We start from the raw sequence: 56,053 nt of genomic DNA, 5'->3' as shown, positions 1-56,053 counted from the left end.
GCGAGCCTATCATGCCGCAGACTATGCTGACTAAAATGCCCGCTAGCAAAGCGTTTTGCATAAAGCTTAGGCTAAAAATTTCAGCCATCGTAGCCGCCTTTAAAGATGTTAAATTTCATTGTCGCAGGCCTTCGCTCGCTCACGCCAGAAATTTCGCTTCGCGACTTTTCATGCTCGCAAACGCACTCGCCAAGAGCCACCTCGACATCGCAGAAGTGGTTGTGCTCATGCACTAGATGTTCGATGAAATCGCGCTTCATCATCTGAGGCGAGATATCGTGCAAATATAAATTTTTACTGACGTAGGCGACCTTCGTCGCATAGTTTAACGCGATATTTAGATCGTGACTGACGAGCACGACGCCTATACCGCGCGAGTTTATCTGCTTTAAGATAGTGTAAATTTCAGCCTGACCCTTTGTATCTATGCTCGCCGTGGGCTCATCTAGCATCAAAATTTTAGCGTTCGCACAAAGCGCACGAGCGATATAAACGCGCTGTCTTTGCCCGCCGCTAAGCTCTCCTATGCGCTGCTCGCTAAAGCCCGCCATACCGACGCTCTCTAGCGCCCCCTCGGCCTGAGCTCGCTCGCTTTTAGAGTAAAAGCCAAACATCTTTTTATCCAATAACCCCATCAAAACAACCTCTATGACGCGCATCGGGAAGCTTTGGTTAGAGAGGAAATTTTGAGGGACGTATCCGATAAATTTGCTGATATTTTGGGGCTTTTGACCAAAGAGCCTTATCTCTCCGCTTTGAGGCGAGATAAGCCCCAGCATCAGTTTTAAAAGCGTGCTTTTGCCGCCGCCGTTTGGCCCGATGATAGCTAGAAAGTCCTTGCTGTCGTAGGTCAGGTTTATATTTTCCAGCACGAGCTGCTTGTCATAGCCAAAATTTAGGTCTTTTATCTCGATAGTATGCTTCAAAATACACTCACTTGCGTCGTAGTCGTAAAAAGTATGAAGACCCCAAGCCCGAGCATCACTGCAAGAGCTAGGAATTCAGCGTAAATTTTAAAATGATTCAGTTTGCTAAAGGCGTTTTGATTTAGCTTGGCGCCAAAGACCGCGGCGATGAATATGATCACACTCATGCCAAGCGCCATAAATACACCGCTCATAAAGCCTGCAAAGTAGCTTCCAAGCTCGTGAGCCAGCACGAAAACCAGGATCGTGCCAGGACACGGGATAAGTGCCGCAGCGGCGGCTACCAGCCACTCGTGATAGCCCTTTGGCCCGGCTTTTTTCTGCGCGCAGACATTACAGCCACACTGCGCCGCGTGTGCTGCGGGCTGAAATTTCATCTTAGCGCGGGTGGTGTCAGGTGCGCCGTTTTTAGAAACGTCAAAAATATAAGAATTTCGCCTGGCCGTAGGCTTTGAGGTGTAAAATTTCAGCTTTTTATAAAACATATAAAGCGAAATGGCGATGATGACTATCGCCGAAGCGACGGTCGTTATCCTACCCGCGTCTTTAGTGTAGCCGGCACTCACCCCGGAAAGTAGCGCAAACATCAGGCAAACGAATAAAAACGCGCCGATAACGTGCAAAAAGCCGATCTTTAGCGAAAAGAGAGCGGCCTTTACGTAGCTGCCTCCGGTCGCCGCAAAATAAGAACCCGTAAGCATCTTACCGTGCCCTGCGCCCGCAGCGTGTAAAAAGCCGTAGATGAACGAGCAAAGCAGCATGAACGAAAACGAGACGAATTTAAACGTTTCGGAATTTTGCCGTAAAAGTTGCTTCAGCTCGTCTAAAAAGCCAAGGCTGGCCTTTGTGACGGAGTCAAATTTTTGCTCGTCGATCGCGTCTATATCGGCATGTTCGTTTTGCTGCTTTACGACCGCACTCAAGCTTGGCTTTTCGTTGTGCTCCTTGGCGCTTTGCTCGGTCGAGAGGGTGTAAAAGATGACGTTTGAGTTTGGATTTGGTATGACCCAAACTTTAGGCGAAATTTTAAAAGCGTCGCTGTCTAGGAATTTGAAGTTGAAATATCCCTCTTTATCGAAAATTTCGACCGAGATGACATAGTCGTTTTTTATAGGCAAGTCGGTGTTGAACGCAAGGTTGAATTTCAGCCGCCCCTCGTCGAAATAAAGCTTGTAATCTCTTAAATTCAGCTTTAGCTCAGTGGCGTTTTCGTCCTTGTAAAAGTGCTCGATATCAACTAGAAAATGCCTCGGGACAAGGTAATCCAGTAGGTTTAAACGTATCTGGCGAAGCTCGTTGTCATCGATCTTTTTATCAGAATTCAGGTCGAAATTTTGCTGCATGAGCTGCGAGAAATTCTCAGAAAAAGTCCATGTGAATTTTATCGCCGAAATTTTGTCTTGTTTGACCTCAAATGCGGTATTTACGTGCGCGGTCGGACTATAAAGCGAGCAGAGTGCGCATCCAAAGGCCTGCAGATAAATTAGACTCAGCAAAAGGATGCGCACGAGCATTGATTAAAGGCTTCGGGCTAAAATTTCAGCCGTTTTTCTCATCTCATCCAGCCAGTTTAAAGGCAACTGATCGAGCTCCTCGACGGTAGCTCCTGCTTGCTCGGCTATCAGCTTAGCCGCTTTTTTAGGAAACTGCGGAGCTACGAAAATGACCTTCACGCCGTGCTCTTTAGCCTCGTCGATGAGCTCGGCGATATCGGTCGGTTTTGGCTCTTTACCCTCGACTTCGATAGCGATTTGCTCCAGGTTGTAGCGTTTAGCGAAATATCCCCACGACGGATGATATACGATAAATACGCGGCTCTTTACGTTTTGCAATTTATCAGCGATGAATTTATCAAGCTCGTCAAGCTTAGTCTCAAATTTAGCTAAATTTGCCTTGTAAAGCTCGGCATTTGCAGGAAACTCGGCGATCAAAGCGTTTGCGATATTTTCAGCCTGAGTCTTTACAAGCACAGGATCAAGCCAAATGTGCGGATCAAGGCCGTCATGATGATGATGGTGATGTCCATCATGATCATGATGCTCGTGTTCGTGGTGCTTGTCGCCGTCATGTTCGTGCTCATGCTCCTCACTCATCGCGATCTTTTGGATACCCTCTTGAGTCTTTACGATCTTTAAATTCTTATAAGTCTTTGCAAATCTATCCAGCCAAGCGTCCTCAAACTCGATACCAACGGCAAAATAAAGCTTGCTTTTTTCAAGCTCTTTCATCTGCTTTGGCTTTGGCTCGTATGTGTGCGGGTCTGCGCCCTTGCCAACCATGACATTGACATCAAGCGTGTCGCCGGCGATCTGCTCGATGAAGTATTTTGTCGGCAAAATGCTTGCGGTTACGATAGGTTTGGCAAATAATACAACTGCACTTATGACTAGCAAAGTGAAAATTTTTCTCATTATCTCTCCTTTAAAAATAATCCGCAAGTTTAGCAAAATGCAACTAAGTTGCAACTTAAGAGATTTAAGTTTGAATTTTATCTGAAATTTCTAAATTTTAGACTATTTTTCTAGTGAGGCGCATATTCGTAGCATATCTCGTTACGAATATGCAATGTGAAGTAAAAATCGGAGGGTGTGTCTTGCTCTGCTTTCCTGCGCTCGCAGCTTTAAGCCTCGCTGCTCATTCTATTTAGCTATGCTTAAATTTTACTTTGTCAAAAAGAGCTTTTATTTTTTAAAGGCTCTGTTAAAACATCTCATTGATTTTTAGCTTTCAAAGCAGGAGAATGCGAACAGCATTCGAGCAAAAACCTTGTGAAGCGACGCTATCGCCGCCGATTTTTCACTTCGCTACCGCTCGTGACGAGACTACGCTACGAGGACAGGGAAGCTGTAGCTGACCGCGTAAATCGTGCTATATGTTCGGCGCTTTGCGGAGTGAGCAAGGTTTTTGCTTCACTTCGTTCGCAACTGCAAAGCAGAAGCGAAGCAAGCGCCAATGATTTATTATAATAGAGCCTTTTTAAATTAAATTTAAAAATTTTAGCGTTAATATAAGCAAAACTAAAGGCAAAATATGGACATCGAGAAATTTTTACAAGAACACGACATAAAGCCTACGCCGCTGAGGATGCAGCTGGTCGAAATTTTAAACGCCAGCAAAACGCCTCTTAGCTACGACGAAATTTTACAAAATTTAGATGCGAACAAAACGACGATCTACCGCAGTATGGAGCTCTTTGAGAAGCAAAACCTCATCGTAAAAACCGAAAACAACCACAAAAGCTACTACGAGCTCGCAGACGGAGCGAAAGCGTATTTCATCTGCGACGTCTGTCACAAAGTCACGAATATCGAAGTGCCGATGCCAAAGCAAGCAAAGATCGTAAAAAGTGCCGTCATAAAGGGCATCTGCGAAGAGTGCGATCACTCATAAAGCGCGATGATATCCTCCGGGATCGCCTTTGGTCGCTGCGAAATCGGATCGAAATAAACGAAAGTCGTCTTTGCTTTTGCGATGATCTTGCCATCTTTTTTAAACTCAAAAAATCTTAACGAAGTAGCCTTTTTATCAGCCTGCGTCCAGGTGTGGATCTCGATTTGATCGCCAAGCTTTACGGGCGCGATATATGTGGCTTCGTTAGCCCTGATGAGCCAGACGCCGTTTCGCTCGCGCTGAGCGTCCAGCGTATCGCCTACCGCGTCAGAGTGCGCAAATGCCGCCTCTTGCATGAGTACGAAATAATAAGTGTTGTTCATATGCCCGTGCATGTCGATAGCCTGCGGCGGGACTTTTAGCTTGTAGATGAATTCTTTCATTTTGCCGCCCTTTTTGCTAAAATTATACCCAAAAACGGGGATTTAGATGCAAAATATCTGGGATAAAAAAGCGAGCAATTATCAAAGATTTGACGGCAGTATCAATAAATTTCAGCGACAAGTTTTTGATGCGCTGCAAAATTTCGGTGTAAATTTTAGCGGCAAGTCGCTCGTTGATATCGGCTGCGGCACCGGCGTTTGGACGCTACTTCTGGCAAAAGAAGCCTCGCACATTACCGCAGTGGACAGCTCCGCCGGTATGATCGATATTTTAAGGCAAGACGCCGCAAAATTTAGCGTAAAAAACGTGACCGCCGTTCAAAAAAGCTGGCAAGAATTTAGCTACGATGAAATTTATGACATCGCGCTTACGACGATGAGTCCGGCGATAGCGAGCGAAGAAGATTTTAAGAAATTTTACGCGCTGGGCGAGGTCAAAATTTACCTGGGCTGGGCGAGGTCCAGGACATCGGACATTCTCGAGCCGTTTTTTAAGAAATTTGGCAGGCAGGCGTCAGAATACCCCGCCACGCGTCGCCTCGAAGAGTGGCTAAAAGTGCAAAATTTAGCCTATAAAAGCGAGCTTTTAAGCGAGAGCAGGACGGCTAGGCGCAGCTTTGACGAGGCGCTTGAGAACATCTGCTGGCACCTTGAGATAAACGGGCTGAAATTTGACAAAAACGAGATCATTACGATGCTAAAGCCGCTTTGCAAAGATGGCTATTTGGTCGAGACTATCGATTCTTTAATGAAACTTTTTGTATTCTAACGCTTCAAAATTTTAAAAAGGAAGCGGATGGAAATTTTACTACTGGCGTTTGCACTGGCGATGGATAGCGTCGCACTTAGCATCGCGAGCGGCACGAAATGTCGCACTTTAGGCTTTTTGCAAGTCCTAAAAACGGCGCTAATTTTTGGCGTTTTTCAAGCGCTTATGCCATTTTTAGGCTATATTTTGGGGCTTAGCTTTGTAAATTTCATCCAAGAGATCGACCATTTCATCGCGTTTGGCATATTGGGCTTTTTGGGCGCGAAGATGATCTTGGAAGCCCGCCACACCAAAGATGAGCCCTGTTTGATCAACCTTAGCAGCAAGGATCTAGCCCTTGGCGCAGTCGCCACCAGTATCGATGCGCTCGCTGTTGGCATAACTTTTAGCTTTGCAAATGTCGATATAACCTACTCTTGTTTGATCATCGGAACAGTTTGCTTCGTGCTTTGCGTAGCGGCCTGTTACGTCGGTAAAATTTTAGGCGCCTGGCTAGAGGCTAAAGCACTCGTGCTAGGAGGCTTGATACTAATCGGGCTTGGCACAAAGATCCTAATCACACACCTAGTAGATCATATCTAGGCTGGATTTGCTCTCTTTACAGGAGCTATTTACATAAATATTATGTAATATATTTATATTTTTACATAAAATTCATTATTAAAATATTAATAAATATATAAATATTATTGTTTATTGTGATGACTTTACGAATTTTATGCGATACAAGCAATTACAAACGATACCATGAGTATTTCCTAAAATGCGGGTATCGTCGCTAATAAAATTTGATCTCACTAAATTTTATAGCTCTGTTAAAATATTTCATTGTTTTTTAGCTTTCAAAGCAGGAGAATGTGAGCAACATTCGAGTAAAAACCTTGTGAAGCGACGCTATCGCTGCCGATTTTTACTTCGTACTGCGCACTCGTAACGTTCTGCTTGCAGTTGCGAGTGCAACGAAGCGTCTTGAAAAGCTGCGAGCAACGCGAAGCAGAAAAAATCGTGCTATATGTTCGGCTACTCGCTCCCGCACAAAATCAGCATCGCGTTTTTTGCGAAGCAAAAAGATTCCCTTGAAACGCTGTTCGCGTCTGTGCTAGGTCGCTCCTGGAGCGAATAGGGTTTTTGCTTTACTTCGTTCGCAACTGCAAAGCAGAAGCAAAGCAAGTGTCAATGATTTGTTATAAATAGAGGCTTTTAAAAACCGATAATCTCAAAGCTCGATCTCGATACCAACCGGACAGTGATCAGAACCGCCGATGTCAGCGAGGATGAATGCGTCTTTTAGGCGGCTTTTTAGGCTTTGTGAGATGAAAAAATAATCGATCCGCCAGCCAACGTTTTTCGCACGCGCGTTGAAGCGATAACTCCACCATGAATACGCGTCCGCCGCGTCCCCATGCACCTGCCGAAAAGTGTCAATAAAGCCATGCGCCACGACCTCATCCAGCCACGCCCGCTCGATGGGCAAAAAGCCAGAAGTTTTGGCGTTTGCCTTTGGGTTTTTGAGGTCAATCTCGCGGTGGGCGGTATTGACGTCGCCGCAAAATATCACGTCCAGCCCCTGAGCGACCAGAGCGTCGATGTATGCGAGAAATTTGGCGTAAAAGTCCATCTTATAGGCAAGCCGCGCGTCATCTTTTTGCCCGTTTGGGAAATAAATATTAAACAGCACGAAGTTGCCGAAGCGGTGCTCCAGTACCCGCCCCTCGTCGTCGTTAAAAAAGAGCGATTTTTGCGTGGCGGTGTTAAATTTAGACAGGCTCATCACGCCAGAATACCCCGCTCGCACTGCGGAATTTACACTGATCTCGTTAAAGTCAAGCTTGTAAATTTCAGGCGGCACGTCGGCTTCTTTTACCTTTATCTCTTGCAAGCCCAGAAAATCAGGCTTTTGCTCACTCACCCACGCAAAGCCGTCCTTTGCGGCAACGGCACGCAGTCCATTTACGTTCCAGCTGATCAGTTTCATTAAAAGCCTTAAAATTTTAAATTTATTAGACGAAAAATATCAAATTTTTGCTTTATATAACTAAAAAAATATTAAAATACCGTCTTTGATTCTATTTCAATACTACTGAAAGGTTTTTCATGCAAAGAATCCTACGTATCAAGACACTCACGTTGATTTTGGTTTTTAGTATTTTTATGCTTTTACTAAACTACCAATTTTTCTTATTTTGCCTTAAAGACATAAGCTTTGATGGCAATAAAACGATATTTTTCACGCTTCCTATCATCTATTTTATATTGACGAATTTTATATACTCGATCCTACTGATGCCCTATGTTTGGAAATTTATCGCGGTACTTACGGTGCTGATAAGCAGTTTAAGCGCTTATTTTATGGGTGCTTACGGTGTTATTTTAGATAGCGAGATGATAAGAAATGTGTTTGAGACCAATCCAGCCGAAGCCGCAAGCTATCTAAATTTTAATCTAGTGCTATGGCTCGTTTTTACGTGCATTTTGCCGATAATCTACATCATAAAAGTAAAAGTGCGATACGCAAATTTCAAGCAAGAGCTCATCAAAAGAGTCTCATTCACACTTGGCTGCTTAGTCGTTTTGGGAGTATTTAGTGTATTTTTGACAAAGACGTACATGCCCTTTTTTAGAGAGCACAATCACGCTAGATTTTACAACTTGCCATTTTACCCGATATATTCGACAAATAAATTCATAAAGAAAAGATATTTTTACAAAAAAGAGGAATTCAAGATCATAGCAGCCGACGCCACGAGAGTGAAAGGTGACAGGCAAAAGATCCTTATTTTCATAGTCGGTGAAGCGGCGCGCTCGGCAAACTACTCGCTAAACGGCTACAAGCTACACGATACGAACAAATTTACTCAAGCTAAAGACGTGGTTAGCTTGCCGGATTTCTACTCTTGCGGCACGGCTACGGCCCAGTCCGTCCCTTGCATGTTTTCAAATTTAGGACGTGAAAATTTCTCGGTCGATAAGGCGAACAACCAAGAAAACGCGATCGACATCCTGGCAAAAACAGGCGTTGATGTGTATTGGGCCGAAAACGACAACGGCTGCAAGGGAGTGTGCGACCGTATGAAAAATGTAATCCAAAGAGATGTCGGCATGGATACCGTACTACTTGAAGATGCTAAAAACTGGCTAGAGATCGCCAAAAAAGATGACAACGATACGGCGATATTTATCCACATCATCGGCTCGCACGGACCGACATATTTTGAGAGATATCCAAAAGAATTCGCCCAGTTTAGCCCGTCTTGCGAAACGAGCGAGCTAAAAAACTGCAGTAGCGAAGAGATCGTAAACGTCTATGACAATACGATACTTTACACTGATTTTATAATGTCAAACCTAATCGACATGCTAAAAGAGCAGGAAACAAACGCCGATGTAGCACTATTTTATCTCTCTGATCACGGCGAGAGCCTCGGAGAAAACGGCATTTATCTGCACGGTCTGCCATACGCCATAGCGCCTGACGAGCAAAAGCATATCCCTGCCATCGCTTGGTTTGGCGAAAGCCTAAAGGATAAAAAGCAAAATTTACAAAACGTAAAAGGCGAGCGCTTCTCTCAGGATAACGTCTTTCACTCGCTGCTTGGCTTTTTTGATATAAACACAAGCGTCTACAAGCAAAATTTAGACCTATTTAACATAAAATAAAGCCCGAAAAACTCGGGCTTTTTCTAAATTTAGCCGATCGTCTCGGCAGCTATCATGCCAAATGTAAGGCAGTCAGTTATCGCCACGGAGCCAAGACGGCTAGCGCCATGCACACCGCCTGTTATCTCACCTGCAGCGTAAAGATTTGGTATCGGCTGAGCGGTCAGCGAATTTATGACCTGCGCTTTAGTGTTGATGTTTAGCCCGCCCATCGTATGGTGGACTTTTGGCGTTCCGCGCTCTGCATAAAACGGCGGTACAGATATGTCGATGCCCTTTGTAGTAGTCGCAGCGACTGGCTTGCCAAAGTCCTCGTCCTTGCCTTTTTTGACGAATTCATTATACCTTGCGATAGTTTTTTTAAGCTCGGCTACTGGGATCTTATACTCCGCGGCTAAGGCGTCTATGGTGTCAAATTTCTTGCAAATTCCAGCCTCAAGCGCCTTTTCGTAGTGTCCAGGCAACATATGCTTCAAGGCGCGCGAATCGCAGAAATTTATAGGGAAATTCTTATCATCATCGCCCTTTTCGTGAATGACCTTAAACATCGCCTCGGTCCTTGTGCGACGATCTGCGAGCTCGTTCATGTAGCGTTTGCCGGTGCGAGGATTGACTGAAATTCCAAACGGGAAAGAGCCGTTTACGTTAAACATCGAGCCGACGCCAAAGCCGGTCTCATCGGCGCATCCCCAAGGTCCGTATTGTATCCAGCTTGGCTGTACGGGATATGCACCCGCTCTAAATGCCGTCAATAGCGCGCCTGCTGTGGCTCCCGGGTGGTTCGTGGAGTCTGTTTCCGGCGTGATCCTAGGATCTTGCAAGCGTCTAAAAATTTTATCTCGGCAAAATCCGCCCGCAGCCAGCATAACGGCCTTTTTGGCTTTGATGTATTTGGTGTCACCGCCTTTGTTTTCGACATCATCGCTCATCAAATTTCCGTCAAATTTATAGTTTTCTCGCACGATGACGCCTACGACCGCACCTTTGTCGTCAAAGACGAAGTTGTCAAATTTCGTTCTTTTTTTGACAGTCGTACCGTCAAGCTTTTCAAACGTGTCGATCATAGGAAGCACGATACCAGAGCCGCTGCCGTTTTCAGTCTGAAGGCTCCTTGGCACGGAGTGGCCGCCCGCATGTGTGAGCTGATCGATGTATTTAGCACCGCAATCAAGCGTTAGTTTATACGCATCTTGCGCCCTTTTACCAAGCATTTCAAGAAGCTCTCTGTGGTTTATGCCCCGACCGGCCTTGAGGCAGTCACTCATAAAAAGCTCCGTGCTGTCTTTTATGCCGGCTTTCTTTTGGATGTCGCTATTTGGAACGGCAAAAATACCCCCGTTTATGACGGAATTTCCTCCCAGGCGCCCCATTTTCTCGATCAAAACGACCTTGTTGCCCTTTTTAGCCGATGTCACACCGGCTGCAAGAGCGGCAAAGCCCGAGCCTATGATGACGACGTCGAATTCCTCGTCCCATTTGACGTCTTTTTCATTCATTGCAGCGACTAAATTCATACCGCTAAGTGCCAAAGCGCTAGCGCCTACTGCACTAAATTTAACAAAATCCCTTCTGGATAAACCTTGTTTTTTCATGTTCGCTCCTTTGAAGTAAGATAGTTGCTATTTCTTAAATTAATTATCAACTTTTTACTAAAAATATCAAATTAATTTTTATATATAAGCTGGTATTAAAATTATAATCCCAAGTACTACAAAAAACTATTTGTAAGCATCAAAATGATATATTTCAGGCCAAAGGAAGATCATGAGAAATCAGCCAAAATATAACTTTTTTAAAAATACGAAATACGCATTGGACGGGCTTTGCGAAATTTACGGTAAAGAAAGCTCCTTTCGTATAGAAATTTATATCATCGCCCCGCTCATTATCGTTTCGTTTTTCTTGCCAACTAGCCTGAATTTACACATCGCTCTTATAGCTTCGCTCATATTCGTGCTCTTTGCAGAGTGTGTGAATTCAGCGATAGAAAGGTGTGTGGATCTATGCACGAGAGACATCCACCCGCTAGCAAAGGCGGCTAAAGACGCCGGAAGTGCGGCGGTATTTTTATCGATCGTAATAGCTGCGATCGTTTGGGTACTGACGCTTTGGACTTTACTATGACGCCAAACGAAAGAGGAATTTACTCGGCGATACTAGGCGAAAAGAAGGTCGAGATCATAAATTTACTGCTTTTAAACTGCGATGAAAACGGGTTTGTCTTTTGCAAAATTTCTGAAATTTGCGAAAATTTAAACGTCAGCAAACCAACCGTCATCGAGACCTTTAAACTTCTGCAAAAGGCTAAAATTTTTAGCAAAGTCAAAAACGGGCTTTATAAACTTAATCTTACGAATTAATTTGAGGGATTTAGAAGAAAAAGGGCGAAACGCCCTTTGAAATTATTTAACGCCGACGATGATCTGTGTCGCTTTGATGATCGCAGTGACGCTGTCGCCTACTTTTAGATGCATATGCTCTGATGAATGTTTTGTTATGATGGCTGAAATTTTATCGCCTTTTGCATCAATGATGATCTCTGAATTTACAGCTCCGTCTTTAACTTCGCTCACAACGCCTTTGATTTGGTTTGTAGCGCTTAGTTTTAGCTCACCATTTTTAGCGACGATAACGCTTGAAGCCTTAAACAAAAATACTGCTTTTTTGCCGGCTTTTAGCCCAAGAGCCTTTTCGCTATCTATCGTAACTGTCGCTTTTAGTGTCTCACCACCAGGCATTTTAGCTACTATCAGCGAATTTACCGCACCTGATTTTACCTCCGTTATCTCAACGTTTAGTTGATTTCTTGCACTTATAGACATTTCGTCTCCTTTGATTTTTGGTTTTGTGAGTGAAATTGTAATTGAATAAAATTAAGCCAAACTTAAAAAGAATATATGTAAATTTAAAACATAACAAATATAAAATTTTAATACCGAAATTGCCTATTTTTGGGATTTGTGAGTTAGAAATTTACAAAAATAACTTTGCGAAATGTCGATTTATATTTTATAAATATATATCAAAGTCCGGCGTCAGTGATCGCTTCGGCCTGATGATGGGCAATGAGCGGCTCGATGATCTCGTCGAAAAGTCCGCCTGCCATTATCGCATCGAGGCGGTAAAGAGTCAAATTTATACGGTGGTCGCTTATGCGATTTTGCGGGAAGTTATAGGTGCGGATGCGCCCAGAGCGATCTCCCGTGCCGACTTGACTTTTGCGCTCGCTAGTCTCTTTAGCGATGCGTTCGGCCTCTTGCATCTCGTAAAGGCGCGCCTTTAGCACCTTCATCGCAGCCTCTTTATTTTTGTGCTGGCTCTTGCCGTCTTGATTCGTAACGACGAGTCCTGTAGGGATGTGAGTGATACGAACAGCACTATCGGTCGTATTTACGCTTTGCCCGCCATGCCCGGAGCTTCGCATGACGTCGATACGAAGGTCGTTTGGATTTATCTCGATCTCACTGTCCTCGACCTCGGGCATGATCGCGACCGTGACGGCTGAGGTATGCACGCGCCCCTGACTCTCGGTCTCTGGTACGCGCTGGACGCGGTGGGTGCCGCCCTCAAATTTTAAGCGCGAATAAGCTCCCTTGCCCTTTATAAGCAAGATAATCTCTTTAAATCCTCCCGCGCTTCCTTCGCTTTGGCTGACGATCTCAAATTTATACCCGCGCAAATCTGCATATCTAATGTAAGCGTTAAACAAATCTCCTACGAAAAGCGCTGCCTCATCGCCACCGGTGCCTGCACGGATCTCTAAAAAGATATTTTTATCGTCGTTAGAATCTTTTGGCAAGAGTAAAATTTTGATCTCGTTTTCAAGCTCTTCTTTGCGGACTTGGGCTGATTTTAGCTCCTCGCGCGCAAGCTCGCTAAGCTCGGCGTCATCAAGCAGGGCTTTGTTTTCTTCGATATCGTCTAGTGTTTGTAGATATTGGCTTGCCGCATTTTTGATAGGTTCGATAGATGACTGCTCTTTTGAGAGTTTGGTCATCTTTTCGATGTCGTTTATTATATTTGGATCGCCAAGAAGTGCGGAAATTTCATTATAGCGATCCAAAAATGGACGGAGTTTGTCGGCAAACATTAAGGGAGATTAGGCGACTTTTAATGTATTTACAAGTTGTGCAAGGCGGCTAACGCGGCGAGCTGCGGTTTGTTTTTTCAAAAAGCCTTTACTTACGAAGCTATGAATGCTTTTATTTGCGAGCTTAAGCGCTTCATTAGCGGCATTTACGTCTTTTGCTTCAACAGCTTCACGCACAGCTTTTGTTATATTTTTAAGTCTTGTGCGGTAAAATCTGTTTCTTTCAGTTCTTTTTATAGTCTGTCTTGCTCTTTTTTCAGCAGATTTATGGTTTGCCATAATATACCTTTTTGATAATTTTAGTCCGTGATTATATAAAATTTAGTTTTAAATGGCGCTTAATTTAAGTAAAATTTAAAGAGTGAGAAAAATTTTAGGGCTTAAATTTGAGAAATTTTGATAAAATAACGCTGAAATCAACGAGGCTAAATTTTAATAAAAGGATAATCTATGAAACTATTTGGTACTGACGGCGTTCGCGGCAAAGCCGGAGAAAAGCTCTCTGCACAAACGGCTATGCGCCTTGCGATGGCGGCCGGAATTTACTTTAGAAAATACTCCGCTACAAACGTGATCCTAGTCGGCAAAGATACCAGAAAAAGCGGCTATATGATAGAAACCGCGATAGTTGCAGGGCTAACTGCAGTCGGATACAATGTGCTTCAAATCGGTCCGATGCCTACGCCTGCGATCGCATTTTTGACCGAAAATATGCGCTGTGACGCGGGCATCATGATAAGTGCCAGTCATAACCCATACTACGACAACGGCATAAAATTTTTCGATAATTGCGGCGACAAGATAGAAGAAAACATAGAAGCCGAGATCGAAAAAATTTACTACGACGACGAGATGATCGCAAACGCTCAAAAAACGATGACCGAAATCGGCGCAAATAAGCGTATAGACGATGTTATCGGCCGCTACATCGTACAAATCAAAAATTCCTTCCCAAAAGAGCTGACGCTTAAAAATTTAAGAGTAGTGCTAGATGTCGCAAACGGCGCGGCTTACAAGGTCGCACCGACTGTATTTAGCGAGCTTGGGGCCGATGTCATCGTGATAAACGACGAGCCAAACGGAAGCAATATCAACCAAAGCTGCGGAGCGCTGCATCCCGAGGAGCTTGCAAACGAGGTAAAACGTCTGCGTGCGGACATCGGCTTTGCATTTGACGGGGATGCCGACAGGCTCGTAGTGGTCGATGAAAACGGCGAAGTCGTGCATGGAGATGCCGTGCTTGGCGTGCTGGCCACTTATCTAAACGAGAAAAAGGCGTTAAAAGGCGGCGCAGTCGTCGCGACCGTCATGAGTAACGCAGCCTTGGAAGACTATCTGAAATCTCACAAAATCAAACTGCTTCGTGCAAATGTCGGCGACAAATATGTCCTTGAGATGATGAAAGAAAACGGCATAAATTTTGGCGGAGAGCAAAGCGGACACGTGATATTTAACGACTATGCCAAAACCGGCGACGGGCTCGTGACCTCGATGCAAGTCGTCGCGATGATGCTAAAAAAGGGCAAAAAAGCGAGCGAAATTTTTAAAGCCATCAAGCCGTATCCGCAAATTTTGCTAAATTTAAAGATCACGGAGAAAAAACCGCTTGAAAAGATCGCGGGGCTAAAAGAGCTCGAAAAAAGTCTCGAAAAAGACGGTATCAGGTCGCTGTTTAGATACTCTGGTACCGAAAACGTGATACGTCTCTTGCTTGAGGGCAAAAATCAAAATTTAGTCGAAAAGCGCATGAATGAAGTCGAGAAATTTTTCATAAAAGCCCTAAATGCCTAAAATTTTGATCAAATTTTTCACGGCTTTCGCGCTGATATTCACACTCGATCAAGCCATCAAAATGCTGTTTATAAGCGGCTTTAGCTGGGAGGGCGAGTATTTCTCGCTCGTGCTTACTTACAACGAAGGCGTAGCGTTTTCGATGTTCGCCTTTTTGGGCAAATGGCTGAAATTTATCCAGCTTGCCCTCATCGCCGCAGTCTTTTTGTACCTGATCCTAGAAAAGCACCTGCTAAATGCCCACGCCACCGCGCTTGGAGCGCTGCTTGGGGCCGGCAGCTCGAACATCATCGATCGCTTCATCCACGGAGGCGTCGTAGACTACGTTTTTTGGCACAAATGGTTTAATTTTGCTGTTTTTAACTTTGCAGATGTTATGATTGACCTTGCGGTTGTTTTGATACTTTGGCAAAGCTTTTTTGCCGGCTCAAAGGATTAAAATTTTGCCCCGCTCTAGCGCACTAAAGGAAAGAAATGAACAATATCTACATTGCTTACGCATTATGGTTTTTCGCCGGCTGGCTCGGAGCTCACAGGATATATCTGGGTAAATTTATCAGCGGATTTTTGATGATGGGGCTGTTTTTCGTAGGAGCAGCGCTCAAGATCGTCTTGATCGGTTACTTATTCCTCGCAGTTTGGGGCATCTGGTGGGTGATCGACGTGTTTTTGACGAGCTCTTACGTAGAGCGAAATTTACAAAAAGAGGAGCTTAAAAGAAGCCTCAAGATGCAGAGCAAGGAGGCTGATTTGAAGCGGCTTTACGAGCTATACGAGAGCGGGGCGATAAGCAAAGCGGAATTTGAAGCAAGACGCGAGATACTTTTTAGATAAGGAGAGGAAATGTCGGAGTATTACCTTTACTTTAAATTTTTACATTACATATTTTTCGTGTCGTGGATGGCGTTTTTATTCTACCAGCCGCGACTTTATGTCTATCACGCCGAAAATATGGATAAGCCCGACTTCGTCAAAGTCGTCGAAGTGCAGGAGTATAAGATGTATCATTACATCGGCTGGGTCGCACTCATCGGCTCTTTCGTGACGGGAGCTTTGATACTAATAGCCATGCCCGATCTGCTAAAAACCGGACATATCCATGTAAAGATATTAGTCGTAGTGCTCATGGCGATTTATCATCTTGATCTTGGCAGATACATGAAACAGCTTCGCGAGAAACGCTGTAGTCGGTCTGGTATGTTCTTTAGGGCATACAACGAGGTCCCGACGATCTGTCTTTTGATCATCATCTGGATCATGATCGTAAATCCTTTCTAAATTTTACGCTAAACGAGCAAATGAGGCGGAAATGAACGGGCAGATGTATCAGACCTGCGCTATCGTTACGGCAGCCAAAATAGCCCTGAAAAATGGCGGCGAGATAGACTATGCTCCGCTAAATTACGAGGATGAGACGAAATTTTTATTTCAAGACGGCAGCGTTGCGCGGAGTGTGAGCGAGTGGTTTGAACGCATACGAAAGCTTGGGCTGGACGATATGAAATTTCTATCCCCTACTAGCGTGCCGGATCGCTCGCTACTTGGCTTTTCAAACACCACGGCAAGCGGTATTGCGTGCTTTTTCGCGGATGGGGCGGCAAGCTACTTCACGCCACACTGGGAATTTACTCGCCAGTCTTCGCAAGACGGCAAATGGCTGATAACATATACCGAGAATAAATGGGAAAATCCGCCCGAGCAAAAGCCTAAATTTGACGATAATAGGGTGGAATTCGCGTCTATTTTGACACGCATCAAAGCCTTGGCGCAAGAGATTGAGTGCGAGCATTTCGCCGATATTTTCCAAAAGGCGCTAAACGCCCTAAACGACGATGACACCGTAGCTGCAGAGTATATAGACAAAAATATCCTAGCCCTACCACGGCCAAATTTAGGGCTATTTTTAGCGGCTGATATCTCGGATGTATTTGGCGCGATGGGCTCGTGGAACGACAGCCCACCATATATGGCGCAGCAAAAGGGGTTAGGAAAAGAGTATGACGAGCTTTCCGATGAGCTTTTGCGTCAAAATCGCCTGGCGCTTTTATACGCGATAAACGAGTGGTGAAATTTCGCTCCTAAAAAGCGCTGGCACCATCAAAATAGCGCCTAAATTTAAGCAAATTTATCAAAAAATAAATCTTTAAAAGATATGATAATAAAAACCGAACAAGGATAGCCAATGATACATAAAATTCTCATCGCTAACCGCGGCGAGATCGCCGTTAGGATAGTGCGCGCGTGTCGCGACTTGCATATGCAAAGCGTAGCCATCTATACGGCTCCTGACGCGCAATGCCTGCACGTAAGGATAGCCGACGAGGCCCACATGGTAGGTGACGATCCGATAAAAGGCTATCTTGATGCAAAAGCTATCGTCAAGCTCGCAAAAGAGTGCGGAGCGGACGCGATACACCCGGGATACGGCTTTTTGAGCGAAAACTACGAATTTGCTAAAATGGTCGAGGACGCGGGGCTCATCTTCATCGGCCCAAAGGCCGACGTGATCCGCAAAATGGGCGACAAAAACATCGCTCGTTATCTGATGAAAAAGAACGGTATCCCGATAGTCCCGGGCACCGAGAAGCTAAACGACGATAGTATGGATACCATCAAAGAGCATGCCAGACGTATCGGCTATCCTGTCATTTTAAAAGCTAGCGGCGGCGGCGGCGGACGCGGTATACGCGAGGTCTGGCAAGAGGAGGACATGGAAAACGCCTTTAACTCCTGCACCAGAGAGGCTAAGGCGTATTTTAACAACGACGAGGTCTTTATGGAAAAGCTCGTCGTCAATCCCCGCCACATAGAATTTCAAATTTTAGGCGACAACTACGGCAACATCATACACCTTTGCGAGCGCGACTGCTCGATACAGCGCCGCCACCAAAAGATCATCGAGATCGCGCCCTGCCCGTCAATAAGCGAAAATTTACGCAAAGTCATGGGCATGACGGCTGTTGCCGCGGCCAAGGCGGTAGGCTACTCAAATGTCGGCACGATCGAGTTTTTGCTCGATGATTACAACAACTTTTACTTCATGGAGATGAATACCCGTATCCAAGTCGAGCACGGCGTGACCGAGGAGATCACGGGGCATGACCTGGTCGTGAGGCAGATACGTATCGCTGCGGGCGAGCTTTTAGAGATCGAGCAAAGCGACATAAAGCCACGTGGCTACGCGATCGAGGCACGTATCACCGCTGAAAACGTCTGGCAAAATTTCACTCCGGCTCCCGGCACCATCACCGGCTATTATCCGGCACTTGGCCCGTCCGTGCGCGTCGATAGCCACGCCTACAAAGACTACACGATACCACCATTTTTCGACTCGCTCGTAGCAAAGCTCATCGTAAAGGCCACCGACTACGACCTAGCTGTAAATAAACTGGAGCGTGCACTGGAGGAATTTACGATCGAGGGCGTGCGAACGATCATCCCGTTTTTACTCGCCATCAGTAAGAGCCGCGAATTTAGACGAGGTTTTTTTGACACGAGCTACGTCGAGAAAAACCTAAAAACCATCCTGGAAAATACGCACGACGACACAAATACCGACCCTGCGGCAGACCTGGAGGAGGTCATCACCGAGGCCATAAAAAGGTATAGGAAAAAGAGATAGGCGAATTTTGCTTTTCCTCGCGTAAAGCCTTGTCCTATGAGATCTTGATATCCGCTAGCTACGTAAATTTACGCACAGCAGAGACAAGACTCAGGCACTACCAAATATCATGTGGTCGGTCAAAAGACGCTACCTACATGAAAATTTAAGCGCCTCAGACTCGCACATCATCCAGCACGAAATTTGGCTTTAGTCCGTCCTTTGTGAGCTTTGCGGCGGCTTTGGCGATCCACTCTGCCGTGATAGCTGGCATCTCCCAGATCATCGCGTGCGCCCCGTTTGGCACGCTCAAGATCTCTATGCCAGCCTTTGTGATAGCATTACTTTTCGCTACGGCTTTAAATGTGCATAAAAAGCACATTTAAAATTCGCCTTCGCTCACGCGTCCAAATTCCGTTTTCATCTCCTGCATATTCGCTCCTAAATTCACCTCACTCGCACTTTGCCGCGATCTGCTCCATCTCCTGCCTACTAAGTCCCTTTATCTCGATATACGTAGCATCGATGAAGCGATATTTATCCCGCGGTAAATTCGCCATAAATTTTTTATACGGCACATCCGCAAAAGGCTTATACGACTCCTCGTTCTGGTCGTCACCGTCCACCGCCACGAGTGAGAGCTGCCACTTGGCGACCTTCCTATCACCCAAAATTTCGAGGTTTTCATACTCGATGTACGGCTCAAACGGCAGCAACGTATCCAGCCCCTGCGACAACACGTATAGGCCTAATATCTCGCCCGCCTCGTTCTCAAAAAACTGCTGATGCGCCGCATAGGCGTCTAGATGCTGCGTGGAGACTAGCATCTGGCTATATTTACCCACAGGATCGGCGTCCGCTAAAATTTCATCTATCATCGCTAAATTCATCACAAAGGGGCGTGTGATGCCGTAGTTGATATACGTGTCGGTCTTATTCTTTTCAAAGTCGTTTTTCGTCGCTTGCAGTCCAAACATTATGTCGCGCTCGTAGTCAAATTTCAAAATGGCCTGCGCGCCGTAGCTTTGCTCGTCGGTGTCAGCGACGATGGAGCTGCCGAGTCTGGCGGCTAAATTTGACATGAACTCGAGTGCGATCTGCCAGTCGGCGCGAGCACTTGGGGTCAGCACGCGTACCTCGTAGCTCTTCTCGCTCTCGTTGTAGCTTAGCTCAAAACCGCGCCCACTCATGCCCTTCACACCGATGACGATGCAGCCCTCGCGCGGGATCTTTGAGGAGTAAAACACCTCCGCGTTAAAGCCCTTCTCGTCCTCATTGAAGCTAAACTGCGCTAAATTCGGCGCGAGCCCTAGCGCTTCCTCGACGCTTAGCACGCTTGCATAACCAAGCAGCTTCTTTTTATTTTTTATGGAAAAAACGACGCTCATATTTGCTCCTTTGGGGTGTATTTGCGATATCTGAAATGATAGCGAAAATCGCCAAAATCTAAACATACGGCACACAGGGGCGAGATATGGCTTTGAAGCTTTAAAATCAACATCTTCGAGCGATAATACGCGGCATGATTTTATCAACACCGTCTAAAACAGAGCCTAAATTTATCGGCTCAAATATCAGAATAAACCACAGGATATAGGCAAGCATCTCTGCGTCGAGCTTTAAAAGCTCTCTACGCTATCAAAGCCGTGATCTAAATTTTATACCACTACGCTCACGGCTTTAAATTTAGCGCTTTTGACAAGGATACGTTTTTTAGTACGAAATCCCTTTATACCGTCGTCTGCTAGCACCACAAACGACACCGTCCTCTCTTACCTAAAATCTATCAATCTTGCGCGTATGCGATTTCTTTGTATAGCGGCTTGCTTAACGTCAGTCTTGGCGTAGCGCATGCAGTAATTAGCGACACCTGCACGCTAGCGGCTAAATTTTGCATAAATTTTCATTTTCCAGCCTTCCTCGTGACCGCGCTCACGGCTTCGATGATGGCGGCTCTAAATTTAGCGTTTTCCAGCACTCGCACTGCTTCGATCGTCGTGCCGCCCGGAGAGCAGACCTCGTCTTTTAGCCGGGCCGGATGCTTGCCCTCTTTTAGCGCAGCGGCCGCCATTTTTGCGCTACCTGCGACCGCCTCGCACGCAATCTCACATGCGATCTCGCGACCCAGCCCTTCCAGCACCGCCCCGTCCGCCAAAGCCTCGATAAACATAAAAACGTAGGCGGGTAGGCTGCCTGCGATAGCGGTAAATACGGCAAATTTATCCTCTGAGATCTCATAGGTCTTACCAAAGTAGCTCAAAATTTTCATCACCGCCGCGCGCTCGTCCGCCGTAAAATTCGAGCTAAAATTTACCGCCGTCACGCCCTCGCCGATGAGAGAGGGCATATTTGGCATCGTGCGAGCGACCTTCGCGTCCGCGCCCAAGACCTCGCGCACCATTTGGATGCTGAAATTTGGCGCAACGGTGATAAATATCGGCTGTGTGGTGTTTTCGCCTACCACGCTCACATTATACTTAAATTTACTCGCCCGACTTATCTCTTTTAGCACGCTCTCGTAGCTGGCGGGCTTAACGGCGATAACGACTATGTCCGCGCCATTTGCGACCTCTTTTTCGCTCGCAGCTATGCGCACGCCAAATTTTGCCCGCAAAGTCTCGTTTTTACTACGCGCAAAGACTAAAATTTCATCCACCCTCACGCCGCCAGCCACTAGCGAGCCTATCATCGCCGAGCCCATGTTTCCGCCACCGATAAAGCCTATTTTCATTTTCACTCCTTAAATTTACCCGCATTTTACCACAGCTTTACGCGGTCGCAGACTATCCACACTTAAATTTAATAACTAAAAAAATCGCCGTCGATATCACAAATCTCCAAAATTTGCCGCACCTGCACGCCGAGTTTATACTTTATCATCAGCTCCGCCAGCCGCTCGCCGCCTATTAAGATGACCGCATGGCTTTGCACGCCGTCCGCATAGCTCCTGGCGTCTTTTGTGAAATTTGAAGTCGTGATAAAAACGCCCTTTTTGGTCTGCTTGTCCGAGAGCGCGTCGACAAATTTTTGAACCTCAGGGAGCGAGACGCTGTCTTAGTACTCCAAGGAAAACAACCTTTTGCAAAGTATTTTGGCAAATTATATCAAAAACAAAGAACGCAAATCGCGAAATATCGCACGAGATAGCAAGGCGAAATTTCAAAATCAAGCGGAGCATAAATCAACTCAATACAGTGAAGCATTTTCGTCTTAGACGAGGCGGATACGAGCCAAATAAGGGAGCGTATATAAAATACGTGACCGAAATTTGGCGAAGTATCCAACGAAGCATAAGGCGAAAAGGCAAGTCGCCTTAGCGAATTTGCCCGTCCCCGCGCACGACATATTTACTGGTCGTCAGCTCCCTCACGCCCATCGGACCGCGCGCATGCAGCTTTTGCGTGGAGATGCCGATCTCGCCGCCAAAGCCAAACTCGCCCCCGTCGCTAAACCTCGTCGAGGCGTTGGCATACACGACCGCGCTATCCACGGCGTTTAAAAACCACTCGATGTTCGCGTAATCACGGCTTAGGATCACGTCTGAGTGGTGCGTGGAGTGGGCGTTGATGTAGCTTATCGCTTCGGCGACACCGCTCACGCACTTTACTGCTAAAACTAAGCTCAAAAACTCCGCGCCAAAGTCGCTCTCATCGGCCTTTACGAGCTGCGCGCCGTTTGAGTTTTCGCCTATTTTTATCTGCGCCCTTAAAGCGTTTAAATTTACACTCAAATTCGCGTCCACTTTGCCCGCACTATTTAAATTTGCTTCCAAATTTAGCCCCGCTTCATCTGTGTCAAATTTTGCCCACAGATCCTCATGCACTCGCAGCTGCACCCCGTCTAGCTCGCGCGCTAGCGACGCTAAAACCTCCGCCGCCACTTGCTCGTGCAAAAGCACGCACTCCACGCTATTGCACGTGCTTGGACGCTGGGTTTTGGCGTTTTTGATGATCTCTACCGCTTCGCCCACGTCCGCACTCTCATCGACAAAGATATGACATACCCCGGCACCTGTTTCGATGACCGGGATAGTCGTATTTTGGATGATGAAATCCTTTAAATTTTTGCCTCCGCGCGGTATCAAAACGTCGATAAATTCGTGCATTTTTATCATCTCGCCGACCGCCTCGCGCCGCGTGTCCTCGATGAGTGCGACCGCGCCCCTTGGCAAACCGAATTTTGCCCCCGTTTCGTTAAATAAATTTACTAAAAATTTATTCGAGTTTATCGCCGCCGCCGAGCCGCGCAGGATCACGGCGTTGCCGCTTTTTAGCGCCAGAGCCGCCGCGTCGATGCTGACATTTGGGCGACTCTCGTAAATGATACCAAGCACGCCAAGGGGCACACGGATCTTGGTGATTTGCATGCCGTTTGGATGTCGCCAGCCGCCAAGCACCTCGCCCACGACCTCGTCAAATTTCGCCACCTCGCGCACGCCGTTTGCCATGGCTTCGATACGTACGTTTGTCAGCTCGAGGCGATCAAGCAGCGCCGCGCTAAGTCCTGCGTTTTTGCCCGCTTTAATGTCGAGCAAATTTGCGGCTTTTATCCCTTCTTTTTGGCGGATGAGCTCGTCTGCGACGGCGTTTAGGATTTGGCTTTTTACCTGCGCGCCTAAATTTAAAAGCTGCTCGCAGCTGGCCTTCGCCGCCTTTGCGATGTTTAAAATTTCACTCAAATTTCACTCCTTAGATCAATATCATATTGTCGATATGCACGGCACTCTCGTCGTATCTGTGCCCCAAGATACGCTCTATGTCCTCGCTCTTTTGCCCAGCGATCCTTGCTAGCTCATCGCTTGCGTAGTTGCTTATGCCCTTTGCCACGAGCTCGTTTTGCGCGTTTCGCACCTCGACCACGTCGCCGCGCTCAAATTTACCGCTCACGCTTTTTATCCCCACGCTTAGCAGGCTTTTGCCGTTTTTTAGGGCGTTTAGCGCGCCTTCATCTATCACGAGCACGCCCTTTTTGCTCGTGCCGTATCCCAGCCAATATTTGCGCGAGCTGATCTTTTTGCCGCTTTTTAAAAACAATGTGCCGATGCGCTCGCCCTCGATGATCTTTACGATATTTCGGGGGTCTGCGCCGCTTGCGATGATGAGATTGGAGCCGATTTTAGTCGCCATTTGCGCGGCGGTGATCTTCGTACGCATGCCGCCCGTGCCAAATTTACTCCCCTCGCCGCCGGCAGCTTTTAGCACGTTTTCGTCGATATTTTCGACCAAGTTTATAAATTTCGCGTCCTTAAATTTGCTCGGATTTTTATCGTAAAGCCCGTCGATGTCGCTTAAAATAATGACCAGCTCGGCGTCGATGAGTCCCGCGACGAGCGCGCTTAGCGTGTCATTATCGCCGACTTTTAGCTCGTCATTTACCACGGGATCGTTTTCGTTTATTATGGGGATGATTTTTTTGGCTAGCAGTGCGTTGCAGACGTTTCGCGCGCTTATGTAGCGGTTTCTGTCGCTAAAATCGCCGCGAGTAAGCAGCAGCTGGGCGATTGTCTTTGAATGCGCCCAAAACAGCAGGCGGTAAAGGTGCATGAGCGCGACCTGCCCGATGGAGGCTAGGGCTTGCTTTTCGCTCAGGCTCTTTGGATGCTCGTTTAAATTTAGCTCGCCCATGCCAGCCCCCACCGCTCCTGAGGTGACCAAAACGACGTCCAGCCCCATTTCTACTAGCTCGCTCACGCTCTTTACGATGAGCCTTATCTTCTCCTCGTTTAGCTTGCCCTCTTGCGTGGTAAGCGTGGATGTGCCGACCTTGATGACGACCCTTTTGACGTCTTTTAGTAGCTCTTTTCTGTTCATTTTTTCAGCCTTAAATTTTGTTTATGATTATAACTAAAATTTGGCTTATTTCCATTTTTTTGATAATATTAAGCTATTTTTCAGAAAATTTTAAAACATAAAGCCAAACAAGCGACGAGGAAGCATAAATGAAACGTTTCATAATAGACGACGAAAACATAAGCGTAGATAAAATTTTAGATATAAAGGAGCTTGATAAAGGCGATAAAATCTACATCGTGACTAATAGCAAAAAGAAGATTTCAGTCCGCACACTAGAAAAGCTCCTCGCAAAACGCATAAAAATAAAGATCGTCACCTTCGATATGCGCAGCAAGGACTTTGCGGACAAGATAATAGTCTTTTTGATGGGCAAATTAGCTTACAAAAAGGGCAAAATCTATATCGTTAGCAAGGATAAATTTTACGATAGCGTGATAAATTTTTATAACACTGCAGTGCATAAAAAGCGATGCAAATTTAAAAGATTGACTCTGGAAAAAGAGGAAATTCCCACTAAAAGCAAGCCCGAAATTTCGACCTTCAAGGTAGAGCCTCAGATCGTCAATGCCCCAAAAGAGGACGTGATAAACGAGATCAAGACCCTAATCGCCGGCTGTAAAAATTTAAACGATTTTCACTCGGCTCTAGTCAAACGATACGGCGCTACGAACGGGCTGAAACTTTACAAAAAGCTAAAGGATAGGGTTGCGGCGCTTTACAGTCGCGCAAAGCCCCTAAACAAGCCAAGATCCACAGACGATAAAAACGAGCAAATCGGGCAAATAGCTCAAAATTCTAAAAATTTAAACGACTTTCACAACAATCTGATCATAAAATTTGGCGAAGACGGCAAGCAAATCTATAAAGCAAATAAGGAAAATTTCAAATCGTTTTTCGTTTAAATTTAGAGTATTTCACGAAAACGGCTGGCTCGAGCGAGGCTAAATAAAATTTGCCGTAATTGAGCCTTCTTTGCGATCATGTAAGGAATTTTAACCCCTCGCGATCTGCGCTATCTCATCTTTCGTTAGGCGAAATTTTAGCCAGCCGCTTTGCCTTTTTGCGCCCAAATTTTCGTAAAATTTAATACTCGGTTCGTTCCAGTCGAGGCACTCCCATTCAAGCCGTCCAAAGCCCTCGTCCTCGCAAATTTCAGCTAGTCGCTTTATCATCGCTAGCCCTGCGCCGCGTCCGCGAAACTCCTGCTTGACGTAAAGATCTTCCAGATGTATCCCAGCCCTGCCAAGCCACGTGGAAAAGGAGTGAAAATATATCGCGTATCCCACGATCTGCCCGTCTGCCTCGGCTACAATGGCGTTTGCGTAGTGATTTTCAAAGATATGGCGTTTAAAAATTTCCTCGTCGATCTTGACTTCATTCGGCATCTTTTCATACTCGGCGAGCTCTTTTATTAGGGCGATTATAGCGTGCGTGTCGGCGATATTAGCTGGGCGAATTTGCATTTTTGTCCTTTAAATTTGAGTGGGATTTATAAAATGCGGGTCATTCAAATATCGAGAGCCGAATGGCTCTCTAAATTTAACTTGCAATGGCTAAATTTAGCCTTTTTTAGGGGTTACAAGCATATTGACATAGCGGCCTTCGACGAGCGGCTCTTTGTCGCGGTCGGCGACGTCTTTTACGAGCTCCCAGACCTTTTCAAGCATCGCTACGCCGGCTTCTGGCGTACTCATCTCGCGGCCTTTGAGAAAGACGCGAAATTTCACGTGCTTGCCGTCTTGTAGAAATTCGACTGCGTGCTTGACCTTGTAGTTGATGTCGTTTTGAGCGATCTTGATGGAGAGTTTGATCTCTTTTATCTCAATCACTTTTTGCTTTTTCTTCGCCTCTTTTTGTTTTTTTTCCTGCTGATAGCGGAATTTGCCGTAGTCCATGATCTTGCACACGGGCGGCTTGGCATCAGGTGCGACGAGCACCAGATCGAGCCCTTGTTTTTCAGCTATCTTTAAAGCCTCGTCTCGAGAGACGACGCCATACACCGTGCCGTCATCGCCCACACATCTTACTTCGCGCGCCCTAATGTCCTCATTGAGCAATACTTCATTTTCTTTACTCAAAAATGTACCTCACTAAGTTTCTCCTTCGTTAAATTTAAAAATTCCGCCAAGCTCATGTCGCTTTGCGTTCTAGCCTGTCTATCGCGCAGTGCTACGCTGCGGTTTGCCACCTCGTTGTCGCCCAGCACGATGATCATCGGCACTCGTTGTTTTTCAGCCGTTCGTATTCGTTTGTTCAAGCTCTCGTTTTTGCTCGCCACTTCGCTATCGACGTTAAATTTACGTAGCTCACGCGCGATCTCTTTTGCGTAGTCTAGGTGCGCGTCAGAGATCGGCACGATGACGACTTGCGTCGGAGCGATGAAAAACGGCAGTTCGCCCGCCGTGTGTTCGATCAAAATGCCGATAAATCGCTCGAAGCTACCAAGTAGTGCGCGGTGGAGCATGACCGGGCGCTGGCGCTCGTTATTTGCGTCGATGTAGCCTAGATCGAAGCGCTCCGGTAGGTTGAAATCAACTTGTATCGTGCCGCACTGCCATTTGCGCTTTAAAGCGTCGGTGATCTTGATGTCGATCTTTGGTCCGTAAAACGCCCCGCCACCCTCGTCGATGCCGTATTTAAAGCCGTTTTCGTCGAGCGCTTCTTTTAGCGCGTTTGTCGCGATGTCCCAAATTTCATCGCTACCGATGGCTTTGGCGGGCTTGGTTGAAATTTCCATCTCGTACTCGAAGCCAAAATTTTGCATTATCTTGCCCGCGAAGCTTAAAATTTCAAGTATATTTTGCTTGATCTGGCTTGGCATACAAAAGATGTGTGAGTCATCCTGCGCGAACTCACGCACCCTAAATAGCCCGTGCAGCACGCCGCTTTTTTCGTGACGATGCACGACGCCGTATTCGAAAAATTTAAGCGGCAAGTCGCGATACGAGCGGATCTCAGTCTGATAGACTTTGATGTGTCCCACGCAGTTCATCGGCTTGATACCGTATTCCGCGTCGTCGATCGTCGTAAAATACATATTTTCTTTGTAGTTTGCGTAGTGTCCGCTCCTTTTCCAAACGTCGGCTTTTAGCAGCTCCGGTCCGCGTACCGGCTCGTAGCCGCGGTCGCGGTGAGCTTTATATAAAATTTGCTCTAATTTTGAGCGCAAGCGTCCGCCGTTTGGCAGCCAGATCGGCAAGCCCCCGCCGACCTCCTCGTCAAAGCCAAATAGCTTCATCTCTACGCCAAGCTTGCGGTGGTCGCGCTTTTTGGCCTCTTCGATGATGCGGATGTGCTCGGCTAGCGAGGCTTTGTCCGCATACGCCGTGCCGTAAATTCTATTTAGCATCTCGCGCGTCTCGTCGCCGCCCAGATACGCGCCTGCCACGCGGGTAAGCTTGAAAAATCTTAAAAATTTGGTATTTGGCACGTGCGGCCCGCGGCAAAGATCTTCAAAATCGCCCTGCGCGTAGCTACTGACCTCGCCCTCGGGGATGCGTTTTAGCACCTCTTGTTTTAGGTCGTCGTTTTTAAATTTCTCGCTCATCGCGACTTTTGTCGAGCAAATTTTAGTTATCTCAAATTTAGCCTCGGCTAGCTCTTTCATCTTTTTTTCTATCGCTTCAAGGTCGCTCTCGCCAAGCTTCGTACCAGCTTCATCCACTCTAAAATCATAATAAAATCCATCTTCGACGTTTGGTCCGACGAAAAATTTGGCATTTGGATAAAGCGACTTGATAGCCTGTGCCATCAGGTGCGCACAGGAGTGGCGGATGACGTGTAGGGCGTCCGGGGAGTTGTCAAAATACACAGGCTGCGCGACCGCCTCGCGCCCGGCGATACTTTGGGTGTCGATCAGCTCGCCGTTTAGTTTGTATGCGATTATCTCGCTCATCATGTTTTCCTTATATCAGATTGTCTTTTTTACGCTAAAAGAACGATGGTTGATTTTATCTAAATGGGCTTTAAGCCAAACTTAATATTTAAAATTTAGGTTTCACGAAGCTAACGGCGCGATAAATATATAAATCTATATATAAAGTTTGGATATTGTTAAAATTTATGGATTTTCTTTATATATTTTATTATATTTTAAGAAATAGGATGTTAATATTTCCGTTGAAAATGGATTTAAGCAATTACTCGTCTTTGCATTACTTGTAATTCATTTTTCTCCCGACAATCTTGTGCGAGGAAGTGGTTAGCCTCGCACTTTTAAATTTCAAGTCCAAAATATCTCTTCACTAAAAAGCCGATCAAAAATGAGATAATCGCTACGCCAAAGGTTATGGCGCACATTTGCACGACGCGAGGGGTAAATTTAAGCTCTTTTGCGACGCTGATGTAAAAGTTGTAGGCCACGATCGCGACGAAAGCTCCCACAAACATCAGCAAGATGGCTAAATTCATAGAATTTACGATAAAAAACGGCAGTATCAAAATAAGCGTGGTTATGATATAAGAAACACCCGTATAAAGCGAATAAACAAGCGGTGAAATGTCAGCAGAAGGGTTTTCCTTAGACTCGAAATACGCCGAGCCCGCCATCGACAACGAAGCGGCTACACCCATTATGAAGCCAGTCGTTCCGACAACCAAGGTATTTGAAAAAGCCAGTGCGATACCGCTAAGAGTGCCTGTTAGCTCGACCAGCGCGTCATTCATGCCAAGTACGATAGCTCCGGCGTTTATCAGCTTTTTATCTTTTAGCATGGATATCAGCTGCGACTCGTGGTTCATCTCCTCTTCATAAATTTGCGAGGCTTCCGGGTATTCGTGCATTATCCCCGAGTAAAAGCTCTCCGCGCCCTCTTCCCTCGACTCCATAAATTTAAGAGCGAACGACGTGCCGAAAATTTTGACCATTATCACATAAAAGATCACGTTAATAATGCTTGCCGTCCTGGTTTCACCGGTGATCTTTTGGCAAAAATTATAATGGCGCTTCTCCTCGCCGGCTATCTTTTGTAAAATTTTGCGGTTTGCATCGTCTTTTTCGCTATTTGCCAAAAGGGTGTAGATCGTGTAATCATTTATCTCGTTTTGAAGCTGTTTGAGAGCTAAATTTCTATCTAACATCGAAATTTCCTAGGATTGATTTGAGTTTAAAATTTTATCCAAACGGGCATTAAGCTAAACTTACGAAATTTCGACCGACTTTAAAAAATATGAAAATTTCCGATATAGTTTAAAATTCATTAACAAAGGACATGTTTATGAAGATACAAAATTACAGCGTCGACATGCTCGCGCAAAATTTCAGCTACCAAGAGAGCAAAAACTCATTCACGAATCAAAGCGCGAAGCTGATCGGCTCGCAAACATCGCAAGGCTCTTTTAACGCTAGGAGCAAAAATATCAACATGATAGATAAAAGCAACCAAACGAACATGAGCGCCACAGAGCAGATGATGATAGCGCAAATGGCGCAAAAATCGATACTGATGTTTAAAAGGATGCGCGACATGCAAGATGTGGATACAAGCGGTGTAGGCACGTTCAAGCGCACGTATTCCGAGGCTGAGCAGCTGAAATTTCAAACGACGGCCATCATAAAAACGAGCGACAAAGAGATCGGCGTGATGCTTGAATTTAACCTCTCACATAGCTTTCAAAGCGTATCGAGGATAAGCGCCTTTGAGATGATGGACCCACTCGTCATCTCGCTTGACGGCAACGCTCCTAGCATAAGCGACGAGAAATTTAGCTTTGACATAGATAGCGACGGCAAGGCGGATCAGATCTCAAAGCTGGGAGCAAATAGCGCGTTTTTGGCACTTGATCGAAACGGAAACGGCGAGATCGACGATGGAAGCGAACTTTTTGGTACTAAAAGCGGTAACGGATTTGCAGATCTAGCTCTTTTTGATGATGATAAAAACGGCTGGATAGATGAAAATGACGAAATTTTTAGTAAGCTTAGGATCTGGCGAAACGACGGCGACGAAAAGAAGCTCATCGCACTTGGCGAGGTTGGCATAGGGGCGATATTTTTGGGTAACGTGGAGTCAAAATTTAGCTTTAGATCAGAAAAAGATAACGAGGAGCTCGCAAGGCTCAAAAACGGCGGATTTTTCTTGTATGAAAACGGCACCGCGGGCATGATCTCGCAGATCGATCTAGTAAAGCACGACAAAAAAGCGCAAAACAACGCTACCGGGCGAATAGCCGAGGCAAGCAAAGCCTTTGAAAACGATCCTATAAATTTAACCTTCGCCAAAAACGATCAAGACAAGATGGTTACGACCCAGCAGCAAGAAAAACTGGATATGAGCAAATTTATCGTGAAGAAAAAGAGCTCTAGCGCTGTGGTGCTCACGAAAAACAGAGAAAGCCTCCTAAGTGAGCTGCAAGAGCGCTTAGCTGCGCTTACTCAAAAGCTGATGGCAGCAAAAACACAAGAGCAGACGCAAAATATACAGATACAAATACGAAGTGTGAATTCTCAAATCATGGCGGTCATGACATCGGCAGTCGCGGGATAAATTTAAAGAGTGGTGGCCCCGAATGGACTCGAACCATCGACCACTACCATGTCAAGGTAGTGCTCTACCAACTGAGCTACGGGACCGAAGCGATTTGGGATTATAATCAATTTTTCTTTTTGGCTAGCTTAAATTTTAAAATTTCATAAATTTTGTTCGTATATTGTATGATTTCTTATCTTATCTTGATTATTTACATATAAATTTTATCCTTTAAACAAATATTAATTTTTATTAGAGTTGTAAAACGGATTATCATAAATATGCCCAAAATAGCACAAAATTAAAATTTCAAAATATCTCATATCTTTCTCATAAATATTTTGTATAATTCAACTAGAACAACTTTTTAAAAGGAGACAATATGGCAAATCAAATGTCAAGACGTGACATGCTCAAAATGGGTATGGTAGGTGCCGGCGCACTTGCTCTTAGTGGCATGAATGCTTCAGCTTCCGCCTTAAACGAGAAAGACGTAAAATTTGACGAAGAATGGGACGTGATCATCATCGGTTCGGGTTTTGCGGGTCTTGCTGCAGGTCTAACGGCTGCCAAGAAAGGCAATAAAGTTTTGATCCTTGAAAAAATGGGACGTATCGGCGGTAACTCCGTCATCAACGGCGGTGGTATGAGCGTCCCGATGAATCCCGTGCAAGCAAAAACAGGCATAAAAGATAGCAAAGAGCTATTTATGGCCGACTGCTTGAAAGCCGGCCTTGGCATAAATCACCCAGAGCTTTTGGAGACTCTAGCCGATCGCGGCATGGATGCGTTTAATTTCTTGGTAGAAAACGGCGTTCAGTTCAAGATGGATCACTGCGCGCACTTTGGCGGACATACCGTCGCTCGCTCTATGCTGACTACAAACGACTCGGGATCAGGCTATATCCAGCCTATGCTCGAGAGATTTGAAAAGGCCGATGGCTGCAAACTCGCACGCAGAACGAAATTCGACGACTTTGTTTTAGACGATAAAGGTCGCGTAGTAGGCGTAGTAGTGCGTGAGGAGTATAAATTTGACGACAAGCTTTACAGCGACGATCTTGAAAACACATCAGGAACCAAAAAAACCCTCAAAGCCAAAAAGGGCGTCGTGCTTGCAGCGGGCGGATTTTGCCGAGATAAAATTTACAGAAAGCTTCAAGATCCGAGGATCCCTGACAGCGTAGACAGCACGAACCACGCAGGTGCGACTGCAGGTGCGCTTTTAAAGGCTTTCGAGCTAGGAGCTTATCCTGTTCAAGTTGATTGGATCCAGTTTGGTCCGTGGGCGAGCCCCGATGAAAAAGGCTTTGGTACAGCTCCGATCCTCACTCAACAAGGCACATTCAAATACGGTATCGCAGTCGATGTTCGCACCGGCAAGCGCTTTATGAACGAGCTGGCTGACCGTAAAACCCGCGCCGATGCGGAATTTAAAATTTTAAGAGAAAAACCGGACGCTTTCCCTATCACATTTGCCGATGATAAATGCTTTAGAGACCTTAGCCCGGAGGTAGTTCAAAAAGGTATGGCTAGTGGCAAACTAGTAGGCGTTTGCAAAAGCATAGACGAGATCGCCAGCAAATACGGCGTCCCTGCTGACGCACTAAAAGAGAGTGTAAAAAAATATAACGAGGGCGTAAAAGCCAAAAAAGACGAATTTGGCAAACAAGAAAGCGCATTGTTCGAGATAAACGAGGCAGGACCGTTTTATGTCATCCGCCTATCTCCAAAACCGCACCACACTATGGGCGGCCTAAAGATCAACACAAAAGCGCAAGTGCTATCATCTAAGACAAATAAACCGATAGACGGCCTTTACGCTGCGGGCGAGATCACAGGCGGAACGCACGGTGCCAGCCGCCTAGGAACAGTTGCTATCACAGACTGCATCGTCTTTGGTATGATAGCAGGCGAGAATATCTAAATTTAGCCGGCTAGTTTATTTCTATGGCGGTCGTAAATCTCTTACTTAGCACGGAACAGATCGATTTTCGCGGTTGGGCATAATGCCCGCCCTGAAAATCGGCTGGTTACAGATTCGCTCGAGATTTACTGTCCGCCTATTGAGAGCAACATTAGCCGATATAAAATTTTAAGGCGACCCATGAAAAATCTAAATTTCATAGCTGTCTTGTTATGTTTTTGCTCTTTTTATCTGTGTGCGGCGGATATACCAAAGAACGATCTAAACGTAACCAAGATAGTAGTATCGGATGAGCTTAGAGCCAAGCATAAGCTAAAGCCTCATCATGAGCATCTGGCGTTTGATTGTCTTGATTGTCACGTAAATCAAGGTGATGATCCGAGCAAATTCAAAGCTATAGGCGACGAAGGCTGTCTATCCTGTCATAAGAGTAAAAAGCTCTTGGCCGAGAGGCTAAAATTTATGGATACGCTAAAGGCAAATCCTCATAACTCCGTTCATGACGGCCCTACGCTATACTGCGACGAGTGCCACTTCGAGCATAAAGAGTCTACTAATATGTGCTCAGAGTGTCACGAACACGAAATTCCGCAATGGATGGGGGTGACACCATGAAAATTTCAAAGAAACTCTTAGCGCTTATCATACTAATAAGCGGCATCATAGGATTTTTAGTAGTGCTTCCCGTTCATTATGCACTTGAAGAGACCAGCACGGATAAATTCTGTGTGGTATGTCACGAGATGGACCCTATGGTCATAGCCTACAACGACGATGTCCATAGCGGCAAAGGACCTACCGGTGTGAAAGCAAAATGCGTGGATTGTCACATACCTCATGACAATATCGCAAAATATGTTCTCATCAAAGCCAAAAACGGAGTCATGGAGGGCTGGGTGCATTTCTTCGGAGATCCAAATGCTATCGACTGGCATAAAAATTTAAAAAATAAAGAGCATTTCGTATTTGACAACGGCTGCACCAGCTGCCACGCAAACGTCATAACAAGTGACAAGACCTCGGCTCAAGCTCAAAAGATGCACGCTCATTACGAGAAGCTAAAAGGCACGGATAAAGAGCTAAAATGTGTCAGCTGTCACTTTAGCGCGGGACACAGTGTAGGATTTAGAAACTATCTTGAGTACTGGAAACCTACATACAGCATCTACGACAAGAAGATGATGGAGAAAAAGATACAGATAAAGAAAGCATTCTTTAAAGATAAATACACCCCTACCAAAGAGGAGGAGGAATTTATGAAAGGGGATGCGAACAAAACCGCAAGCGGACATTAAGGCGAATTTATGAAAAAGATCATGTTGCTTTCAAATGACTTTGACCTGAATGTAAATTTAGGCGCAGTGCTTTATCGCTTCAACTTCAGGATAAACTGCTTTCAAAGCGAGCAAGGAGTCATGGACGACTTTGACAACGGCAACAGATACGACCTTTACGTCTTAGACATGAAGGCCAAAGACATAAATTTAAAACTTGTAAAATTTTTGCGTGAGAATAAAAACCTCACGCCTATTTTGCTTGTCTTAGACGAGGCCATACCGACGCTTTTTAAAAAGATATATTATGCTAAAGTCGATGATTTCATCATCAGTCCATTTTCGCCCGATGAGTTCATCTTTCACGTATTCAAGCTTTGTAAAGTGCTTTTAGGCTCGAAATTCGAGTTTAAAAATGGCCTCGTATTTGACAAAGACGCGCTTTGCGTCACAAAAGGCAAAGAAAAGATCTATCTTGGCAAAAAGGAGAGCTTGTTTTTAGAGATCCTAGCCAAGAATTCCCCTCACGTAGTCACCTACGAAGAGCTCGACCATCACCTCTACAAGGGCGAGAGCCTGTCTCAAGACAGACTAAGATCGCTCATACGCGAGATAAGACAAAAGATCCCCACACTTGAGATAACCACGATACGCGGTATAGGCTACAAAATAGAGTAAATTTTAACCACACGTAGCGATCTTGTTTAACATTTTCTTCATACCTTTTACCTAGAATACGCAAAATTCTAGTAAAGGAAAACGCGATGAGCGAGCGAGGAACGAGCCTGGGACGCAACACGGGCGCGAAAAACGCAAAATACGAAAGACTGATATTTTTAGACGCCGACGATAGGATAAAGCCCGATTTTTTAGAAAAATCGCTTGCAGCCTTGCAAAAAAGCGGGCTTTGGGTCGCAGGCGGTCAAATTTGAGGCGGCGAAAATTTCATGACGAAGCTTGGCATCGGGATTTTCAACCTCGGCATGCTAATAACACAGTATTTCTTCCCGACCTGCACGGGCGCTTGCATCTTCAGCACGAAAACGGCGCACGAACATATCGGCGGATTCGACACGCGAATAAAGCTATGCGAGGACTGCGATTACGTAAATCGCGCGAGCAAAACGTTTCGCTTTAGGATGCTAGCGGTAAAATTTAGATTCAACTCGCGCCGCTTGGAGCAAGACGGGCTTTTTAAGATGGGCGCGCTGTATCTAAGAGCCAACGTCAGACGATTAATATTTGGCGAACTGCTTAATGACGAGATAAAATATCCCTTCGCGCACTACCGAGAGAAACAATGATACCGCCGTGGCTCTCATGCGCACTAAATTCGCACTACTTTTCGCTTATCATTTTTCTAGGAGCCTTTGGCGACGCGTTTTTGTTCAGCGCGCCTTTTGTTTTTGGCGAGATATTTTTTATCGCCGCAGGATACACACTCGCGCATTTTAGCGGATACAAGATCGTTTTGCTAGTCTGGATGGGCGCGGTTTTGGGCGATATTTGCAGCTTTTTTATCGGTAGGCGTTACGCAGAGCGCATTTTAAAAAAGCTCACGCACAAGCGCCCTAGGCTTCGACTAACAGCACAAGGGCGGCAAAACTCATCAAAAACAAAGGCGCAATGACGCTCATCATCGCTAGAATTTCAGGGCCATTATCAAAAATAATGCCTTTCATGGCGGCAAGCCTGGGTATGAATTTCATCCCGTTTTTGCTAGCCGATTTTTTGGGCGTCGTTTTGGGCTCGGCGCAATTCATCTTAGCGGGCTGGGCGCTAGCCAAGGGCTTGCACGGCGGATTTTAGCGGCGCAAATAAAAATAAAGTAAATTTATTTACCCGTTTTAGCTACACTCACGTAAATTTTAAAAAGGATAATGATGAAAAAAGTATTTTTAGCCGGTGCAAGCGGCGTTTTAGGCGTGCGAATATGCAAAATTCTGCTTCAAAACGGATACGATGTTTATGGCACGACAAGAAGCGAAGCCAAGGCGCAAAATTTAGCAAAGATCGGCGTCAAACCCCTCATAGTCGATGTTTTTGACTATGAGAATTTGCAAGCGCAGATGAAGAGCATCGCACCTGAAATTTTGATGCACCAGCTCACCGACCTGCCTGACGGGCTTGATTACGCGGGCAAGATGGACGAGGTACTGGCAAGAAATGCGAGGATCAGGGTGGAGGGCACGGCAAATCTCATAAAAGCCGCCAAAATTTCGGGCGTGAAAAAGATGGTCGCTCAAAGCATCGCCTTCATCTATGAGCCAAGTGACGGGGTCTTTACCGAGAGCTCGCCGCTGTTAAATTTCGCAGACGCCACATACGGCGAGACTTCGCGCGGCGTGCATAGCCTCGAGACGCAGGTTTTGGGTTGCGCCGTTTGTGGGCGTGGTGCTACGAAACGGGCTGCTTTACGGGGGCGACACCGGTTTTAGCGCACCTTTTGAGGGCATGGCTAGCGTGCATGTGGATGCCGCCGCAAACGCCGCATTTTTGGCATTAAAATGCCAAAGCGATGAAATTTTCAATATCGTGGATACAAACGCCAAAACCTCGAACGAAAAAGCCAAAAAGCTGCTTGGCTGGGACGAAAAATTTAGGCTTTGATTTGCTATAATCACGTTAAATTTACGCTAAAGGCTCATTTTGCTGATCCAAAAGATAAAAAATAACGAAGCGGGCATACTGCTATACGGACTCACGCCGCCAAAGGAAAATTTAACCGGCGAAGAAACGGCGGCTATCGCGGCTAAACAAATCGCTCGCCTAGAGGGTCAAAATATCGACGGCATCGTGCTTTACGACCTGCAAGACGAATCCAGCCGCACAAACGAGGAGCGCCCTTTTGAGTTTATCAAAACTACGCCGCCAGAGACCTATTACGAAACCTATCTGAAAAAGCATTTCAAGGCCGTTATCTACAAGGCTGTCGGCAAATATGACGAGCCAGAATTTTGCGAATTTTTACGCCATCGGCAAGAGGACCTCATCTGTGTTTTCGTAGGAGCCAGCTCGAAATCTCAAGAGGTGAAGCTAAAGCTTGACGAGGCTTACGCCCTAAAGGCAAAATTTGCCCCAAATATCACACTAGGAGGCATCTGCATACCAGAGCGGCATGCCAGCAAGCTAGATGAGCACCTAAAGGTCGCCCACAAAAGCGAAAAAGGGTGTGAATTTTTCATCACTCAGGCCGTTTATAATCTCGAAAATGCAAAGAAATTTATAGATGATTATGCAAAGCTGGAGGGCAAAAAATGCCCGATAATTTTCACCTTCACGCCTTGTGGTAGCGCAAAGACGCTTCTTTTTATGAAATGGCTTGGTATAAATATCCCACCAAATTTTGAAGAGCGGCTGAATGCGTCCGAAAACATCCTGCAAACATCGCTGAATTTATGCCTTGAAATTTTCAATTTCCTTTACAAATACGGCCTCGCAAAAGGCATAAGCGTCGGAGCGAACGTAGAAAGCGTCTCAAACCGTAAGGTCGAGATAGAGGCCTCGATCACGCTTTTAAAGCAGATACAAGAGATCATCGCAAAAACAAATACCGCCTACCACTGGATAGGAGTTGGGATATAAGATAAAAGTAGTGAATTTTATAAGCCCCTAGATTTAGGGGCTTTATACAGATTATGAATTACGAACGATCTTGACCGCTTCGACCATATTTTTTAGGCTAGGTCTTACTTCGTCCCATTTACGAGTTTTTAGACCGCAGTCAGGGTTGATCCAGAGCTGCTCTTTTGGAAGTACCTCAAGTAAAGCACGGATTTGCCCCACTATCTCATCGACCTCCGGCACGCGCGGACTGTGGATGTCGTAAACACCAGGGCCTACCTCTTGCTTGTAGCCCACGGATTTAAAAATTTTAAGCAGTTCGTTGCCGCTGCGAGCAGTCTCTATACTGATGACATCAGCGTCCATCGCTTCGATCGTCTTGATGATGTCGTTAAATTCAGAGTAGCACATATGCGTGTGGATCTGCGTTTTTGCACTTGCAGAGCTGACCGAAAGCTTGAAGCAATCAACGGCGAATTTCTCATACGCAGGGATATTTTCAGCGCGTAGCGGATAGCCCTCTTTAAAGGCCGCTTCATCGACTTGGATGATCTTTATACCGGAATTTTCAAGATCGGCAATCTCGTCATAGATACAAAGGGCAAGCTGTTTGGCGATCTCACTCCTAGGCTTGTCGTCGCGCACGAAGCTCCAGTTTAGGATAGTCACAGGTCCTGTCAGCATGCCTTTCATTATCTTTTTAGTCCTACTTTGAGCGTAGCTGATCCAATCGACCGTCATCGGCTTTGGACGACTCACGTCGCCAAAAAGAAGCGGCGGCTTCACGCAACGGCTACCGTAGCTTTGCACCCAACCGTTTTGAGAAAAAGCGTATCCTTTGATCTGCTCGCCAAAATACTCGACCATGTCGTTTCTCTCAGGCTCTCCATGCACGAGCACATCAAGCCCGACATCCTCTTGAAATTTAACACAATCATCGATGTAAGCCTTGATATCGGCCTCGTAGGCTTCTTTGCTGATGAGTCCTTTTTTAAAGGCGTTTCGCACTTGGCGAAGCTCCGGAGTTTGTGGGAAAGAGCCGATGGTCGTAGTCGGTAAAATGCCGTAGTTTAAAGCCTCTTTTTGAATTTTTATACGTTTTTCATAGACCGTATCGCGCTCGAATTTACTTAAATTTTTAACACGATTTGCGACCGCTTCGTCGTGGATGAGCTTTGAAGTAGCGCGCGAGTTTGCACTGGCTTTGTTTGCAGCGTAAATTTCAGCCTGCTTTGCGCTTAGCTCTTTGTTATTTGCGAGAGCGGCGATGATGGCGATCTCGTCAAGCTTTTCAACGCCAAAGCTTAGCCAGCTTTTGATCTCAGGATTTAGCTTTTCCTCGTATTTTAGGGTGTATGGCACGTGTAGCAGCGAGCAAGACGGACCGATAGCAAAGTCTTTACCGCCAAGCGCATATGAGATTTCCTTCACAAGGGCGAGCTTTTTATCTATATCGCTTTTCCAAACGTTGCGACCGTCGATGATACCGGCAAATAGCACGACGTTTGAAGCGGCGATCTTCGCTAAGGCCTCTTTGTTTTTCTCACCGTGGATAAAGTCTAGCCCAAGGCCGTAAATTTTAGTTTTTAGCACCTCATCGACAGCTTTTAAAGCATGCTCGAAATAGGTCATAAAAATGATTTTCACATTTGATGCGACGCTTGTTAGCCTGTCATAGACCTTTGAAATTTCGCTCGTTAGCTTATCGCCTTTGTCAGTCACGAATATCGGCTCGTCAAACTGAACTAAAATTTCATCGTCAAGCTTTGAGATCTCTTTTAAAAGCTCCTCGTAGCTCGCTAAAATTTCGTCCAAATGGCAAAACGCGCAGCTGCCGTCAGTCGTTTTTGACAAAGCTAAAAAGGTTATCGGACCGATCAAATTTATCTTTGTCTTCACGCCTTGGGATTTTGCTTCGTTGTATTCGGCGATAATTTTCTCGACATTTAGTTTAAATGTGCTGGTTTTATTGATCTCTGGTACGATGTAGTGGTAGTTTGTATTAAACCATTTCGTCATCTCCATCGCCACGGCGCTTTTGTTGCCGCGGGCCATAGCGAAATATTGCTCCAAGCCGTTTAAATTTTTAAATCTAAACGGGATCACGCCAAGCGCAAAAATAGTATCGAGCATGAGATCGTAAAACGAGAAATCATTGCTTGAGATAATGTCGATACCGGCGTCTTTTTGATACGCCCAGTGCCTAGCCTTAAGCTCGGTCGCGACGGCTAGAAGCTCGCTCTTTTCGACCTTGCCCGACCAGTAGTTTTCAAGCACCTTTTTAAGCTCGCGCTGTTCGCCTATCCTTGCAAAACCCGTAACATAACTTTTTATCATTTTTTTCCTTTTAAATTTTATTTTTGAGCCAAATGGCAACTGAATTTTGACTTGAAATTTTAAAATTTTGGCGGATGGCAGCCGCTTTTTCGTAGGCTGAAATAAAATTTATAAAACGCCGTCTCAAAAAGCCTGCTCGCCGCTTGCGATAAATTTATGACAGCGTTTGAAAATTTAAGTTTATTTGAAAATTTATTTTGGTTTATGGCTCTTTTGCCAAGATCAACGAATTTTAGGCATGGGACAAGGCATCAGCCGTTCCTTTTTGGTTAAATTTAGCGCGTATTATAAAGATTTTTTGCAAATAAATCAAGTAAATTTAAGGCACGCAGCGAGGCGCACCTTAAATTTTGGGCTAATCTTTTTTATTTTTATTTAAAGATTTTAGCTTCGTATCCGTATCGTCAGTGAGCATAGTAAAAATTTCATTCGTCAAATCTTGCGTCAAAGCCTTCGCCTCTTTCATCGTTTTTAGCGAAAATTCGTTCAAAAGCTTATTTGCTTTTTTCTTGTCTTTTTTGTAAATTTTGACGTATTCATCTTCAAATTTTGCTTGCTTTACGGCTAGCTCGTCTTCAAATTTTTTATATGCAGCTTTGACGATCGGAGCGTATTTGTTATAGTCCATCATCACGAGAGTTTGTAGCTTGCGGTAAGTCCAGTAAATGGACTCGTCATCAGCCTTGTATGAGCCCTTATCATAGCCATCGATGAAGCCATCCAGTCCGTAATAATACGGCAAATACACGCTTAGATCAGACATGCCAAGCGCGACGTAAGTCACTCTGCCGATTTCCTGCGGTAGCCACGGGCGCACCTGCATCACGTGCGACTCATACGTCCTAAACACGCTGATAGCTCGATAAATGCCGCTCTCCTCGTCCTTGCTGACGTATGGATCATACTTCGTGCCGTCGTAGTGGGCTCTGAGAGCGGTTTTTAGATCATTTACGCTTAGCTTTTTCTCCGGCTTCATAAACACAGGGAAATTCGGCCCATCGGCGATGTCTTGCTTGAAGCTTGGGTTAAACATCTGCTGCACCCAAAATACGCGCGGATAGTTGTAGGTAACGTCTCTCTCGTCGTTTCTCGTGTAGGCCTTGCCAAAGTGAAATTCGCCGTCTTTGCTCGGATCATACGCGCCGTGCTCTTTGGCAAAATTTATCAAATTTTTCGAGCCCATGAAATTCGGGTCGTTTTCTTTGTAGTTTTGCAGTCTGCCTTGATTGCCCGAGACGAAATACTCATCTTTTGGCAGCTTCACCGCCATCCACTGATGTCCGGTGCCGGTCTCGAAATACCAAATCTCATCCTTATCCACGAACACGACGCCAAAGCCCTCGCCCGCACCCGTGCTCTCCACGATCTCTCCGAGCAGCTTCACGCCCTCTTTGGCACTTTTCATGCGTGGTAAAATCACGTCAGGGATGTCATCCTCGGTGATACCGGTGGCTTCGTTATACGGGTCGATCTTTAAAAGTTCGTCCTTCGCGTAAATAGTCTCTGTGCCGCTTATGCCAGCACCTGCTTCATTGTATCCGACCGCGCCGTGAAGCTTGGTGTGAGAATTTGCGATGGTCGTGTAGCGCATCGAGTCCTTTGGTAGCGGATATGTGAAGTCGCTCGCGCCGTCGTGGGCTTTTGAGCTATATGTGCCGCTTTGGTTGGTCTTTTTTGGATGTATCAAAAAAAGCTGCGCCTTTATGGCCTTGCTATCGGCACTCCTGGCGATCAAGAGCGAGCCGTCGTTTGAGGCTTCGTTACCTACCAAAATAGTCGTGCAAGCCAGTGCCGAGCCGCAAAATAGCGTGCCGATGACCGCCGCAGAGGCGAGAAATTTACTCTTCATTCGTTACTCCTTTTGGTTGAAATTTATTTTAAAATTATAGGCTTATGCTGTTTAATTAAATATAAAAATTTAAGAAATTTTCAAGAATTATTTAAAATTTCACACTATAAATTTTGACTTCATTTTGTTAAATTTAAATTTCTTAAAGCAAATTTTAGTATAATTCACATCTTACGTCTAACGTAAAAACCGAAAAAAGGATTAGCATGCCAAAAATGAAAACCGTTCGCGGTGCTGCTAAACGCTTCAAGGTAGGCAAAAATAAGATAAAACGTGGCTCAGCTTTTAGAAGTCATATTTTAACTAAAAAGCCAAGCAAGCGTATGAGAGATTTGCGCGGACCACATTATGTGGATGGCACGAATGTTTCTGCAGTAAAGAAAATGCTCGGCGTATAAACGAGCGAAGTTTTTGACCAAAAGTCATTCAAACTCCCCTAAAATTTTAGGGAAAGATCCGAAATGGACGCCAATTTGTAAAGGATAAATATGGCAAGAGTAAAAACAGGCGTAGTTAGAAGAAGACGCCATAAAAAAGTTCTAAAGCTTGCACGCGGATTTTTTAGTGCAAGACACAAACACTTTAGAAAAGCCAAAGAGCAGCTCGAAAGAAGCTTAGTCTATGCGTATCGCGACAGACGACAGAAAAAGCGCGATTTCCGCCGTTTGTGGATCGTCAGGATCAACGCTGCTTGCAGACTAAACGATCTTAGCTATTCAAGATTTATGAACGGACTAAAAAAGGCAAATATCGAACTTGATAGAAAAATTTTAGCTGATTTGGCCATGAATGACGCGAAAGCATTTGCGGCACTTGCAAAACAAGCGAAAGACGCTTTAAAATAATCGATCCATCTCTGCCATCAAGGCAGAGATTTTATTTTTATCCTAATAATCAAACATCTATATAAGCATCAAAACAGTGTTTTACTTTGCCTTTGAAGAAAATTTTACCATTTTCTAGTCTTAAGCCAAGTTCATCACCGCTTTTTGGATACACTTTGCAGTACTTAGATGCGTTAAAATTTAAAACCGCACCGTAAAAACATGCAGCCATACCTGTCCCGCACGCTAGTGTCTCATTTTCCACACCGCGCTCATAAGTGCGAACATAAATAGTATTATTTTCCAGCTTGGCTAAATTCACGTTAGCATTATATTTATAGCGGAGATCTCGGCAAGTTTGGATGTCAAATTCATTCAAGTCGCTAACAAAACTAACAAGATGGGGTACACCGGTATCATAAAAATGCCATATCTTGCCAAACTCATCTATAGACTCATTACTAAGAATTTTAGGGCTAGTCAGCTCTACTTCTACGCCATCTTTACTAACGTTTGCGCTAACTATACCGCTTCCGGTTACCAGATCAAATACATTAGTGCAAAGTTGATTGTCTACGGCGTATTGGGCTGCTGCACGTGATCCGTTACCACACATATCCGCATGGCTTCCATCGGAGTTATAAAATTCCCAAACGATCTCGTTAGTATCTTTGCCAGGCTTTAATACGATCAGTCCGTCCGCACCGATGCCATTATATCGGTCGCAAAGCCTCGTAGCAAGCTCGCTTCTATCCGCACTAACAAACGTATGAAATATAACGAAGTCATTGCCGTTTACATTATACTTTGATACTATCATATTTGCCTTTCAGTTTTTTTATAAATTCAGTCGTTTCATGCTCTAAATTTGCTAAATTTCGGCTATTGTCGATAACAAATTTTACCATTTCTCGCTTTTTTTCGATGTCGATTTGTAGCTCCACTCGGCGCAACGCTTCATCGCGTGTCAAAGAATTTCGCCGCATTACGCGCTCAACTAGCAAATTTTTAGGCGCATAGACGAGCGCGACTTGCGTAAATTTCTCGTAGCTCGCTCGCTCAAAATAAAGTGGAATATCCACAAAAAATGGCTGCTTTTTTGCCTCCAAAATTTGCGCGCGGGATAAAATTTCAGCCTTTATGCGCGGGTGCAGCAGATTTTCAAGCCACGCAAGTTTTTCTTTGTCGTTAAATACGATATTGCCGAGCTTCTTACGATCGAGTGCGCCGTTTATTAAAATTTCATCGCCAAATTTTGCCGCGACTTGCTCAGCGTAAATTTGCAACTGCTCGTGCGCGATCAAGTCCGCATCTATCACGCTAAATCCGTGTAGTTTCAGCAAATTTAGCACCGTGCTTTTGCCGCTGCCGATACTGCCCGTGATCACGAATGCGTGCTTAAACTTGCTCAAATTTATCCTTTTTTACCGCGATTTTAGCAAGTCTTGGCTAAAATTTAGCAAATTTTTAAAAGGCAAAAAATGATAAGCTACAAAGAAGCGGGAGTGGATATCGACGCTGGCAACAGCTTTGTGGAGGCGATAAAGCCCTTTGTAAAGGCAACGCGCACGCCAAACGTGATAGGCGGTATCGGCTCATTTTCGGGCGCGGTGCGACTACCTGCGGGGTATAAAAAGCCAGCCATTTTGGGCGCTACGGATGGCGTGGGCACGAAGCTGCGCCTAGCGATCGACGCGCGTAAATTTGACGGCGTCGGACGAGATCTCGTCGCAATGTGCGTAAATGACCTCATCTGCAACTTCGCCACACCGCTGTTTTTTCTCGATTATTACGCGACGGCAAAGCTAGAGATCGAGGACGCAAAAGCCGTCGTAAAGAGCATCGCCGAGGGCTGCCAGCTGGCTGGCTGCGCGCTCATCGGAGGCGAGACTGCCGAGATGCCATCGATGTATGAAAAGGGCGACTTCGATCTTGCGGGCTTTGCGGTGGGTATCGCCGAGGAAGACGAGATCGACAGAGCTAAATTTGTCCGTGAGGGCGACGTGCTCGTGGCTTTGCCATCAAGCGGTCTGCACTCCAACGGCTTCTCGCTCGCACGTAAGATCGTGGCGGAGCTGGGGATAAAATTTGACGAGCCAGTCGCGGGACGCACGCTCATAGACACGCTTTTAGAGCCGACACGGATCTACGTGCGCGATTTTTTAAATTTCAAGGACAAAATCTCCGCACTCGCGCACATCACGGGCGGAGGCATCGTCGAAAATCTGCCGCGCGTTTTCCCTGACGGGCTTGGCGCGAAGGTGCAAAAAAGCGCGATAAAAACGCCTGAAATTTTTCACATCATCGCGCAAAAAGTCGAACCTGCCGAGATGATGAGGACGTTTAACATGGGCGTGGGGCTCGTGCTGGTCGTGCCAAAGCAAAACGCAGACTTCGTGCTGGCAAACTCAGACGGCTACGTCATCGGCGAGGTCGTAAAAGGCAAGGGCGTGGAGCTGGTTTAGGTAAATTTAGCGCGCATTATTGCTAAAAAGGAAAAACGTGAAAACCTTAACCGAGCTTGTAAATTTAGAAGAACCAGGCTGGCGGCTGGTCAAAGAGTGGGCGGCGGAAGCTAAAAATCACTTTGAAATTTTACCGCGTGATGAGCGGCTGGCGGGCGAGGAGCTGGTCGCGTTGCAGATCAGTACCAGATCGCCGATGGGAGCGGTCGTTTATGAAAGCGGCGGAGTGCTGTTTTATCGGGGCTTCGTGCGCCTGCTTGGCAGTGGGTGCGATCGAATGAGACGCGGGCTTGCCGGCTGGAATGCAAAGATGATACCAGATCTGCCGATGCAAAGGCGGCCATATCTCATCGTCGCTGATGATGTAGTGGGCGGGGTCTTTGCGATAAATGGTGGCGGACTAGGTGAAGATATGGGTAAAATTTACTATCTCGCGCCAGATACGCTTGCGTGGGAAAATTTAGAGTTTGGCTATTCCGACCTCGTGTATTGGCTATTTTGTGGGGATGTAGCGAAATTTTACGAGCCGTTTTTCTTTGAGGGCTGGCAGGATGCGGTCGCGAAGCTTGGTTGCGACGAGACGTTTTCATTTTATCCGTTTTTATGGAGCAAAGAGGCGCAAGATATGGGCGTGGGTGCGCTTAGCCAAAAAGCCGTTAGTGCGGACGAGAGCTACCGCCTGATGATAGAATTTGTGGCAAAACTTGGTAGCTAAACAATAAAATTTTAGGCTCTGTTAAAATATTTCATTGATTTTCATATTTCAAAGTAGGAGAATGCAGACAGCATTCGAGTAAAAACCTTGTGAAGCGACGCTATCGCCGCCGATTTTCAGAGAAGCCGTAAGGCTGAACGCGGTCTGCTCGCAGTTGCGAGTGTAACGAAGCGTCTTGAAAAGCTACGAGCAACGCGAAGTAGAAAAAATCGTGCTATATGTTCGGCTATTCGCTCCGTGCAAACGCTGTTCACGTCCGCACTGGTCACTCTTGGAGCGAACAGGGTTTGCGAAGTAAGTATCAATGATTTATTATAGCAGAGCTAAATTTTAAAAATTTGCTATAACTTGTGACCAGGCAAGTCTTTTATCGCAAGCAATGAAGTCGTTTAAAGGAGCTAAAAATTTAACGACTGCTCATACGAGACACACAACGATACAAAGCGCGATATAATAAGAAAAGTATGCGTTATTTTGGTGATCTGTAAATATAAATTGGCTCTAAATATTGATTTTTAGCTTTAAAAAATACGAATAGCATTCGAGTAAACCCTTGCTAGCGAAGCTTATCACCGCCGATTTTTACTTTGTGCTACGTGTTCGTAACGTTCCTGTAAGAAATTCGCAAGCAGTGCTTGAGTATCACGAAGTCGAAGTAAAAATCACGCTAAATGTTGGGCCGCTCGCTTCTGCTGCGTAGCAGAAGCGAAGTGAGTGCCAAATAGACAGGAAGCCAGAGTAAAATTTACCTTGCTATTTAAATTTACATTTTGTTGTAACGGCTATGCTGACATCAGCGAATTTTATAAGGGAGCAATCGTGAAAAAGAGCTTTTTAGTGATTTTAACGGCGGCATCTTTGGCGTTTGGTGCGGCGGGTACTACGTAGAGCGTGAGCGAGCAAAATAAAATTTTGGTCGAAAATTTCTGGAACAGCGTCTTTAACAAGCACGACACATCGGTAATCGATAGCGACGTGGGTAGCGGATACAAACAGCACAGCCCAAATTTCAAGGACGGCAAAGCGGCGTTTAAAAGCGCAGTCGGCGGCTTTCTCAAAGAATTCCCGTAAAGTAGCGCCGTCATCAAACACATCGGTGCAGACGGCGAGCTGGTCTTCATTCACAATCACATAAAGTTAAACCCGAGTGACCGCGGACAGGCTGCGGTGGATATTTTCCGCGTGAAAGACGGCAAGATCGTCGAGCACTGGGACGTGATACAAGACCTGCCCGAAAAAGCCGAAAACGACAACACGATGTTTTAAATTTTTGCGGCTTGAGGCAAAATTTCAGCCTTCAAGCCGACCCGCCTTTATAGATTATTTTGTTTGCCGTAGCGAATATAATCTTTCACATTATAATCTTTTTTGTCGTTATAATCTTTTAAAAGCTTCACAACGATCGGGCTTAGTATAAGCACGGCTATCAAGTTTGGTATCACCATCAGCCCGTTGAAGAGGTCTGACAGCTCCCAAACGAGCTTGATCTTTAGCAAACTTCCCATAAAAACGAACGCGACGACTAAAATTTGAAGTATTTTAACGGCTTTTGGGCCAAAGAGATATCTGACATTTATCTCAGCAAAATAATACCATCCAATAATAGTCGTAAATGCAAAGAAAAATAGACAAATCGCAACAAAAGAGTAGCCGAGCGTATGGCCGAGCAGATGCGATGAGAACGCTTCTTGAACCAGTGTGATACCGCCTAGTGCATGGATATTGGCAGGATCGATGACATTTGAGCTAAGTACGACGAAGACAGTAATGTTTAAAACGACGAAAGTATCGACAAATACGCTCATTATACCAAGCATACCTTGCTCTACCGGGTGTTTCACCTGTGCTGCAGCGTGAGCATGCGGAGTCGAACCCATGCCCGCTTCGTTTGAAAACAGTCCGCGCGCGATGCCGTATCTCATCGCCGTCGCTATGCTAGCTCCTACCGCCCCACCCCAGGCTGCAGACGGGTCAAAAGCCGCCTCAAAAATGATAGATATCACGCCCGGGATCTCTTTAAAATTCACACACATTATCACAAGGCCCACAAAAACATAAAGTATCGCCATGAGCGGCACGACCTTTTCGGCTACGCGTGCGATAGTCTTTACTCCGCCTATGAAAACTACGGCGCATATGACGGCCAATATGACACCCATTAGCCATTGCGGCACGCCAAATGCACCGGCAAAGCCGTCCGAGATGGAATTTGCTTGCACCATATTTCCCATACAGCCAAGCGCCAAAATGATAGCTAAAGCAAAAAACGTGGCTAAAATTTTACCCATCTTTCCGCCAAGTCCGCGCGATATATAAAATGCTGGACCGCCTATCGTATGGCCACTATTATCCTTCGTGCGATAAACCTGCGCTAGGCAAATTTCGGCAAAATTCGTCGCCATCCCTAAAAATGCGGCACACCACATCCAAAATATCGCACCGGGGCCACCCATTATGATAGCGGTAGATGCGCCGACTAAGTTACCAGTGCCGACTTGTGCTGCGACTGCGGTAGCGACTGCTTGAAAGGAGCTCATACCGTGCTTGCCGGCCGCTTCACCGTGAAGAGAAAAGCTGCCAAATAAGCGATCCCAGCCGTCTTTGAATTTAAAAATTTGAACGAATTTTAGTCTGATAGTAAAGTAAAGTCCCGTGCCACAAAGCAGAGCTATCAGAAAATACGGCCCCCAAACGAACGAGTTTATCTTGCTGACGAGATCGGTAAATAGTTCCAATGGCAAATCCTTTTCAAGCAAATTTCAATAAGATTTTTCAGTATATTAAAAAAAATTTAAAATTTTTATAAAATGTAAAAAAGATCGACTACTTTTTAATTTTTATCTTACCGATCCACTCATCAAGCGTTTTTTCAAAGCCTATGCCCTTGCTTTCGTAAAATTTCAGCGGCTTTTCGAGATATTTTTGCTCGACCCAGCCACCAAAATCATGCGGGTAAAGGTAGTTTTTGATCTGCGGATCCGTATTGACGAGATACGGTGGGATTTTAAGAGGTTGCTCGTTTTTGACGTATTTTAAGGCGCTGTTTATAGCTAAATAGCTTGAATTCGACTTTGGCGAGTGAGCTAGATAGACGGCGCATTGAGAGAGGATTATGCGCGCTTCCGGATAGCCTATCTTACTAACAGCTGTTAGCGTGCTGACAGCTAAATTTAGGGCGTTTGGATTAGCGTTACCGATATCTTCGCTCGCAAATATCACCATTCTGCGCGCGATAAAGTCCGCACTCTCGCCGGCATCGATGAGCCGCGCAAGGTAATAAATAACGGCGTTCTCGTCGCTACCTCGCAGACTTTTTATAAATGCGCTTGCTAAATGGTAGTGCGTATCGTCCTCGCTCACGCCTTCACTAACGGCATTTGCACGTAGAATTTTGAGATTTTCAAGCGTTATGTTAGTGCCCAGACTCAGCGCGAATTCGAGTAAATTTAGAAAGCTCCTTGCGTCTCCACCGCTACTTTTAAAAAGATACTCCTTAGCTTCGTCGTCTATATCAAATTTTATCTCGTCGCTAACACGCGTTAGTAGCCTCTCAAAGTCGCGTGAGTTAAGGGGCTTGAATTCAAATAGCATCGAGCGGCTACGGATACCGGAGCTTAGCGTAAAAAATGGGTTTTCCGTGCTTGCACCGATTATTATAGCACGGTAGTTTTCCATCGGGATGAGTAGGGCTTCTTGCTGGGTTTTGCTCAGGCGGTGGATCTCATCGATGAAAAATATCGGCTTATTTAGGGCGTTTTCATAGTTTTTTAAAATTTTGCGAAATTCTTCTACCTTCAGATTGCCCCCGTCAAACTCATAAAAATCATAGCTCATCTCTGCCGCAATAGCTCGTGCAAAGCTCGTTTTACCACAGCCTGCAAGTCCGTAAAATATACTGTGCGGGATCTTTTCGTTTGCTATAAATTTTTTAAAGACGGCGACTATATCGCTTTGTCCGTAGATATCATCGAGCTTTTGGGGACGGAAGCGTAAAGCAAAGGCTTGCAAATTTTCTCCTTTTAAATTTGAGCTATTATACTCAAATTTAAATACGAACGAGGCTTCATGCCCCGTCCGTAAATTTTACCGCCTAAAACGTCTTTTCAAAGTCTATATAAAAATTTCGTCCTTTGCCGACTCTTGAGGTCTTTTTTACTCCGTTTGGGAAGATGTATTCTTTATTGAAGAGATTATTTATACCAAAGCTGATTTTAAGCCCTTTATTTAGCAAATAGCTATCAAAATTCTTCGGCTCCCATTTGCCTTTTAAATTTACGATCGTGAAAGTCTCGTCGTTGTTTTTGTAGGTCACACCCTGTGAAACGAATTCTTTTTCATCGTTATTAGGTTTGAACCAATGCGTCACATCAGCACCCATGCTAAGCCCCCAAGGCTGATATTTATAAAGCGCACCCAATGTCAGCTTGTCAGCATAGACGGTGAGTATCTTTTTGGTTGCTTTATCATAAATTTTAGTGTGGTCGTAGCCTAGAGAGAAGACGAGATTGTTTATGGCATATTTTGACTCGACCTCGATGCCATGACGCTTTGCGTGATCGACATTTTCATACATACCATAGCGCCTATTGGGTGCGTCTGGATCAAATGGCGGATTACCAGGTTTTGCTTGCAAAGCTATCATATCTTTGATATTGCCATTGTAGTAAGTCGCCTTAAAATACAGCTCGTCATCGCCGAGTAAATTTTGCTTGTCGATAGAAAAGCCAAGCTCATACTCTTTTGCAAGCTCCGGTTTTAGCTGAGGGTTTGACATATACCAGTAATGCGGATTTAGCGGGCCAATAGGAGAGGTCTCGTTTGGCGTAGGACTTCTAAAGGTCTCGGCGTATCCGGCGAGTAAATTTACACCATCAAGCACCTCGTAAGCAACGGCAAATTTAGGAGAAAATCTAGACTCCGAGCTCGTGCTCCTACCCGGTAGCTTCACACCGCGTTTAAATTTATCAAAACGCCCGCCAAGGGTAAATTCAAATTTTCCCACATCAAAGACATCTTGAGCGTAGATACCAAGGTCTTTGTAAAAATTTGGAAACGAGCCAAAGTCAGACGGTTCGCCGTTATACAAAAATATCGCGTCTTCTTTCCTATGCTCGTAATCAACGCCGGTTACCAGCCTATGCTCCAGCCAGCCCGTGGCAAAAACACTCTCATTTTTTAGCCTCATCCCCCATCTGTCGTCTTTATTGACGTAATCAATTAAAATCGGCTGGCGTCTTAATATACCGGATCTTATCCTATGATTTTGAGCCCTTGCATTATAATACTGAAGCGACAAATTTACCCAGTTGTTATTAAGCGGAGTATATTTATACATCACGCTGTAATCGCGCTGTTTTAGCCGTCCGACCGTCGGTAGTGCCCCGGGCTCCGACCAGTAAAGCGACTGCCAACCGGTGATGAAATTCTCATGATAGTTAAACACGCTAGCTTCTATGCTATGCTCATCAGTGATCGCCCACTCAGTCTTTGCAAAGACGGTATTTATGCGTTCATCGTTTATCGCATACTTTATACCCGTTCTCTTGCCGTCCTTTGCCATCTTCATCGTGCCAAAGTCCGCGTGCTTGCCATAAAGCACAAATCCGAAATTTTCTACCGGTCGCAAAGCTATGGCAGCGCGGTTTGAATTCATGTGATTGCTCTCTTGACGATGGCCTATCGTAACGCCGTAGTCGCTACCCGGGTTTATGAAGTCATTTACGCCTTTTGTCTGCATGCTAACGATACCACCGATCGCGCCACTGCCGTGAAGCACAGATGATGCACCCTTTACGACTTCGACGCGTTTTAGCAAGTCATTATCGACGCGAAAGCTTGAAATTTGGTTTGAAAAGAGTGATGCAGAGCGCTTAATACCGTCTTGTTCGATGATGACGCGGGCTTCGCTTTGATAGCCAAAGCCGCGGATGTTGAAATACTGACCGACCTGCCGACCAAAGTCATTTCCAAGCTGCACACCAGGAACAGAGCCTAGATCTTCGATAATAGAGGGCGATTTTACCAAGTCATTTTGATTTAAGATACTGACCTGACCTGCGTATTTTGCGACATCGGTTTCGCTCCTATTTGCCATGATCGAGACCGTATCGAGCCTGACTGTCGCGATGGTCGTGTTTGAGTCGGTTCGTTTAGAATTTACGTCCGAACCCCCCCCCATTTGTGCTGTGGCAGAAGATACGCCAAATAAAATAATGGCGGTAACTTTGCTTAATTTACACATTTTACCTCCTTATATTTTAAAATAAATATTGATAATTAACATTAAATTATAAGGATAATAGCAGTTATTTTCTTAAGAATAAATTAGACGTTAATGATGTTTAAACATACTTTATATATTTTAATAGCCTTGCTTTAAGAAGTATTGATTTTTAAAATTTAAAACATTCTAGCGTAGTCAAATATTATGAAGCGACACTATTTTGCTTCGCAACTGCAAACAGAGCGTGCTATATGTTCGGCACTTTGTAGAGCAAGTAAGACTTGCAAAGCGTTCGTTTAAGGCTATCAGCACTTTTTTTGAAACAGAGCCGTTTTAATATAGTTAATCTAGAAATTTATAAAATCAAATAATATCTGATATTTATCTTAAATTTGTTTTAAAGTATAAAATAATATAATCGTTTATATTTTATTTCAAGGAGAATATATGAAAAAATCATTGTTGGCAATCGCCTTTTTAAGCGCTATGAGCATTTCAGCTACGGCAGCAGATCTTTCGCCTACTTGCGAAGAATATTTCAAAATGGTTGACAAATTTGTAGAAATGTCAAAAGATAACCCACAAATGGCAGCCATGAAGTCAACATACGAGGACCAGAAAAAACAATTTGCCCAACTTCCAAAAGATTCACAAGAGGCCGCTTGCAAGCCTGCACTCGAACAAATGAAACAAGTAATGCAAGCGATGCCTAAATAAATTTCATAGGCTATCTATTTAAAAACTTCACAGGTAAAGCTTATTTGTGAAGTTTTTAAATTTATTCATAAAAAATCAGACTATATTTTGGTTTCTTTAAGCTACTTCTAAGCAGAAAATCCGAGTGACGATAGCGAAATTACGAGAGTTAAGCTTGTAAGTACTGTGCACTAAAAATCAGCTCATTTGTTCCGCCGCGAATTTTAGGAAAGCCTAAATTTGAAATTATTCAGATCCCAATCTATCGGTGTCTTTGCATGCTGCGTAAGATAAAAATTTGTCTTAGAAAAGTGACGGCAGCCAAAAAATGCACCGCGCGCCAAAGGACTTGGATGAGCGGCTGTTAGCACTAAGTGTTTGTTAGTATCGATGAGTGGGATTTTAGCTTTTGCGGGATTGCCCCAGAGTAGAAACACGATATTTTCACGCTCACGGCTTAAAATTTTAATGACTGCATCGGTGAAAATTTGCCAGCCAAAACCACTATGCGAATTTGCCATGTTAGCGCCAACAGTTAGTGAAGCGTTCAGCAACAAAACACCCTGCTTCGCCCAATACGTCAGATCGCCAGAATTTGGCTCGCGGATACCCAAATCATCGTAAATTTCTTTATATATATTTACAAGACTTGGTGGGATCCTCATACCGCTTGGGACTGAAAAGCTTAGTCCCATGGCTTGATTAGGACCGTGATAAGGGTCTTGTCCAAGTATGACGACCTTTACGGCATCAAACGGTGTTAGATTAAAAGCATTAAATATCAAATTTGACGGCGGATAGACAACACCAGCTCTTTTTGCACCTATTAGCTTTTCTTTTATATCACCAAAATACGGGCTCAAAAACTCACCTTTCAAGGCATCTTTCCAGCTTGGCTCGATTTTTACATCTTCTAAATTTACCTGCATATTTTTCCTTTTTGTCATTATAACAAGCTTAAATTTAATGTATAATTAGCTAAAAGGATGCAAAATGTCACAGAGAATTTTTGAAAGTATAAAGGAGCTTTTGAGCTCGCAAAACGCTAAATTTAGAGTGGTTTCGCATGCGGAGGCTAGGACTAGCGAAGAAGTGGCCAGACTGCGAAATACCGAGCTAGGACAAGGAGCCAAGGCGTTAGTTTGTTCTATCAAAGGGGTAAATTTAGACGCTCTTGGCGATATAGTCTGCAGTGCCCCGTCTCATTTGCGGCTTGCCGACGATAAACCTAGGATGAAAGCTAATAAAATTTTCGTCCTGGCAGTGCTTCCGGCCGATCATAAAGCAAATTTAGACGCCCTTACGACTGCGCTTGGCGGCACAAAAGCGAGCTTGGCAAGCCCATCAGAAGTGCTAGAACTAACAGACTGCGTTTTTGGCTCGGTGCCGCCATTTAGCTTCCATAAAAATTTACTATTAATCGCCGATCCTAGCTTGTTTGAAAGGTATGAGGAGATCGCTTTTAACGCGGGATTACTTGATCATTCTATCATTTTAAACGCAAAAGACTACGAAAAGATAGTGAGACCAAAACTGGTAAAATTTGCGATGATCGATCAAGAAATGTAGCAATAATCTCATGTACGTACAATTTTATTACTGATTATTTTTTAATATCTTATATCATTGGCTTTCAAAAAATCTCTCAAATCTTCATATTCGCCGTTTTCAAAGTATCGCCATTTACCGGGTTTTAGCATTCCAAGATCCACGCGACCAAAGCTGACGCGTTTTAGATCCATGACTTCTAGGTCAAAATAGCCAAAAAACCGCCTTAGCTCGCGGTTTTGCCCTTCGTTTATGATGACGCGAAATTTCGTATATCCGCCGCTTGAGCCAAAGATGTCAAACGCAACAAAAGGCTTAAATTCCATCGACTTTATCTTGCTCTTTGCGTGCGCACCCTTGCTCGCATCAGCGGCGAAAAAGCCCTCGCGCATCGCAGCTTTGACCTCATCGGTGATCTCGCCTTTGACTTTTAGATAGTATTCGCGCTCGATGTCACTGCCCATGAGAGCCGTGGCGATCGCAGGCGCATCAGTGAGTAGCAAAAGCCCCTCGCTAGCGTAATCAAGCCGCCCGATACTGACAAATTTAGCAAAGCTCTCGGGCAACGCATCGTAGATCGTCTTGCGTCCGCGATCGTCTTTTTTGGTGACGAGTTCGCCCTTTTGCTTATGATAGACGATCATCGTAAAGTCCTTTTTTAGCTTCACGAGTCGCCCGCCGATCTTGACCTTGTCCTCGTCGCTAACGCTCGTCGCCAGCTCGCTAACAAGTTTGTTATTGACGCTTACTTTGCCCGATTTTATGAGCTCGTCAGCCTCTCTACGCGAGTAACTCGTGTTATGCGATATGAATTTATTCAGCCTCATTTTTTGCATTTTATAGTCCTAAATTTGCCAGATCGTGGATATGCAGCACGCCGATAGGTTTGCATGCGTTATCAACTACGATCAAAATTTGAATTTTATACTCTTCTATGAGTTTTAACGCGTCGATTGCCAGCATTTCGGGATCTGACAGCGTTTTTGGCGATTTTGTGGCGTATTTTATCGCCTTCTCGTTGATGTCAAATTTTTCACTCATCAGCGCACGCCGCAAGTCGCCATCACTTAAAACCGCTACTAACTCGCCCTTTAAATTTACTAACAGCACGTTGCCAAGCTTGCCGTGCGTCATCGTATCTATAGCGTTTTTAAGACTAACATCGTCACTAACGATCGGCAAATTCTCGCTTCTCATCACGTTTTTTACCTTTAAAAACAGCCGCTTGCCAAGGCTGCCGCCCGGATGAAAATTTGCAAAGTCTTCTTTCTTAAACCCGCGCTTTGTCATCAAGCAAACCGCAAGCGCGTCGCCAAGTGCGAGCGTGAGCGTCGTCGATGTGGTCGGCGCGACATTTAGCGGGCACGCCTCGCGCACGATGTCAAGGCAGATGAACGCGTCGCTAAATTTACCAAGCGAGCTTGCCCTACTCCTTGCCATCGCGATGATTTTTACGCCAAAGCGTTTGATGTGAGGCAAAATTTTAACCAGCTCATCGCTCTCACCGCTAAAACTTATCGCTAAAACGACATCGTTTTTATCGATCATACCAAGGTCTCCGTGCATCGCCTCGGTCGGATGGATGAAAAAGCTAGGCGTGCCCGTGCTGGCAAGTGTCGCGGCAATCTTTGCACCGATGTGTCCGCTTTTGCCCACGCCCGTGACGATGACCTTGCCCTTTGCGTTATACATCAAATTTACGGCTTCCTCTATCTCGCTACCTAAATTTGACGCATGGCGCAGTAGCTCATTAGCTTCGATTTTT

General features: G+C 45.2%; 64 protein-coding genes, 1 tRNA gene and 1 pseudogene (2 of these 66 only partly in view). 34 read left to right on the top strand and 32 right to left on the bottom strand.

The window, feature by feature from the left end:
- The 4 genes in view from CCVT_RS00575 to CCVT_RS00560 are tightly spaced (at most 21 nt apart) and all read right to left on the bottom strand, a layout consistent with a single transcriptional unit that may run on beyond the window.
- Positions 1–88, bottom strand: the 5' portion of a protein-coding gene (locus CCVT_RS00575; protein ID WP_018137349.1) for a metal ABC transporter permease. 719 nt of this gene lie to the left of the window's left edge; only the first 88 of its 807 coding nucleotides appear in the window; its start codon is at positions 86–88; its stop codon lies beyond the left edge, outside the window.
- Positions 81–926 (bottom strand): metal ABC transporter ATP-binding protein, encoded by an 846-nt coding sequence (locus tag CCVT_RS00570; protein WP_018137348.1) that lies wholly within the window; start codon positions 924–926, stop codon positions 81–83. Before CCVT_RS00570 ends, CCVT_RS00575 begins: the two co-directional genes overlap by 8 nt.
- Positions 923–2,422, bottom strand: coding sequence for a nickel/cobalt transporter (locus CCVT_RS00565; protein WP_233445231.1), 1,500 nt, complete (start codon positions 2,420–2,422; stop codon positions 923–925). The genes CCVT_RS00570 and CCVT_RS00565 overlap by 4 nt, the downstream gene beginning before the upstream one ends.
- 21 nt (positions 2,423–2,443) lie before the next feature.
- Positions 2,444–3,337: a metal ABC transporter solute-binding protein, Zn/Mn family gene (locus tag CCVT_RS00560; protein WP_018137346.1), complete on the bottom strand. Its 894-nt coding sequence runs from the start codon at positions 3,335–3,337 to the stop codon at positions 2,444–2,446.
- A gap of 619 nt (positions 3,338–3,956) precedes the next feature.
- Between CCVT_RS00560 and CCVT_RS00555 the strand changes: the two genes are divergently transcribed.
- The gene (locus CCVT_RS00555; RefSeq protein ID WP_011991691.1) at positions 3,957–4,316 is read left to right on the top strand and encodes a Fur family transcriptional regulator; all 360 of its coding nucleotides are present in this window, start codon (positions 3,957–3,959) and stop codon (positions 4,314–4,316) included.
- Here CCVT_RS00555 and CCVT_RS00550 read toward each other — a convergent pair.
- On the bottom strand, positions 4,307–4,699 hold the full coding sequence (locus tag CCVT_RS00550; protein ID WP_009649475.1) for an acyl-CoA thioesterase: 393 nt from the start codon (positions 4,697–4,699) through the stop codon (positions 4,307–4,309). The two genes, CCVT_RS00555 and CCVT_RS00550, sit on opposite strands and share 10 nt — an antisense overlap.
- A 46-nt stretch (positions 4,700–4,745) precedes the next feature.
- Here CCVT_RS00550 and CCVT_RS00545 point away from each other — a divergent pair, with 46 nt between their 5' ends.
- Together CCVT_RS00545 and CCVT_RS00540 are read left to right on the top strand one after the other, a co-directional pair.
- Entirely contained in the window at positions 4,746–5,468 is a 723-nt protein-coding gene (locus CCVT_RS00545; protein WP_018137344.1) for a class I SAM-dependent methyltransferase, read from the top strand.
- Positions 5,469–5,495: 27 nt separating this feature from the next.
- Positions 5,496–6,050 carry a manganese efflux pump MntP gene (locus tag CCVT_RS00540; RefSeq protein WP_018137343.1) on the top strand — a complete coding sequence of 185 codons (555 nt, stop codon included), beginning with the start codon at positions 5,496–5,498 and terminating at the stop codon, positions 6,048–6,050.
- A gap of 634 nt (positions 6,051–6,684) precedes the next feature.
- On the opposite strand, the gene CCVT_RS00535 is transcribed toward CCVT_RS00540, so the two are convergent.
- Complete coding sequence (locus CCVT_RS00535) at positions 6,685–7,443, bottom strand: exodeoxyribonuclease III (protein WP_018137341.1); 759 nt, start codon at positions 7,441–7,443, stop codon at positions 6,685–6,687.
- A gap of 119 nt (positions 7,444–7,562) precedes the next feature.
- On the opposite strand from CCVT_RS00535, the gene CCVT_RS00530 reads away from it, so the two are divergent.
- On the top strand, positions 7,563–9,125 hold the full coding sequence (locus tag CCVT_RS00530; RefSeq protein ID WP_018137340.1) for a phosphoethanolamine transferase: 1,563 nt from the start codon (positions 7,563–7,565) through the stop codon (positions 9,123–9,125).
- 29 nt (positions 9,126–9,154) lie between these two features.
- Here the strand turns inward: CCVT_RS00530 and CCVT_RS00525 are convergent, their stop codons facing one another.
- Positions 9,155–10,717 (bottom strand): flavocytochrome c, encoded by a 1,563-nt coding sequence (locus tag CCVT_RS00525; protein ID WP_018137339.1) that lies wholly within the window; start codon positions 10,715–10,717, stop codon positions 9,155–9,157.
- Between the two features lie 172 nt (positions 10,718–10,889).
- Between CCVT_RS00525 and CCVT_RS00520 the strand changes: the two genes are divergently transcribed.
- Positions 10,890–11,249 carry a diacylglycerol kinase gene (locus CCVT_RS00520; protein WP_018137338.1) on the top strand — a complete coding sequence of 120 codons (360 nt, stop codon included), beginning with the start codon at positions 10,890–10,892 and terminating at the stop codon, positions 11,247–11,249.
- Positions 11,246–11,485 (top strand): replication/maintenance protein RepL, encoded by a 240-nt coding sequence (locus CCVT_RS00515; protein ID WP_018137337.1) that lies wholly within the window; start codon positions 11,246–11,248, stop codon positions 11,483–11,485. Before CCVT_RS00520 ends, CCVT_RS00515 begins: the two co-directional genes overlap by 4 nt.
- A 42-nt stretch (positions 11,486–11,527) precedes the next feature.
- Here CCVT_RS00515 and CCVT_RS00510 read toward each other — a convergent pair whose 3' ends face one another.
- From CCVT_RS00510 to rpsT, 3 genes are all read right to left on the bottom strand, one after another.
- Entirely contained in the window at positions 11,528–11,947 is a 420-nt protein-coding gene (locus CCVT_RS00510) for a TOBE domain-containing protein (protein WP_009649852.1), read from the bottom strand.
- A 200-nt stretch (positions 11,948–12,147) separates the two neighbouring features.
- A complete protein-coding gene (gene prfA / locus CCVT_RS00505) occupies positions 12,148–13,215 on the bottom strand; it encodes a peptide chain release factor 1 (RefSeq protein ID WP_018137336.1) in 1,068 nt (355 codons plus the stop codon).
- A gap of 9 nt (positions 13,216–13,224) precedes the next feature.
- Positions 13,225–13,494 (bottom strand): 30S ribosomal protein S20, encoded by a 270-nt coding sequence (gene rpsT / locus CCVT_RS00500; RefSeq protein ID WP_018137335.1) that lies wholly within the window; start codon positions 13,492–13,494, stop codon positions 13,225–13,227.
- Between the two features lie 171 nt (positions 13,495–13,665).
- On the opposite strand from rpsT, the gene glmM reads away from it, so the two are divergent.
- From glmM to CCVT_RS00470, 6 genes are all read left to right on the top strand, one after another.
- Positions 13,666–15,006: a phosphoglucosamine mutase gene (gene glmM, locus CCVT_RS00495; protein ID WP_009649458.1), complete on the top strand. Its 1,341-nt coding sequence runs from the start codon at positions 13,666–13,668 to the stop codon at positions 15,004–15,006.
- Positions 14,999–15,445 (top strand): signal peptidase II, encoded by a 447-nt coding sequence (lspA, locus tag CCVT_RS00490; RefSeq protein ID WP_018137334.1) that lies wholly within the window; start codon positions 14,999–15,001, stop codon positions 15,443–15,445. The genes glmM and lspA overlap by 8 nt, the downstream gene beginning before the upstream one ends.
- A gap of 35 nt (positions 15,446–15,480) precedes the next feature.
- Complete coding sequence (locus tag CCVT_RS00485; RefSeq protein WP_009649703.1) at positions 15,481–15,840, top strand: NINE protein; 360 nt, start codon at positions 15,481–15,483, stop codon at positions 15,838–15,840.
- 9 nt (positions 15,841–15,849) lie between these two features.
- The gene (locus CCVT_RS00480) at positions 15,850–16,284 is read left to right on the top strand and encodes a CopD family protein (protein WP_018137333.1); all 435 of its coding nucleotides are present in this window, start codon (positions 15,850–15,852) and stop codon (positions 16,282–16,284) included.
- 31 nt (positions 16,285–16,315) lie between these two features.
- Positions 16,316–17,074 (top strand): hypothetical protein, encoded by a 759-nt coding sequence (locus CCVT_RS00475; protein WP_018137332.1) that lies wholly within the window; start codon positions 16,316–16,318, stop codon positions 17,072–17,074.
- Between the two features lie 114 nt (positions 17,075–17,188).
- Positions 17,189–18,628, top strand: a complete 1,440-nt coding sequence (locus tag CCVT_RS00470) for an acetyl-CoA carboxylase subunit A (RefSeq protein WP_009649781.1) — start codon at positions 17,189–17,191, stop codon at positions 18,626–18,628.
- 154 nt (positions 18,629–18,782) lie between these two features.
- Here CCVT_RS00470 and CCVT_RS00465 read toward each other — a convergent pair whose 3' ends face one another.
- The 7 genes and pseudogenes from CCVT_RS00465 to proB all read right to left on the bottom strand — a co-directional run bounded on the left by CCVT_RS00465 (position 18,783) and on the right by proB (position 24,417).
- Positions 18,783–18,989 carry a hypothetical protein gene (locus tag CCVT_RS00465; RefSeq protein WP_018137331.1) on the bottom strand — a complete coding sequence of 69 codons (207 nt, stop codon included), beginning with the start codon at positions 18,987–18,989 and terminating at the stop codon, positions 18,783–18,785.
- Positions 18,990–19,059: 70 nt separating this feature from the next.
- Positions 19,060–19,995 (bottom strand): DUF4299 family protein, encoded by a 936-nt coding sequence (locus CCVT_RS00460; protein WP_018137330.1) that lies wholly within the window; start codon positions 19,993–19,995, stop codon positions 19,060–19,062.
- A 398-nt stretch (positions 19,996–20,393) separates the two neighbouring features.
- The gene (locus CCVT_RS00455) at positions 20,394–20,504 is read right to left on the bottom strand and encodes a hypothetical protein (RefSeq protein ID WP_018137328.1); all 111 of its coding nucleotides are present in this window, start codon (positions 20,502–20,504) and stop codon (positions 20,394–20,396) included.
- Between the two features lie 6 nt (positions 20,505–20,510).
- Complete coding sequence (proC, locus tag CCVT_RS00450) at positions 20,511–21,338, bottom strand: pyrroline-5-carboxylate reductase (RefSeq protein WP_018137327.1); 828 nt, start codon at positions 21,336–21,338, stop codon at positions 20,511–20,513.
- Between the two features lie 68 nt (positions 21,339–21,406).
- A pseudogene (locus tag CCVT_RS10015) lies at positions 21,407–21,646 on the bottom strand (restriction endonuclease); the annotation flags it as partial.
- 274 nt (positions 21,647–21,920) lie between these two features.
- Complete coding sequence (locus tag CCVT_RS00440) at positions 21,921–23,285, bottom strand: glutamate-5-semialdehyde dehydrogenase (protein ID WP_018137324.1); 1,365 nt, start codon at positions 23,283–23,285, stop codon at positions 21,921–21,923.
- A gap of 10 nt (positions 23,286–23,295) precedes the next feature.
- Positions 23,296–24,417 (bottom strand): glutamate 5-kinase, encoded by a 1,122-nt coding sequence (gene proB, locus CCVT_RS00435; RefSeq protein ID WP_018137323.1) that lies wholly within the window; start codon positions 24,415–24,417, stop codon positions 23,296–23,298.
- A gap of 128 nt (positions 24,418–24,545) precedes the next feature.
- Here proB and CCVT_RS00430 point away from each other — a divergent pair, with 128 nt between their 5' ends.
- Entirely contained in the window at positions 24,546–25,301 is a 756-nt protein-coding gene (locus tag CCVT_RS00430; protein WP_018137322.1) for a PIN domain-containing protein, read from the top strand.
- A gap of 90 nt (positions 25,302–25,391) precedes the next feature.
- On the opposite strand, the gene CCVT_RS00425 is transcribed toward CCVT_RS00430, so the two are convergent.
- From CCVT_RS00425 to CCVT_RS00410, 4 genes are all read right to left on the bottom strand, one after another.
- Positions 25,392–25,862 carry a GNAT family N-acetyltransferase gene (locus CCVT_RS00425; RefSeq protein ID WP_018137321.1) on the bottom strand — a complete coding sequence of 157 codons (471 nt, stop codon included), beginning with the start codon at positions 25,860–25,862 and terminating at the stop codon, positions 25,392–25,394.
- A gap of 96 nt (positions 25,863–25,958) precedes the next feature.
- Complete coding sequence (infC, locus tag CCVT_RS00420; protein ID WP_011991668.1) at positions 25,959–26,477, bottom strand: translation initiation factor IF-3; 519 nt, start codon at positions 26,475–26,477, stop codon at positions 25,959–25,961.
- Complete coding sequence (thrS, locus tag CCVT_RS00415) at positions 26,474–28,297, bottom strand: threonine--tRNA ligase (protein WP_026175545.1); 1,824 nt, start codon at positions 28,295–28,297, stop codon at positions 26,474–26,476. Before thrS ends, infC begins: the two co-directional genes overlap by 4 nt.
- 317 nt (positions 28,298–28,614) lie before the next feature.
- Entirely contained in the window at positions 28,615–29,478 is an 864-nt protein-coding gene (locus CCVT_RS00410; protein ID WP_018137319.1) for a VIT1/CCC1 transporter family protein, read from the bottom strand.
- Positions 29,479–29,615: 137 nt separating this feature from the next.
- Here CCVT_RS00410 and CCVT_RS00405 point away from each other — a divergent pair, with 137 nt between their 5' ends.
- A complete protein-coding gene (locus tag CCVT_RS00405; RefSeq protein WP_018137318.1) occupies positions 29,616–30,884 on the top strand; it encodes a hypothetical protein in 1,269 nt (422 codons plus the stop codon).
- 10 nt (positions 30,885–30,894) lie between these two features.
- Here the strand turns inward: CCVT_RS00405 and CCVT_RS00400 are convergent.
- Positions 30,895–30,970, bottom strand: a tRNA-Val gene (locus CCVT_RS00400).
- Between the two features lie 278 nt (positions 30,971–31,248).
- Here CCVT_RS00400 and CCVT_RS00395 point away from each other — a divergent pair.
- From CCVT_RS00395 to CCVT_RS00360, 11 genes are all read left to right on the top strand, one after another.
- The gene (locus CCVT_RS00395; RefSeq protein ID WP_018137317.1) at positions 31,249–32,793 is read left to right on the top strand and encodes a flavocytochrome c; all 1,545 of its coding nucleotides are present in this window, start codon (positions 31,249–31,251) and stop codon (positions 32,791–32,793) included.
- A gap of 180 nt (positions 32,794–32,973) precedes the next feature.
- Positions 32,974–33,408, top strand: coding sequence for a cytochrome c3 family protein (locus CCVT_RS00390; protein WP_018137316.1), 435 nt, complete (start codon positions 32,974–32,976; stop codon positions 33,406–33,408).
- Complete coding sequence (locus tag CCVT_RS00385; RefSeq protein WP_018137315.1) at positions 33,405–34,088, top strand: cytochrome c3 family protein; 684 nt, start codon at positions 33,405–33,407, stop codon at positions 34,086–34,088. The genes CCVT_RS00390 and CCVT_RS00385 overlap by 4 nt, the downstream gene beginning before the upstream one ends.
- A gap of 9 nt (positions 34,089–34,097) precedes the next feature.
- Positions 34,098–34,745 carry a response regulator transcription factor gene (locus tag CCVT_RS00380; protein WP_018137314.1) on the top strand — a complete coding sequence of 216 codons (648 nt, stop codon included), beginning with the start codon at positions 34,098–34,100 and terminating at the stop codon, positions 34,743–34,745.
- A gap of 86 nt (positions 34,746–34,831) precedes the next feature.
- A complete protein-coding gene (locus CCVT_RS09870) occupies positions 34,832–34,999 on the top strand; it encodes a glycosyltransferase family A protein (RefSeq protein WP_018137313.1) in 168 nt (55 codons plus the stop codon).
- Between the two features lie 15 nt (positions 35,000–35,014).
- Positions 35,015–35,371 carry a glycosyltransferase family protein gene (locus CCVT_RS00375; protein ID WP_018137312.1) on the top strand — a complete coding sequence of 119 codons (357 nt, stop codon included), beginning with the start codon at positions 35,015–35,017 and terminating at the stop codon, positions 35,369–35,371.
- Positions 35,368–35,697, top strand: a complete 330-nt coding sequence (locus CCVT_RS09865) for a DedA family protein (protein ID WP_018137311.1) — start codon at positions 35,368–35,370, stop codon at positions 35,695–35,697. Before CCVT_RS00375 ends, CCVT_RS09865 begins: the two co-directional genes overlap by 4 nt.
- Entirely contained in the window at positions 35,694–35,876 is a 183-nt protein-coding gene (locus tag CCVT_RS09860) for a hypothetical protein (RefSeq protein WP_018137310.1), read from the top strand. The genes CCVT_RS09865 and CCVT_RS09860 overlap by 4 nt, the downstream gene beginning before the upstream one ends.
- A 74-nt stretch (positions 35,877–35,950) precedes the next feature.
- On the top strand, positions 35,951–36,505 hold the full coding sequence (locus CCVT_RS00365; RefSeq protein ID WP_227898169.1) for an NAD-dependent epimerase/dehydratase family protein: 555 nt from the start codon (positions 35,951–35,953) through the stop codon (positions 36,503–36,505).
- Positions 36,462–36,677 carry a hypothetical protein gene (locus CCVT_RS09855; protein ID WP_227898168.1) on the top strand — a complete coding sequence of 72 codons (216 nt, stop codon included), beginning with the start codon at positions 36,462–36,464 and terminating at the stop codon, positions 36,675–36,677. Before CCVT_RS00365 ends, CCVT_RS09855 begins: the two co-directional genes overlap by 44 nt.
- A gap of 39 nt (positions 36,678–36,716) precedes the next feature.
- Positions 36,717–37,652, top strand: coding sequence for a methylenetetrahydrofolate reductase (locus CCVT_RS00360; protein ID WP_018137309.1), 936 nt, complete (start codon positions 36,717–36,719; stop codon positions 37,650–37,652).
- Between the two features lie 51 nt (positions 37,653–37,703).
- Here the strand turns inward: CCVT_RS00360 and metE are convergent, their stop codons facing one another.
- Together metE and CCVT_RS00350 are read right to left on the bottom strand one after the other, a co-directional pair.
- Complete coding sequence (gene metE, locus CCVT_RS00355; RefSeq protein WP_018137308.1) at positions 37,704–39,968, bottom strand: 5-methyltetrahydropteroyltriglutamate--homocysteine S-methyltransferase; 2,265 nt, start codon at positions 39,966–39,968, stop codon at positions 37,704–37,706.
- A 355-nt stretch (positions 39,969–40,323) separates the two neighbouring features.
- Positions 40,324–41,817, bottom strand: a complete 1,494-nt coding sequence (locus CCVT_RS00350; RefSeq protein WP_018137306.1) for a C69 family dipeptidase — start codon at positions 41,815–41,817, stop codon at positions 40,324–40,326.
- Positions 41,818–42,023: 206 nt separating this feature from the next.
- Between CCVT_RS00350 and rpmI the strand changes: the two genes are divergently transcribed.
- Positions 42,024–42,215, top strand: a complete 192-nt coding sequence (gene rpmI, locus CCVT_RS00345) for a 50S ribosomal protein L35 (protein ID WP_009649813.1) — start codon at positions 42,024–42,026, stop codon at positions 42,213–42,215.
- Positions 42,216–42,305: 90 nt separating this feature from the next.
- Positions 42,306–42,662: a 50S ribosomal protein L20 gene (rplT, locus tag CCVT_RS00340; RefSeq protein WP_009649469.1), complete on the top strand. Its 357-nt coding sequence runs from the start codon at positions 42,306–42,308 to the stop codon at positions 42,660–42,662.
- Positions 42,663–42,711: 49 nt separating this feature from the next.
- On the opposite strand, the gene dapF is transcribed toward rplT, so the two are convergent.
- Together dapF and coaE are read right to left on the bottom strand one after the other, a co-directional pair.
- Positions 42,712–43,461, bottom strand: a complete 750-nt coding sequence (gene dapF / locus CCVT_RS00335) for a diaminopimelate epimerase (protein ID WP_018137305.1) — start codon at positions 43,459–43,461, stop codon at positions 42,712–42,714.
- Positions 43,442–44,053, bottom strand: coding sequence for a dephospho-CoA kinase (coaE, locus tag CCVT_RS00330; RefSeq protein WP_018137304.1), 612 nt, complete (start codon positions 44,051–44,053; stop codon positions 43,442–43,444). The genes dapF and coaE overlap by 20 nt, the downstream gene beginning before the upstream one ends.
- Before the next feature lie 69 nt (positions 44,054–44,122).
- Here coaE and purM point away from each other — a divergent pair, with 69 nt between their 5' ends.
- From purM to CCVT_RS10165, 5 genes are all read left to right on the top strand, one after another.
- Entirely contained in the window at positions 44,123–45,106 is a 984-nt protein-coding gene (gene purM, locus CCVT_RS00325) for a phosphoribosylformylglycinamidine cyclo-ligase (RefSeq protein WP_018137303.1), read from the top strand.
- Positions 45,107–45,143: 37 nt separating this feature from the next.
- Positions 45,144–45,821, top strand: coding sequence for a DUF2625 family protein (locus tag CCVT_RS00320; RefSeq protein ID WP_018137302.1), 678 nt, complete (start codon positions 45,144–45,146; stop codon positions 45,819–45,821).
- A gap of 714 nt (positions 45,822–46,535) precedes the next feature.
- On the top strand, positions 46,536–46,709 hold the full coding sequence (locus CCVT_RS09850) for a hypothetical protein (protein WP_018137301.1): 174 nt from the start codon (positions 46,536–46,538) through the stop codon (positions 46,707–46,709).
- Positions 46,710–46,712: 3 nt separating this feature from the next.
- On the top strand, positions 46,713–46,892 hold the full coding sequence (locus tag CCVT_RS09845; protein WP_018137300.1) for a nuclear transport factor 2 family protein: 180 nt from the start codon (positions 46,713–46,715) through the stop codon (positions 46,890–46,892).
- Between the two features lie 96 nt (positions 46,893–46,988).
- Complete coding sequence (locus CCVT_RS10165) at positions 46,989–47,087, top strand: hypothetical protein (protein WP_018137299.1); 99 nt, start codon at positions 46,989–46,991, stop codon at positions 47,085–47,087.
- 47 nt (positions 47,088–47,134) lie between these two features.
- Here CCVT_RS10165 and CCVT_RS00310 read toward each other — a convergent pair whose 3' ends face one another.
- From CCVT_RS00310 to CCVT_RS00300, 3 genes are all read right to left on the bottom strand, one after another.
- Positions 47,135–48,556, bottom strand: a complete 1,422-nt coding sequence (locus CCVT_RS00310; protein ID WP_018137298.1) for an alanine/glycine:cation symporter family protein — start codon at positions 48,554–48,556, stop codon at positions 47,135–47,137.
- 88 nt (positions 48,557–48,644) lie between these two features.
- Positions 48,645–49,829 carry a replication-associated recombination protein A gene (locus CCVT_RS00305; protein ID WP_018137297.1) on the bottom strand — a complete coding sequence of 395 codons (1,185 nt, stop codon included), beginning with the start codon at positions 49,827–49,829 and terminating at the stop codon, positions 48,645–48,647.
- An 82-nt stretch (positions 49,830–49,911) separates the two neighbouring features.
- Positions 49,912–52,062, bottom strand: coding sequence for a TonB-dependent receptor domain-containing protein (locus tag CCVT_RS00300; protein WP_018137296.1), 2,151 nt, complete (start codon positions 52,060–52,062; stop codon positions 49,912–49,914).
- A 429-nt stretch (positions 52,063–52,491) separates the two neighbouring features.
- On the opposite strand from CCVT_RS00300, the gene CCVT_RS00295 reads away from it, so the two are divergent.
- A complete protein-coding gene (locus CCVT_RS00295) occupies positions 52,492–52,761 on the top strand; it encodes a DUF5339 family protein (protein WP_018137295.1) in 270 nt (89 codons plus the stop codon).
- A 203-nt stretch (positions 52,762–52,964) separates the two neighbouring features.
- Here the strand turns inward: CCVT_RS00295 and ung are convergent, their stop codons facing one another.
- Positions 52,965–53,669 carry a uracil-DNA glycosylase gene (ung, locus tag CCVT_RS00290; RefSeq protein ID WP_018137294.1) on the bottom strand — a complete coding sequence of 235 codons (705 nt, stop codon included), beginning with the start codon at positions 53,667–53,669 and terminating at the stop codon, positions 52,965–52,967.
- A gap of 64 nt (positions 53,670–53,733) precedes the next feature.
- Here ung and CCVT_RS00285 point away from each other — a divergent pair, with 64 nt between their 5' ends.
- A complete protein-coding gene (locus CCVT_RS00285) occupies positions 53,734–54,309 on the top strand; it encodes a YbaK/EbsC family protein (RefSeq protein ID WP_018137293.1) in 576 nt (191 codons plus the stop codon).
- Between the two features lie 41 nt (positions 54,310–54,350).
- Here CCVT_RS00285 and CCVT_RS00280 read toward each other — a convergent pair whose 3' ends face one another.
- Both CCVT_RS00280 and CCVT_RS00275 read right to left on the bottom strand, forming a co-directional pair.
- Entirely contained in the window at positions 54,351–55,115 is a 765-nt protein-coding gene (locus CCVT_RS00280) for a pseudouridine synthase (RefSeq protein WP_026175544.1), read from the bottom strand.
- Between the two features lie 10 nt (positions 55,116–55,125).
- Positions 55,126–56,053: the 3' portion of a KpsF/GutQ family sugar-phosphate isomerase gene (locus tag CCVT_RS00275; protein WP_018137291.1), read on the bottom strand. Its footprint extends 35 nt past the window's final position; 928 of the gene's 963 nt are visible here — the last part of the coding sequence; its start codon lies beyond the right edge, outside the window; it ends in the stop codon at positions 55,126–55,128.

The sequence above is a fragment of the Campylobacter curvus genome (assembly GCF_013372125.1).
In the GTDB taxonomy this organism is placed as follows: Bacteria; Campylobacterota; Campylobacteria; order Campylobacterales; family Campylobacteraceae; genus Campylobacter_A; species Campylobacter_A curvus.
The sequence above is the reverse complement of the archived record's forward strand: the minus strand, read 5'-3'. Positions and strand labels throughout refer to the sequence as shown.

Coding starts and splice junctions, on each gene's coding strand:
- CCVT_RS00555 (WP_011991691.1), top strand. CDS start 3,957: ATGGACATCGAGAAATTTTTACAAGAACACGACATAAAGCCTACGCCG.
- CCVT_RS00470 (WP_009649781.1), top strand. CDS start 17,189: ATGATACATAAAATTCTCATCGCTAACCGCGGCGAGATCGCCGTTAGG.
- CCVT_RS00545 (WP_018137344.1), top strand. CDS start 4,746: ATGCAAAATATCTGGGATAAAAAAGCGAGCAATTATCAAAGATTTGAC.
- lspA (WP_018137334.1), top strand. CDS start 14,999: ATGCCTAAAATTTTGATCAAATTTTTCACGGCTTTCGCGCTGATATTC.
- CCVT_RS00550 (WP_009649475.1), bottom strand. CDS start 4,699: ATGAAAGAATTCATCTACAAGCTAAAAGTCCCGCCGCAGGCTATCGAC.
- purM (WP_018137303.1), top strand. CDS start 44,123: ATGATAAGCTACAAAGAAGCGGGAGTGGATATCGACGCTGGCAACAGC.
- CCVT_RS00515 (WP_018137337.1), top strand. CDS start 11,246: ATGACGCCAAACGAAAGAGGAATTTACTCGGCGATACTAGGCGAAAAG.
- glmM (WP_009649458.1), top strand. CDS start 13,666: ATGAAACTATTTGGTACTGACGGCGTTCGCGGCAAAGCCGGAGAAAAG.
- CCVT_RS00425 (WP_018137321.1), bottom strand. CDS start 25,862: ATGCAAATTCGCCCAGCTAATATCGCCGACACGCACGCTATAATCGCC.
- CCVT_RS00405 (WP_018137318.1), top strand. CDS start 29,616: ATGAAGATACAAAATTACAGCGTCGACATGCTCGCGCAAAATTTCAGC.
- CCVT_RS00460 (WP_018137330.1), bottom strand. CDS start 19,995: ATGAGCGTCGTTTTTTCCATAAAAAATAAAAAGAAGCTGCTTGGTTAT.
- CCVT_RS00410 (WP_018137319.1), bottom strand. CDS start 29,478: ATGTTAGATAGAAATTTAGCTCTCAAACAGCTTCAAAACGAGATAAAT.
- CCVT_RS09860 (WP_018137310.1), top strand. CDS start 35,694: ATGACGCTCATCATCGCTAGAATTTCAGGGCCATTATCAAAAATAATG.
- CCVT_RS00535 (WP_018137341.1), bottom strand. CDS start 7,443: ATGAAACTGATCAGCTGGAACGTAAATGGACTGCGTGCCGTTGCCGCA.
- CCVT_RS00560 (WP_018137346.1), bottom strand. CDS start 3,337: ATGAGAAAAATTTTCACTTTGCTAGTCATAAGTGCAGTTGTATTATTT.
- CCVT_RS00430 (WP_018137322.1), top strand. CDS start 24,546: ATGAAACGTTTCATAATAGACGACGAAAACATAAGCGTAGATAAAATT.
- CCVT_RS00365 (WP_227898169.1), top strand. CDS start 35,951: ATGAAAAAAGTATTTTTAGCCGGTGCAAGCGGCGTTTTAGGCGTGCGA.
- CCVT_RS00530 (WP_018137340.1), top strand. CDS start 7,563: ATGCAAAGAATCCTACGTATCAAGACACTCACGTTGATTTTGGTTTTT.
- dapF (WP_018137305.1), bottom strand. CDS start 43,461: ATGATAGTATCAAAGTATAATGTAAACGGCAATGACTTCGTTATATTT.
- CCVT_RS00375 (WP_018137312.1), top strand. CDS start 35,015: ATGACGAAGCTTGGCATCGGGATTTTCAACCTCGGCATGCTAATAACA.
- rpsT (WP_018137335.1), bottom strand. CDS start 13,494: ATGGCAAACCATAAATCTGCTGAAAAAAGAGCAAGACAGACTATAAAA.
- CCVT_RS00540 (WP_018137343.1), top strand. CDS start 5,496: ATGGAAATTTTACTACTGGCGTTTGCACTGGCGATGGATAGCGTCGCA.
- CCVT_RS00485 (WP_009649703.1), top strand. CDS start 15,481: ATGAACAATATCTACATTGCTTACGCATTATGGTTTTTCGCCGGCTGG.
- CCVT_RS00520 (WP_018137338.1), top strand. CDS start 10,890: ATGAGAAATCAGCCAAAATATAACTTTTTTAAAAATACGAAATACGCA.
- CCVT_RS00380 (WP_018137314.1), top strand. CDS start 34,098: ATGAAAAAGATCATGTTGCTTTCAAATGACTTTGACCTGAATGTAAAT.
- proB (WP_018137323.1), bottom strand. CDS start 24,417: ATGAACAGAAAAGAGCTACTAAAAGACGTCAAAAGGGTCGTCATCAAG.
- CCVT_RS09865 (WP_018137311.1), top strand. CDS start 35,368: ATGATACCGCCGTGGCTCTCATGCGCACTAAATTCGCACTACTTTTCG.
- CCVT_RS00285 (WP_018137293.1), top strand. CDS start 53,734: ATGTCACAGAGAATTTTTGAAAGTATAAAGGAGCTTTTGAGCTCGCAA.
- CCVT_RS00525 (WP_018137339.1), bottom strand. CDS start 10,717: ATGAAAAAACAAGGTTTATCCAGAAGGGATTTTGTTAAATTTAGTGCA.
- rpmI (WP_009649813.1), top strand. CDS start 42,024: ATGCCAAAAATGAAAACCGTTCGCGGTGCTGCTAAACGCTTCAAGGTA.
- CCVT_RS00295 (WP_018137295.1), top strand. CDS start 52,492: ATGAAAAAATCATTGTTGGCAATCGCCTTTTTAAGCGCTATGAGCATT.
- CCVT_RS00510 (WP_009649852.1), bottom strand. CDS start 11,947: ATGTCTATAAGTGCAAGAAATCAACTAAACGTTGAGATAACGGAGGTA.
- CCVT_RS09870 (WP_018137313.1), top strand. CDS start 34,832: ATGAGCGAGCGAGGAACGAGCCTGGGACGCAACACGGGCGCGAAAAAC.
- CCVT_RS00390 (WP_018137316.1), top strand. CDS start 32,974: ATGAAAAATCTAAATTTCATAGCTGTCTTGTTATGTTTTTGCTCTTTT.
- CCVT_RS00280 (WP_026175544.1), bottom strand. CDS start 55,115: ATGAGGCTGAATAAATTCATATCGCATAACACGAGTTACTCGCGTAGA.
- CCVT_RS00300 (WP_018137296.1), bottom strand. CDS start 52,062: ATGTGTAAATTAAGCAAAGTTACCGCCATTATTTTATTTGGCGTATCT.
- CCVT_RS00465 (WP_018137331.1), bottom strand. CDS start 18,989: ATGTGCTTTTTATGCACATTTAAAGCCGTAGCGAAAAGTAATGCTATC.
- metE (WP_018137308.1), bottom strand. CDS start 39,968: ATGATAAAAAGTTATGTTACGGGTTTTGCAAGGATAGGCGAACAGCGC.
- CCVT_RS00385 (WP_018137315.1), top strand. CDS start 33,405: ATGAAAATTTCAAAGAAACTCTTAGCGCTTATCATACTAATAAGCGGC.
- rplT (WP_009649469.1), top strand. CDS start 42,306: ATGGCAAGAGTAAAAACAGGCGTAGTTAGAAGAAGACGCCATAAAAAA.
- CCVT_RS00480 (WP_018137333.1), top strand. CDS start 15,850: ATGTCGGAGTATTACCTTTACTTTAAATTTTTACATTACATATTTTTC.
- CCVT_RS00395 (WP_018137317.1), top strand. CDS start 31,249: ATGGCAAATCAAATGTCAAGACGTGACATGCTCAAAATGGGTATGGTA.
- CCVT_RS00350 (WP_018137306.1), bottom strand. CDS start 41,817: ATGAAGAGTAAATTTCTCGCCTCTGCGGCGGTCATCGGCACGCTATTT.
- ung (WP_018137294.1), bottom strand. CDS start 53,669: ATGCAGGTAAATTTAGAAGATGTAAAAATCGAGCCAAGCTGGAAAGAT.
- prfA (WP_018137336.1), bottom strand. CDS start 13,215: ATGTTTGCCGACAAACTCCGTCCATTTTTGGATCGCTATAATGAAATT.
- thrS (WP_026175545.1), bottom strand. CDS start 28,297: ATGATGAGCGAGATAATCGCATACAAACTAAACGGCGAGCTGATCGAC.
- proC (WP_018137327.1), bottom strand. CDS start 21,338: ATGAAAATAGGCTTTATCGGTGGCGGAAACATGGGCTCGGCGATGATA.
- CCVT_RS00455 (WP_018137328.1), bottom strand. CDS start 20,504: ATGCAAAATTTAGCCGCTAGCGTGCAGGTGTCGCTAATTACTGCATGC.
- CCVT_RS00475 (WP_018137332.1), top strand. CDS start 16,316: ATGAACGGGCAGATGTATCAGACCTGCGCTATCGTTACGGCAGCCAAA.